The sequence below is a fragment of the Pseudovibrio sp. Ad13 genome (genome assembly GCF_001623225.1).
Taxonomy (GTDB): Bacteria; Pseudomonadota; Alphaproteobacteria; order Rhizobiales; family Stappiaceae; genus Pseudovibrio.
In genome coordinates this window covers 1-57,671 of the sequence record NZ_LMCC01000012.1, presented here as the reverse complement: position 1 = coordinate 57,671, position 57,671 = coordinate 1, and the positions used below count along the sequence as shown (strand labels likewise).

At 49.7% G+C, this 57,671-nt stretch carries 54 protein-coding genes (1 of these 54 running past the window's edge); 36 read left to right on the top strand and 18 right to left on the bottom strand.

All coding sequences use genetic code 11. The features are described from left to right. From flhB to motA, 6 genes are all read right to left on the bottom strand, one after another. Window positions 1-266: the 5' portion of a flagellar biosynthesis protein FlhB gene (gene flhB, locus PsAD13_RS13395; RefSeq protein ID WP_063318473.1), read on the bottom strand. Its footprint begins 796 nt before the window's first position; the window shows 266 of its 1,062 coding nt (coding positions 1-266); its start codon is at window positions 264-266; its stop codon lies beyond the left edge, outside the window. Between the two features lie 55 nt (window positions 267-321). Then, window positions 322-1,356: a flagellar motor switch protein FliG gene (locus tag PsAD13_RS13390; RefSeq protein WP_063318472.1), complete on the bottom strand. Its 1,035-nt coding sequence runs from the start codon at window positions 1,354-1,356 to the stop codon at window positions 322-324. A gap of 51 nt (window positions 1,357-1,407) precedes the next feature. Then, window positions 1,408-1,686 carry a flagellar motor switch protein FliN gene (gene fliN / locus PsAD13_RS13385; RefSeq protein ID WP_244272523.1) on the bottom strand — a complete coding sequence of 93 codons (279 nt, stop codon included), beginning with the start codon at window positions 1,684-1,686 and terminating at the stop codon, window positions 1,408-1,410. Window positions 1,687-1,820: 134 nt separating this feature from the next. Further along, entirely contained in the window at window positions 1,821-2,471 is a 651-nt protein-coding gene (locus PsAD13_RS13380) for a hypothetical protein (protein WP_063318471.1), read from the bottom strand. After that, window positions 2,452-3,417, bottom strand: coding sequence for a FliM/FliN family flagellar motor switch protein (locus PsAD13_RS13375; RefSeq protein ID WP_057466008.1), 966 nt, complete (start codon window positions 3,415-3,417; stop codon window positions 2,452-2,454). The genes PsAD13_RS13380 and PsAD13_RS13375 overlap by 20 nt, the downstream gene beginning before the upstream one ends. Further along, a complete protein-coding gene (motA, locus tag PsAD13_RS13370; RefSeq protein ID WP_063318519.1) occupies window positions 3,417-4,304 on the bottom strand; it encodes a flagellar motor stator protein MotA in 888 nt (295 codons plus the stop codon). The genes PsAD13_RS13375 and motA overlap by 1 nt, the downstream gene beginning before the upstream one ends. A 323-nt stretch (window positions 4,305-4,627) precedes the next feature. On the opposite strand from motA, the gene flgF reads away from it, so the two are divergent. From flgF to fliI, 3 genes are read left to right on the top strand one after another with little or no spacing between them, the layout of a single operon-like run. Then, window positions 4,628-5,353, top strand: coding sequence for a flagellar basal-body rod protein FlgF (flgF, locus tag PsAD13_RS13365; RefSeq protein WP_063288327.1), 726 nt, complete (start codon window positions 4,628-4,630; stop codon window positions 5,351-5,353). Next, the gene (locus PsAD13_RS13360) at window positions 5,353-6,042 is read left to right on the top strand and encodes a hypothetical protein (protein WP_063318470.1); all 690 of its coding nucleotides are present in this window, start codon (window positions 5,353-5,355) and stop codon (window positions 6,040-6,042) included. The genes flgF and PsAD13_RS13360 overlap by 1 nt, the downstream gene beginning before the upstream one ends. Before the next feature lie 18 nt (window positions 6,043-6,060). Beyond that, complete coding sequence (fliI, locus tag PsAD13_RS13355) at window positions 6,061-7,377, top strand: flagellar protein export ATPase FliI (protein WP_063318469.1); 1,317 nt, start codon at window positions 6,061-6,063, stop codon at window positions 7,375-7,377. 60 nt (window positions 7,378-7,437) lie between these two features. Here fliI and PsAD13_RS13350 read toward each other — a convergent pair whose 3' ends face one another. Further along, on the bottom strand, window positions 7,438-8,112 hold the full coding sequence (locus tag PsAD13_RS13350) for a response regulator transcription factor (RefSeq protein WP_057466177.1): 675 nt from the start codon (window positions 8,110-8,112) through the stop codon (window positions 7,438-7,440). Between the two features lie 755 nt (window positions 8,113-8,867). Between PsAD13_RS13350 and PsAD13_RS13345 the strand changes: the two genes are divergently transcribed. The 3 genes from PsAD13_RS13345 to PsAD13_RS13335 all read left to right on the top strand — a co-directional run bounded on the left by PsAD13_RS13345 (window position 8,868) and on the right by PsAD13_RS13335 (window position 16,858). Then, window positions 8,868-10,184, top strand: a complete 1,317-nt coding sequence (locus PsAD13_RS13345) for a UDP-glucose/GDP-mannose dehydrogenase family protein (RefSeq protein WP_063318468.1) — start codon at window positions 8,868-8,870, stop codon at window positions 10,182-10,184. A gap of 232 nt (window positions 10,185-10,416) precedes the next feature. After that, window positions 10,417-12,399, top strand: coding sequence for an autotransporter assembly complex family protein (locus PsAD13_RS13340; RefSeq protein ID WP_208986618.1), 1,983 nt, complete (start codon window positions 10,417-10,419; stop codon window positions 12,397-12,399). 52 nt (window positions 12,400-12,451) lie between these two features. Further along, on the top strand, window positions 12,452-16,858 hold the full coding sequence (locus PsAD13_RS13335; RefSeq protein ID WP_063318467.1) for a translocation/assembly module TamB domain-containing protein: 4,407 nt from the start codon (window positions 12,452-12,454) through the stop codon (window positions 16,856-16,858). On the opposite strand, the gene PsAD13_RS13330 is transcribed toward PsAD13_RS13335, so the two are convergent. Further along, window positions 16,855-17,871: an Ldh family oxidoreductase gene (locus tag PsAD13_RS13330; RefSeq protein ID WP_063318466.1), complete on the bottom strand. Its 1,017-nt coding sequence runs from the start codon at window positions 17,869-17,871 to the stop codon at window positions 16,855-16,857. The two genes, PsAD13_RS13335 and PsAD13_RS13330, sit on opposite strands and share 4 nt — an antisense overlap. Before the next feature lie 453 nt (window positions 17,872-18,324). Here PsAD13_RS13330 and PsAD13_RS13325 point away from each other — a divergent pair, with 453 nt between their 5' ends. The 8 genes from PsAD13_RS13325 to PsAD13_RS13285 all read left to right on the top strand — a co-directional run bounded on the left by PsAD13_RS13325 (window position 18,325) and on the right by PsAD13_RS13285 (window position 25,948). Further along, entirely contained in the window at window positions 18,325-19,800 is a 1,476-nt protein-coding gene (locus PsAD13_RS13325) for an NAD-dependent succinate-semialdehyde dehydrogenase (protein ID WP_063318465.1), read from the top strand. A 70-nt stretch (window positions 19,801-19,870) separates the two neighbouring features. Continuing rightward, entirely contained in the window at window positions 19,871-20,419 is a 549-nt protein-coding gene (locus tag PsAD13_RS13320; protein WP_063318464.1) for a GNAT family N-acetyltransferase, read from the top strand. 93 nt (window positions 20,420-20,512) lie between these two features. Continuing rightward, entirely contained in the window at window positions 20,513-21,016 is a 504-nt protein-coding gene (locus PsAD13_RS13315; RefSeq protein ID WP_057465999.1) for a class I SAM-dependent methyltransferase, read from the top strand. A gap of 318 nt (window positions 21,017-21,334) precedes the next feature. Further along, a complete protein-coding gene (locus PsAD13_RS13310) occupies window positions 21,335-21,913 on the top strand; it encodes a YceI family protein (protein ID WP_063293164.1) in 579 nt (192 codons plus the stop codon). Between the two features lie 99 nt (window positions 21,914-22,012). Beyond that, window positions 22,013-22,582, top strand: a complete 570-nt coding sequence (locus PsAD13_RS13305) for a cytochrome b (protein ID WP_063318463.1) — start codon at window positions 22,013-22,015, stop codon at window positions 22,580-22,582. Window positions 22,583-22,603: 21 nt separating this feature from the next. Further along, window positions 22,604-23,173, top strand: coding sequence for a YceI family protein (locus PsAD13_RS13300; RefSeq protein ID WP_057465996.1), 570 nt, complete (start codon window positions 22,604-22,606; stop codon window positions 23,171-23,173). A 183-nt stretch (window positions 23,174-23,356) separates the two neighbouring features. Next, a complete protein-coding gene (locus tag PsAD13_RS13295; protein ID WP_063303749.1) occupies window positions 23,357-24,991 on the top strand; it encodes a fumarate hydratase in 1,635 nt (544 codons plus the stop codon). Between the two features lie 360 nt (window positions 24,992-25,351). Beyond that, window positions 25,352-25,948 carry a L,D-transpeptidase gene (locus tag PsAD13_RS13285; protein WP_057465994.1) on the top strand — a complete coding sequence of 199 codons (597 nt, stop codon included), beginning with the start codon at window positions 25,352-25,354 and terminating at the stop codon, window positions 25,946-25,948. 28 nt (window positions 25,949-25,976) lie between these two features. Here PsAD13_RS13285 and PsAD13_RS13280 read toward each other — a convergent pair whose 3' ends face one another. Next, window positions 25,977-26,345 (bottom strand): DUF971 domain-containing protein, encoded by a 369-nt coding sequence (locus PsAD13_RS13280; protein WP_063299075.1) that lies wholly within the window; start codon window positions 26,343-26,345, stop codon window positions 25,977-25,979. Window positions 26,346-26,534: 189 nt separating this feature from the next. Between PsAD13_RS13280 and moaA the strand changes: the two genes are divergently transcribed. After that, window positions 26,535-27,569, top strand: a complete 1,035-nt coding sequence (gene moaA, locus PsAD13_RS13275) for a GTP 3',8-cyclase MoaA (protein WP_063318461.1) — start codon at window positions 26,535-26,537, stop codon at window positions 27,567-27,569. A gap of 61 nt (window positions 27,570-27,630) precedes the next feature. Here the strand turns inward: moaA and PsAD13_RS13270 are convergent, their stop codons facing one another. Further along, window positions 27,631-27,813: a Flp family type IVb pilin gene (locus PsAD13_RS13270; protein ID WP_063318517.1), complete on the bottom strand. Its 183-nt coding sequence runs from the start codon at window positions 27,811-27,813 to the stop codon at window positions 27,631-27,633. Window positions 27,814-28,387: 574 nt separating this feature from the next. Between PsAD13_RS13270 and gcvA the strand changes: the two genes are divergently transcribed. Continuing rightward, entirely contained in the window at window positions 28,388-29,296 is a 909-nt protein-coding gene (gcvA, locus tag PsAD13_RS13265) for a transcriptional regulator GcvA (protein ID WP_063318460.1), read from the top strand. Between the two features lie 105 nt (window positions 29,297-29,401). On the opposite strand, the gene apbC is transcribed toward gcvA, so the two are convergent. Beyond that, on the bottom strand, window positions 29,402-30,535 hold the full coding sequence (apbC, locus tag PsAD13_RS13260; protein ID WP_063293322.1) for an iron-sulfur cluster carrier protein ApbC: 1,134 nt from the start codon (window positions 30,533-30,535) through the stop codon (window positions 29,402-29,404). Window positions 30,536-31,187: 652 nt separating this feature from the next. On the opposite strand from apbC, the gene PsAD13_RS13255 reads away from it, so the two are divergent. The 10 genes from PsAD13_RS13255 (at window position 31,188) to PsAD13_RS13210 (ending at window position 42,228) form a co-directional block, all read left to right on the top strand. Next, a complete protein-coding gene (locus PsAD13_RS13255) occupies window positions 31,188-33,122 on the top strand; it encodes a bifunctional 2',3'-cyclic-nucleotide 2'-phosphodiesterase/3'-nucleotidase (RefSeq protein ID WP_082597169.1) in 1,935 nt (644 codons plus the stop codon). A 214-nt stretch (window positions 33,123-33,336) separates the two neighbouring features. Continuing rightward, a complete protein-coding gene (locus tag PsAD13_RS13250) occupies window positions 33,337-33,795 on the top strand; it encodes a BLUF domain-containing protein (protein WP_084404718.1) in 459 nt (152 codons plus the stop codon). 290 nt (window positions 33,796-34,085) lie between these two features. Next, window positions 34,086-34,727 carry a molybdenum cofactor guanylyltransferase MobA gene (gene mobA, locus PsAD13_RS13245; RefSeq protein WP_084404717.1) on the top strand — a complete coding sequence of 214 codons (642 nt, stop codon included), beginning with the start codon at window positions 34,086-34,088 and terminating at the stop codon, window positions 34,725-34,727. A 105-nt stretch (window positions 34,728-34,832) separates the two neighbouring features. Continuing rightward, window positions 34,833-36,071, top strand: a complete 1,239-nt coding sequence (gene glp, locus PsAD13_RS13240) for a gephyrin-like molybdotransferase Glp (RefSeq protein ID WP_063318459.1) — start codon at window positions 34,833-34,835, stop codon at window positions 36,069-36,071. Between the two features lie 262 nt (window positions 36,072-36,333). Next, window positions 36,334-37,110 carry a transporter substrate-binding domain-containing protein gene (locus tag PsAD13_RS13235; protein ID WP_057465987.1) on the top strand — a complete coding sequence of 259 codons (777 nt, stop codon included), beginning with the start codon at window positions 36,334-36,336 and terminating at the stop codon, window positions 37,108-37,110. A 418-nt stretch (window positions 37,111-37,528) separates the two neighbouring features. Next, on the top strand, window positions 37,529-38,305 hold the full coding sequence (locus PsAD13_RS13230) for a transporter substrate-binding domain-containing protein (protein WP_063318516.1): 777 nt from the start codon (window positions 37,529-37,531) through the stop codon (window positions 38,303-38,305). Window positions 38,306-38,560: 255 nt separating this feature from the next. Then, complete coding sequence (locus PsAD13_RS13225; RefSeq protein ID WP_057465986.1) at window positions 38,561-39,337, top strand: transporter substrate-binding domain-containing protein; 777 nt, start codon at window positions 38,561-38,563, stop codon at window positions 39,335-39,337. A gap of 173 nt (window positions 39,338-39,510) precedes the next feature. Next, window positions 39,511-40,185, top strand: coding sequence for an ABC transporter permease (locus PsAD13_RS13220; RefSeq protein ID WP_063318515.1), 675 nt, complete (start codon window positions 39,511-39,513; stop codon window positions 40,183-40,185). Further along, window positions 40,182-41,099: an ABC transporter permease gene (locus PsAD13_RS13215; protein WP_063288311.1), complete on the top strand. Its 918-nt coding sequence runs from the start codon at window positions 40,182-40,184 to the stop codon at window positions 41,097-41,099. Before PsAD13_RS13220 ends, PsAD13_RS13215 begins: the two co-directional genes overlap by 4 nt. Window positions 41,100-41,346: 247 nt before the next feature. Beyond that, entirely contained in the window at window positions 41,347-42,228 is an 882-nt protein-coding gene (locus PsAD13_RS13210; protein WP_063293176.1) for an NAD(P)-dependent oxidoreductase, read from the top strand. Between the two features lie 63 nt (window positions 42,229-42,291). Here the strand turns inward: PsAD13_RS13210 and PsAD13_RS13205 are convergent, their stop codons facing one another. The 3 genes from PsAD13_RS13205 to PsAD13_RS13195 form a co-directional block, all read right to left on the bottom strand. Beyond that, window positions 42,292-42,783, bottom strand: coding sequence for an Lrp/AsnC family transcriptional regulator (locus PsAD13_RS13205; protein ID WP_057465982.1), 492 nt, complete (start codon window positions 42,781-42,783; stop codon window positions 42,292-42,294). A gap of 234 nt (window positions 42,784-43,017) precedes the next feature. Beyond that, entirely contained in the window at window positions 43,018-43,551 is a 534-nt protein-coding gene (locus PsAD13_RS13200; protein ID WP_084404723.1) for a uracil-DNA glycosylase family protein, read from the bottom strand. Between the two features lie 80 nt (window positions 43,552-43,631). Next, window positions 43,632-44,276 carry a glutathione S-transferase gene (locus tag PsAD13_RS13195; protein WP_082826840.1) on the bottom strand — a complete coding sequence of 215 codons (645 nt, stop codon included), beginning with the start codon at window positions 44,274-44,276 and terminating at the stop codon, window positions 43,632-43,634. Between the two features lie 204 nt (window positions 44,277-44,480). Here PsAD13_RS13195 and PsAD13_RS13190 point away from each other — a divergent pair, with 204 nt between their 5' ends. From PsAD13_RS13190 to PsAD13_RS28105, 3 genes are all read left to right on the top strand, one after another. After that, complete coding sequence (locus PsAD13_RS13190; protein ID WP_275078087.1) at window positions 44,481-46,031, top strand: HAMP domain-containing sensor histidine kinase; 1,551 nt, start codon at window positions 44,481-44,483, stop codon at window positions 46,029-46,031. A 47-nt stretch (window positions 46,032-46,078) separates the two neighbouring features. Further along, a complete protein-coding gene (locus PsAD13_RS28110; RefSeq protein ID WP_208986612.1) occupies window positions 46,079-46,435 on the top strand; it encodes a GFA family protein in 357 nt (118 codons plus the stop codon). 99 nt (window positions 46,436-46,534) lie between these two features. Beyond that, window positions 46,535-46,891 (top strand): GFA family protein, encoded by a 357-nt coding sequence (locus PsAD13_RS28105; RefSeq protein ID WP_208986610.1) that lies wholly within the window; start codon window positions 46,535-46,537, stop codon window positions 46,889-46,891. A gap of 165 nt (window positions 46,892-47,056) precedes the next feature. On the opposite strand, the gene cobT is transcribed toward PsAD13_RS28105, so the two are convergent. Continuing rightward, window positions 47,057-48,085, bottom strand: a complete 1,029-nt coding sequence (cobT, locus tag PsAD13_RS13175; protein ID WP_063318458.1) for a nicotinate-nucleotide--dimethylbenzimidazole phosphoribosyltransferase — start codon at window positions 48,083-48,085, stop codon at window positions 47,057-47,059. Between the two features lie 392 nt (window positions 48,086-48,477). On the opposite strand from cobT, the gene PsAD13_RS13170 reads away from it, so the two are divergent. The 4 genes from PsAD13_RS13170 (at window position 48,478) to PsAD13_RS13160 (ending at window position 51,569) form a co-directional block, all read left to right on the top strand. Beyond that, on the top strand, window positions 48,478-49,296 hold the full coding sequence (locus tag PsAD13_RS13170) for an adenosylcobinamide-GDP ribazoletransferase (RefSeq protein ID WP_063303741.1): 819 nt from the start codon (window positions 48,478-48,480) through the stop codon (window positions 49,294-49,296). A 155-nt stretch (window positions 49,297-49,451) separates the two neighbouring features. Further along, the gene (locus PsAD13_RS13165; RefSeq protein WP_063318457.1) at window positions 49,452-50,624 is read left to right on the top strand and encodes an alpha/beta hydrolase; all 1,173 of its coding nucleotides are present in this window, start codon (window positions 49,452-49,454) and stop codon (window positions 50,622-50,624) included. 40 nt (window positions 50,625-50,664) lie between these two features. Next, the gene (locus PsAD13_RS27335; RefSeq protein WP_275078086.1) at window positions 50,665-50,886 is read left to right on the top strand and encodes a DUF1289 domain-containing protein; all 222 of its coding nucleotides are present in this window, start codon (window positions 50,665-50,667) and stop codon (window positions 50,884-50,886) included. Next, the gene (locus PsAD13_RS13160) at window positions 50,871-51,569 is read left to right on the top strand and encodes a TIGR02281 family clan AA aspartic protease (RefSeq protein ID WP_063288306.1); all 699 of its coding nucleotides are present in this window, start codon (window positions 50,871-50,873) and stop codon (window positions 51,567-51,569) included. The genes PsAD13_RS27335 and PsAD13_RS13160 overlap by 16 nt, the downstream gene beginning before the upstream one ends. A 78-nt stretch (window positions 51,570-51,647) precedes the next feature. Here PsAD13_RS13160 and PsAD13_RS13155 read toward each other — a convergent pair whose 3' ends face one another. Together PsAD13_RS13155 and dusA are read right to left on the bottom strand one after the other, a co-directional pair. Next, window positions 51,648-52,469, bottom strand: coding sequence for a sulfite exporter TauE/SafE family protein (locus PsAD13_RS13155; RefSeq protein ID WP_063303739.1), 822 nt, complete (start codon window positions 52,467-52,469; stop codon window positions 51,648-51,650). Window positions 52,470-52,604: 135 nt separating this feature from the next. Further along, window positions 52,605-53,651 carry a tRNA dihydrouridine(20/20a) synthase DusA gene (gene dusA / locus PsAD13_RS13150; RefSeq protein ID WP_063303738.1) on the bottom strand — a complete coding sequence of 349 codons (1,047 nt, stop codon included), beginning with the start codon at window positions 53,649-53,651 and terminating at the stop codon, window positions 52,605-52,607. 107 nt (window positions 53,652-53,758) lie between these two features. Here dusA and PsAD13_RS13145 point away from each other — a divergent pair, with 107 nt between their 5' ends. The 3 genes from PsAD13_RS13145 (at window position 53,759) to PsAD13_RS13130 (ending at window position 57,273) form a co-directional block, all read left to right on the top strand. Continuing rightward, window positions 53,759-54,829: a site-specific integrase gene (locus tag PsAD13_RS13145; protein WP_063318456.1), complete on the top strand. Its 1,071-nt coding sequence runs from the start codon at window positions 53,759-53,761 to the stop codon at window positions 54,827-54,829. Window positions 54,830-55,602: 773 nt separating this feature from the next. Further along, window positions 55,603-55,971 (top strand): hypothetical protein, encoded by a 369-nt coding sequence (locus PsAD13_RS13135; RefSeq protein ID WP_063318454.1) that lies wholly within the window; start codon window positions 55,603-55,605, stop codon window positions 55,969-55,971. 429 nt (window positions 55,972-56,400) lie between these two features. Further along, window positions 56,401-57,273 (top strand): hypothetical protein, encoded by an 873-nt coding sequence (locus PsAD13_RS13130; RefSeq protein WP_063318453.1) that lies wholly within the window; start codon window positions 56,401-56,403, stop codon window positions 57,271-57,273. Between the two features lie 16 nt (window positions 57,274-57,289). Here PsAD13_RS13130 and PsAD13_RS27810 read toward each other — a convergent pair. Beyond that, window positions 57,290-57,671, bottom strand: a 382-nt coding sequence (locus tag PsAD13_RS27810; protein ID WP_193777052.1) for a hypothetical protein, incomplete at its 5' end; no start/stop codon positions are given.

Sequence of the window (57,671 nt, the reverse complement as noted above, 5' to 3'; positions counted from 1 at the left end):
AAAGCCACAGCAGACATCAACTGCAAAGGCTCCGCAGCACTGACAAACTGTATTTCACCCGGATTATCCAAAAACCACTTCAGAAAATACACCAGGCTCTGCGCCTTATCGACAGCGATGAAGGAAAGCACAAGAAGAAGCGCAAGCATCGAGGCAAGCACAGACGCTTCCTTGGAGACTGGGATATTCCCTTTCTCCAAGGCATCACGAACCTTCTTCTCCGTGGGTTCCTGGGTTTTACTGTCGGGATCCTGGTCTTCAGACATGAAACCTGCCGCTTCTCAAGATGGTTTGACAAACTTAAAAAGTCATAGGGAAGCGTTAGACGTAGACTTCTTCCCCGCCACGTCCGATCTCAAGGTCGATCTCACCCGAATTTGCCTTTTCAAGGGCAAGATCAGTAATCGCCCGACGCGCATCCATCACTTCACGCTGTGTCATAGGCTCTCCAGAAGCCAGATCATTCTCAACGATCCTACGGGCACGCGACGCCATACTTGCAAGGATTGCCTGACGGAACTCCGGATTCGTTCCTTTAAGAGCTGCAGTGATAACTTCACTGGTAACATCATCAAAGATTGCCGTTCTGGTGCGCAGATCCAAGTTCTGGATATCATCGAAGGTGAAGAGCAAGGCATCGAGCTGTTCTGCAGATTTTGGCAGAGCTTCGCGCAGATTCCCCAGCGTATCTTCAAGATCATCACGTTCCATTTTGTTGAGAATATCTGCCATACGAACGTGGGAATCTGTACCCACTGTTCTTGCAAAGTTCACCATGAAGTCTTCGTGCAGTGTCTTCTGCACTTCCTCCATAACGTCCTCGACGATAGGCTTGAGCGTCAACATACGACGGACGATCTGATTACGTTTTCTACGTGGGATCTGGGAAATCACACGCGCAGCACCACTTGCGGAGATCTTTGACAAGATCACCGCTGCAGTTTGCGGATGTTCTTTCTGTAAATATGTAGAAAGAACATGCTCCGAGATTTGTGAAACCTTGTCCCAGATCGAACGCTTGGAGTAGCCCATCACGTCCGACATAATTTCGGCGACCTGATCTTCTGGAAGAATACCTTTCAGAAGACTCTCGGCCCCTTCGGCTGTACCGAACAGGTTTACACCACCTGAGAAAAGCTCGATGAACTCTTCAATTAGCTGATCGAGTTCACTAGCAGGAACCGTGCCCAGATCTGCAGCTGCCCGAATGATCATCCGCATTTCGTCATTATCGAAATGCTTCAGAACACGGGTTGCCTTGTCACTTCCCATAGCCAACAGCAAAGCTGCTGCCTTCTGATGGCCATTTTTTCTGGAAATGACGCTTCCCATTTCAGCTGGAACAACACTGTTCATTCTCTACGCGCCTCGGATACACATATAAAATCAAGCACAGCTCTTGTGCGGCTAGTTGTAGCTGCCTTTTGCGCCTACAATCTCAGTCAGCGACACACCAAACCGCGAGTTATCGTCTTCAACAACTACGATTTCGCCACGCGCTACAGTGCGGCCATTTACGACGATGTCGACAGGCTCACCAACGCGGTGATCCAGAGGTATAACCGCGCCACGACCAAGCTTAAGCAAACTGGCCACTGGCATGGTCGCAGATCCAAGAACAACCTGCATATCAACCGGAATACCTAGAACTGCATCCAGATTACGGTCAACGTTCTCGTCGCTCATACCCTTTTCAGGCGCGGAAGCAGCTGGCTGGGCTGCAGCAGAAGGCGCACCCATATCCATATCCATCTCGGCTTCAGAAGCAGCAGCTTCCCATTGCAACGCGAGGGCTTCATCACTCATTTCATTTGAGCTGCTCATTGCGGATCATTCTCCATCTCAGGACTTTCGTCGTCCTTTACATTTACAGATCTGAATGTGGCGCTCTGGCCGAAAGAAACTTTTCTAACTCTGACATTCTGGTTATCTATTGCAGATACAGCAGTATTTTCTTGGTTACCTGCCGGTACAGGCTTACCCATCCCACCAGCTAGCAACAACGCGGCGGTATTGGACGCAGCACTCGTAACTGGCTTTTGCTTTGCCTTGGTTGCAGCAGGCTTTGCAGCACGAGCGGAACGTCGCCCGCGATCCCCACCAGGCCTCGGCGGCGCATCATTCATACTGATGCCGACTTCATCGCTTTTCTTGCTCAACCACTCGATATGCTCCTGAAGCGCTTTCATTTCTGTTTGCGCCTGAAGGATCACACCAGAGATATCGACCGTAGCTTCACGAGCCTCATCAATCCGCTGCCCAAGATTACTCAGGATCTCCTCACCGCGAACCCGGATTTCTTGCAAGGACAAACCAATGTTGTCCATTGCTTCCGAGGTCTGATCAAAAATCCTTTGATACTCTTCATGATAGCCGGAGAGTCGCTTTAGCTGTCGGTACATGACCACAACGCGCCACGTCGTAACCAAAAGAGCAAAAAGTAAAAATCCGTCAATTAGATAAGATATCATCGAGAAGTTCCCCTTCCTGCTCGATCAATTCTTCAACGCGTACTGTGTAAGATCCTGCAACCTGACCCAGGCGACAGTTAAACAATGGCTGACTGTTACATTCGAGCTGAACGGCCGTTTTTGGAGTAGCATTCAACTCAAGAACAAGACCAACCTCAAACTGCGCAACCTCTTCAAGAGTCATGCGCTGCTCTTCAAGAATTGCCGTAAGCTTGACCTCGGTACGCTGAACTTCCTGCTGGAACTGTTTAGTCCAACGGGTATCACGACCGGCAACCTCACCAGACAACACCTGTGTCAGGTTTTCGCGCAGCGGATTCAGCACCGACTGAGGAATAATGATGAAGATCTCACCTTCACGGCCGATGATTTCAGCAGTCATTTTGGCAAGCACGCACGGATTACTCTTCCTGCCCGTTTGCGCAAATTCCATACGGTTCTCGAGACGCTCAACCTTCAACGAAGTATCAGCAATCGCCTCAAACGCCGTTTCGAGCGCCGTAGCCGCTTCCTGGAACATTCTATAGGCAAGTCGCTGTTCAACATTGGTCAAAGCGCGATCTTCAAGAAACGCTTCTTCTTCACCATCACCGCCAAGCAGAACCTCAACCATGGAAAAGATAAAGGTTCGATCAAACCCGAGCAAAATGCGCGCATCCCACTCCTGAGCGTGAAGAACCGCAACGACTGCACGATCCTCATATTGCTCAAGAGCATCACCAATACGCTCATTCGAAACTGATTGCACTGCCAAGTAAGGTGCAGTTGCCGCCATCTGCCGAAGTGTATCGATGTACTGGCGCGCCATGCGGTCAAAGACCACATGCAGCATTGGGAGACGATCGACACCAAGGCCTGCAGCATCCAACAAGCGAGAAGGCAAATCCACCTTTGCATTCTGAGCGCTGATCACCTCATCACTCATTTCCAGCTCTTGAGGCTCCATCAGGCTTCACTCCCAGCTGCAGCAGACACCACCGGACCAGCATTCATAGTTTCCGCCTCAACTTCATCAATTGTAGGACGATCGTCTGCACCGATGGTTTTACGACCGTGCTCCAACGCAATCTGAGGCGCCGCACCATTCATAAACGCAAGCAATGTCTGTTTCACCTCAATATAGAGACGATAACGCTGCTCACGAATGGATTTAATCTTCACTGCGACCGGGCTGACAATTCCGTAAGACAAGAAGATGCCAAGGAATGTGCCAACGAGCGCAGCACCAATCAGACTACCAAGAATTTCCGGCTCCTGATCAATAGCCCCCATCGCCTTCACGATACCAAGCACAGCAGCCACAATACCGAGAGCGGGCAAAGTCTCCGCAACAATACTAAGCGCTTGATACGGCCTCATCTCTTCCCGACCAAGAGTGTGCAACTCTTCATCCATCAAGGCTTCAATTTCATGAGGACGAACATTACCGATGATAATGAGACGAAAGTAATCACAGATAAAACTTGTCAGAGATATATTCGCGAGAACCCGCGGGAAACGCTGAAACAACTCAGAATCATCTGGATTATCAATGATCTGCTCAACATCATTACGCCCCTTCGCACGAAGGGTTCTCATAAGACCGTAGAGCACACTTAGCGTATCCAGATGGTCACGCTTTTTTGGCTTTGCATTCACCAAAGCTTCATGAATACCGCGCCCGGTATCCTTAATCGTCTTAAACGTATTCGCTACCACGAAGGTACCGAAGGCAGCTCCCCCAACAATCAGCAGCTCAAAAGGTTGCCATAGCACCTTCATATAGCCACCCATTGCAACATAACCACCAATTATGGATCCAATAACGATCACGAGGCCAACTAGAATATTCAATTTGCGCTCCACACACTTACCGGACAAGCACTTTTCTTATTTTGTGGTAGCGAGACTTACTTGTCCGAAGCTGGCGTAAAGACGCTGAATTCCGAACAAACACCCGTACAGCTTCAGACAAGCCCTAAAGAGCATTCTCTCGAAGCATTTGAGTGTAGATAGGTTTGCTATGATCAGTATATTAACGCGACATGCGTTTCTGACTTGGAGCATGGACACTCCATTGGGAGGCGCAACTATGAACGACATAGAAGGCCGTGGACCCCGCAAACCTGCAGGAAATATCAGCGATAGTAGCCTGATCGGATTTGGAGTCTAAATTTATGGTCGTCCCTTCTCTTTATGTCTCCCTTTCCGGGCAAATGGCTCTTGAGCGCCGACTTGAGACAGTTGCGCGAAATGTAGCCAACATGGAAACTGCCGGCTATCGGTCTACAGAAGTCAAATTCGATAGTCTCGTTAAGAGCCCTGGCAAAGACCCAGTTTCCTTTGCGTCTACTGGAGAGAACTATATCTCGACGCAGGCTGGCGCGATCAAACAAACTGGTAATTCTCTTGATGTTGCGATTGATGGCAACGGCTGGCTAGGTATTCAAACCGGAAATGGTGTTGCTTATACTCGAGATGGCCGTTTTCAGATCGGCGTTGACGGAATCCTCAGGAGCATCGAAGGCAATCCAATTCTTGATAGCGGTAATGCACCAATTATCCTGGACCCACTTGGCGGAGCTCCAGAGATTGCTAAGGATGGCTCCATCTATCAGGAAGGTCGTCAGGTTGGCGTACTCGGCCTTTTCTCCATTCCTCAGGATGCCAAGCTGAGCCGCGCAGGAAATTCTGCTGTTATACCTGACGCGCTCGCAGAACCAGTTCAGGATTTTACAGAGAATGGATTCGCCCAGGGCTTCGTGGAAGGCTCGAACATTAATCCAATCTCTGAGATCACCAAGCTCATCACCATTACCCGTGCGTTTGAAAGTACAAATTCAATGATGCAGAGTGTGGAAAGTATTCGACAGCAGACAATACGAAAACTTGGAGAGAGCTGATGGCTGTTAATCCGGTTCAAGCAATTTCTGGCACTTCGGAAGATACTCATGCCGGAAGCACCTCCAATAATGCCAAGACCTCATCACCCAAACCATTTAGTTTGGGTGAGTTGCTTGATATCATCAATCCATTGCAGCACATCCCTGGTGTAAATACTCTCTATCGAGAGATTACTGGTGATGAGGCTTCTGTTCGCTCTCGCGTTGCAGGCAGCTCACTGTATGGGATGATTGCCGGCCCTCTGGGAATGGCAGGTCTCGTCGCTGGAAACCTTGCGGAAATGAAGATTTCTGGTGTGCTCGACGCGGAGAACGCGAGCACAGACAAGGTAACAGCTCTCAGCACCATTGAGAAAAAAATACAGGCAAGTCCAGCTGTACCTGCACCTGCTTCAGATATGGTGTCCTCACTGCAAAGGGGAACGCCAATCCTGCCCGTCCAGTCCAAAGAAATCCCTCCGCTGTTTGGCAACATCGCTTCTGCCAGAGCCATTTCTATGGGAAATGAGGACAAGCTGATTGAAGCTCTGGCTGGTAGCTCGAAGAACGAGGAAAAAACTTCTTCTGACTTGGAAACATCAACACTTCCAACAGTTGATAAGCTGTCACAGGATGCTCGGAACTTGCTGCCAGATGATTTACTCAAGCAGCTACAAGAGCGGCATCGCAATACAATTGCACAAAGCTAATACTTCAAAAGGTTGTTTATGACCGCCCTTGCGCGCATTCAGGAACTTACCGCTCAAATTCCATCAAGCTCATGGAACATTGAGATAAGCGGAACCCTCTGTGAGGTTACCCCTAATCATCTTAGAGTGAAGGGCCTTTCAGGTGGCGTTAACTTGGGAGACCAGGTCTCCTACATGAGCAACAACGGTGAAGAATTTGGAGAAGTAATCCGAATTGAACCTGACAGTGTGCTTGTGAAGCCCTATGCATCCAGATCTGACCTCGGTCTTGGGATCAAGGTGAAGCGTTGCGGCGAACTTAGCTTTTATCCGGACAACAACTGGCGCGGGCGCATTATCAATGCGTTTGGACAGCCAATCGATGGTCTCGGTCCGATGACTGAAGGACCATCTCTTGCATCGTTTAATACCCTCCCCCCTCCGCCAGTTCACCGTGCGCGTGTTAAAGACGCTGCCTTAACTGGGGTACGGGTGCTCGACCTCTTCACACCAATTTGCCATGGTCAGCGCCTGGGCATCTTTGCCGGGTCTGGCGTAGGTAAATCAACACTGCTCTCCATGATCGCACGCAGTAACTCTTTCGACACTGTCGTTATCGGGCTTATCGGTGAGCGTGGCCGTGAAGTTCGTGAGTTCGTCGAAGAAACACTTGGTGATCAACTCTCGAAATCAGTGGTGGTGGTTGCTACGGGCGATGAAAGCCCCATGATGCGGCGGCTTGCTCCTAAAACAGCAATGACGGTGGCCGAGCACTTCAGAGATCAAGGACAATCTGTTTTATTGATCGTTGATAGCGTCACTCGCTACGCACACGCCCTACGTGACGTTGCATTGGCAGCTGGAGAGCCCGCTCTTTCTCGCGGCTATCCACCGAGCGTATTCTCGGAACTCCCCCTCCTGCTAGAACGTGCAGGTCCTGGCATCGAAGGAAGCGGCATGATGACCGCCATTTTTTCCGTGCTGGTTGATGGTGATGACCATAATGACCCTGTCGCAGACAACATCAGAGGTCTACTGGATGGGCATGTCGTTCTGGATCGGCATATTGCTGAGGAAGGCCGGTATCCTGCCGTCAACGTCCTTGGCTCCATCTCGCGACTTGCACAGAGCTGCTGGTCCCCTCAGGAACGTGAGCTCATCCTGAAACTAAAGGCAATGATTGCGAAGTTTGAAGATACCAAAGATCTACGCATGATGGGTGGCTACAAAGAGGGTATAGACCCCTTGCTTGACCAAGCCATTGAGGTTGCCCCGAAGGTCTACAATGCGCTTGTACAGGGCTTAGACGCTCCCTCAAGCCAGGATGCTTTTACTGAGCTGGCTCAGCTTCTGTAAAAGAAAAAAGATACGAGACCTAAACAACAAAAAAGGCTGCTCAAGCAGCCTTTTTTGTTGTTACAGAGAATTAATTATATAGCCGAGATAACGCTTTGAATCGATGGGATCATACCCCATCTGTGTGCGTAGTTTCTTTCTTAGCTTACTGATGTGACTTTCGATTACATTTTCGTCTACTTCACTTTCAAAGATGCCATAGACAAAGTTGTAAATCTGAGTTTTCGTCAGTCGTCGCCCGTTGTTTTGAGCAAGATACTCAAGGATACGACGCTCTCGGCGTGGTAATGCCAGTGTCTTCCCTTTGATTTCAGGATCCCGTCCATCAAAGTATACGGTAAGATCACCTAGCTCGACATTAATGCTTTGGTTCGTTGTCCGGCGCTTGATTGCGTTGACACGCGCAAGTATCTCTTGCGGATGCACCGGCTTACGGACAACATCATCTACACCAGCAGCAAACAACTTCAGTGTCTGTTCCAAAACCGGACTGCTATTCAGAACCAATACCGGTTTTTGAGAGCACCTACGGCGGATAATCTGCGGGAATTTTTCACGCTCCCCTATCTCACCAATCAAAATAGCTTCGACGGCCTCGAACTCGGTATCAGGTGCAGTATTTAACCAATCCCGAAAGTCATCCGGACTAAAGCCACTTGTCGAAATACCTTCTCGCTCAAATCCAGATGCATACCCATCGGTCACAAGCTGTTGTTCATCAACAATTAAATACATAACCCCAACCCATTCATTCCCAAATGAATATATCGCTGGTAAATCAGTGAAACACATTCTGTCAATTTCTCTTGAAGAATTTTTACCTTCAGCACCAAGTAAAACCTCACAAGAAACTATAGTAATTATAATAGAAAATAAGAATAAACTTTACTTACAATTTTAACTTAATACAAAACATAGGTGCCGGTTTCTGCCATTTTTCGAAATCTTTCGAATTTCAATCTTTATTTCTCATACCCTTATTTTTTGTAGGACAAAAATTCAAAGGCATATTTTTGCCACATCCTCTCCATATTTGAGTTCGCGTCATACGGGAAAAATCCTTGGGATAAACTATTAGCAATTTTAAGTTAGCTACTATTGGCGCAAGGAGTAGAATCAAAAAGAAGCATTAAAGCCGGAGAAAAACGGGCGTACTTCTACTTATTCTTACAATTGTATATCTCATGTAATTTTATCTAAATTAACACATTAACCATCCAATTCTTAGTAGGCAGCATTTTCCTACTTAGAAAAGTAATGTATTCTCCTAGAACTTTAGATAAATAACAGAGCTATACTCTCAAATACTCATCACAATTCGACTACAATTTTACCACAATGCGTGTCTTTTTTCGGGCAAGGATACCACGTTATCAGGGGGATATACCTAACTGTGGGATGTGTTTCATCTCAGGTTATGTACTATTGCGTTTCAACTTAAACAAACCTATTTGCACATCCAGAAAAGATCGGCTCGTGCAGGAGACACAATGTTAATTACAGTAATAGGCAGCGGCTACGTCGGGTTGGTTTCAGGCACGTGTTTTGCTGATTTTGGTCATGAGGTCATCTGCGTTGATAAAGCGGAAGACAAGATTGAAAAGCTGAAGAACGGACAGATCCCAATTTACGAGCCGGGCCTGGAAGAGTTGGTTGCCAGCAATGTGAAAGCTAGCCGCTTGAGCTTTACAACCGAGCTACCTGACGCAGTTCGTAAAGCCGACGTCATCTTCATCGCAGTCGGCACCCCTTCCCGCCGCGGAGACGGGCACGCCGACCTTAGCTACGTGTATGCAGCGGCTGAAGAGCTCGCAACGTCCCTTAATGGCTTTACAGTCGTTGTCACTAAATCGACTGTTCCGGTTGGTACGGGAGATGAAGTCGAGCGCATTATTCGCGAAGCAAATCCAAATGCGGATTTTGAGGTTGTTTCGAACCCAGAGTTCTTGCGCGAAGGTGCAGCGATTAATGACTTCAAACGTCCTGATCGTATTGTTGTTGGCCTTTCTCATGAGCGTGCGAAGTCGGTCATGACTGAAGTCTACCGTCCTTTGTATCTCAACCACTCTCCAATCCTGTTCACGAGCCGTCGCACCTCTGAGCTGATCAAGTATGCCGGCAACGCCTTCCTTGCGATGAAGATCACGTTCATCAACGAACTTGCTGATCTGAGTGAAGCAGTTGGAGCAGACGTTCAGGATGTTGCCCGAGGCATCGGTCTTGATAACCGCATTGGTGGCAAGTTCCTGAATGCTGGTCCCGGTTATGGCGGTTCCTGCTTCCCGAAAGATACACTTGCGCTTGTTAAGACTGCGCAGGACCACTCCAGCCCTGTTCGCCTAATTGAGACCACATGTTCAATCAACGATCAGCGCAAACGTTCTATGTCCAAGAAAGTAGCAGCGGCTATTGGTGGGGATGTTCGCGGCAAGAAAATCGCAGTGCTTGGCCTGACCTTCAAGCCAAACACAGACGATATGCGCGACAGCCCTGCCCTTTCCATTATTCAGGCGCTTCAAGACAAAGGTGCTGACATTCACGCCTATGATCCTGAAGGTATGGATTCAGCTGTAAAGCTTTTAGAGGATGTTACATTCGGAAGTAATGCCTACGAGATTGCAAAGGGTGCACATGCTCTGGTTATTGTGACCGAGTGGGATGCGTTCCGCGTTCTCGACTTCAGCCGCCTTAAAAATGAGATGGCGACTCCAGTGCTCGTGGATCTCAGAAACATCTACGGCAAAGACGAAGTTGCAAAACACGGCTTCTCTTACACCTGTATTGGACGTCCTGACGAAGAAATCTAAACAATAAGGTCCCGGCGAATTATGCGTTTTGCCGGGACTTTTCTCGCCTCCCACAATCCATGCCCAATTTTTAAGTGCTGTTACCAAAGAGGTGACAATTGCGGTTTGCTTTCAACACACCAATCATGCGAATTTTAATTATCGCGTGAGCAGATTCTCTCAGGGCTAATCCCAAGAGCTTTATGAGCTGAGAACAATCTGCATTTTGGAAGATTGTTGGAGCCTATCCTAGTTGCTTTACAAGCATAAAAACAGACGAGAGCGTATAGCCTCTGGTTGGCCATGGAACGTCAAAATTCCTCGCGCTGTTGCTTTGCTTGTTTGCTTGTGCCTTTCATTCAGCACCTTTTCGCAAGCCTATGCCTTTGAACTTTTCGGATACCATCTCTGGGGTGAAAAAACCGAGAGTGATGAAGATAGCTTAGCTGGTGTGCCAGACCCGACACCTTACACCGTTGAGTTCCGTGTTGTTGGGGAACATGCAGACCAGCCTAGTGAACTTGAGGAAGAACTACAGTCCGTCAGTCTTTTGGTTCAGGACGTCAAGAAGCTTCCGTCTGGCGCCAGTGGCGTTCTCGCCCGCGCAACTCAGGACTTTGAACGCCTGATTGGTAAGCTTTATGAAGATGGATATTATGGTGCTCTGGTTCAAATCACCATAGCAGGATCACCACTTAATCAAGCCATCCTTCATCCTGAGAAAATTACAGAGCGCCCTATTCCTATTCTCGTGGAGATTAACAGAGGTGTTCAGTTTCACTTTGGCAACACAGATGTAAATTATAAAGGCTCGGCAACAGAGAATGGACTTGACCTGCCCAACGCGCAGTCACTCGGCCTTGTAGAAGGAATGCCAGCACTTTCAGCTAGGGTGCTGGAAGCAGAAAAGCTGGCCATTAAGTTCCTTAAGGATGAAGGATATCCATTTGCAAAGGTGGGGAACCGTCAATTACTGGCCAATCACGCCAGTCAGACGCTCAAAGTTAAACTGGATGTTGTCAGTGGACCATATGCGCGGTTTGGTCCGGTTTCTGTTTCCGGCACAGTCAAGATGGATCCTGAGTTTGTTCGCAGTTACGCAAACCTTCCTCGCGGTGCACAGTGGGATGCCAAAGTCATCTCTCACGCACAGAGCAGATTGAGGGATCTGGAAGTCTTTTCCAGCATTCGCTTTGAACCTGATGACCAGCTTGATGCGAACGGTGAACTGCCTCTGACAATTGTTGTGGCAGAACGCCCACGGAAAGTTTTTGGAATTGGTGCCAATTACTCCAGTAATGAAGGCGTTGGTTTTGATGGATACTGGCGACACCGCAATCTGTTTGGAAAAGCGGAGCGACTTTCAGTAAGCGGCGCAGTCGGCCAGCTTCTTGCCGTAAATAACGAGCAGATTGAGTATGCCGCCCGCGTCACCTTTGAAAAACCTGGTGCGATTGGGCCGTTGACCGCTTTTTCAACCAGCGTTGCTGCCGTTCAGGAAAACCCAGATAACTATCGCAGCACGTCATTTACATACGATGCTTATCTATCCCGCGATTTTACAGAGGCTTTGAGCGGCCGAATTGGTGCAGAAGTCTATTTTGCCAATGAACGGGACGTTTTCGGCCAGAATGATTACTTCCTATTGGGAATTCCTGCAGACCTGACTTACGATACACGCAATGACGCTTTGAACCCGACCAATGGTGTTGAAGCCAAATTATTCTTTGAACCAGCCTATGACGTGCTTGGTGATACCGAAAACCTGTATTCTCAAGGCTCGATTGCCAGTTACCTGCCGATTGTAGGTACGGACCGTGTTGTTTTAGCTGGCCGCGTATCAGCTGGTGCAATTATCGCCCCGTCGGTTCAGGATGTCCCCGCTGCACGGAGGTTCTTCCTTGGAGGTGGTGGATCAATCCGAGGGTATGCTTATAAAAACGTGGGGCCGCGCCTGGATGACGAAGTTACGGGTGGGCGCAGTTTCATGCTGTTTAATGGTGAAGTCAGAACAAGAATTACAGAAAACATTGGCCTTGTCGGATTTGTAGATGCAGGTGCTGCATATTTGACCCAGTTTCCAAACTTCGATGAGCCCTTCAGCGTAGGTGTTGGAGGAGGGGTGCGCTATTTCACACCTGTTGGCCCTTTGCGGCTTGATGTTGGAGTCCCACTTGAACCTCAGCGCAATGATCCGCCGTTTGCAGTCTATATTGGTTTAAGCCAGTCCTTCTAATCAGCACCGCCTACAGAAGGCAAGCGTTAACAAGAGAAAGATCAAAGAGCGAATGCAACTGGTCCGACGTATCACAATGACCCTTGGCAAAATACTAGCCCTTCTTCTCGCGCTGGTACTTGTGGTTTATGCCGGACTTGTGGTGACAACTAGTTTCCAGGCAGGTCGCCAATTCCTCGGATCAACTTTGAGCTCTTTTTTGCCAGATGTGAGGATTGATCAACCTCGCCTGACCGCTTCCGGCAATCTGTTTGCAGATGGGGTCTATCTTTCCGATGCGAAGGGCACATGGCTTGAAGTTCACAATGCTTCAGTTCGTTGGTCACCGCTTTCGCTTCTTTTCGGCGCACTTGATATTCACGAGGTCGCAGCACAACGGATTGCATTAGCACGATTGCCAGAAGCTACAGAAAGTCCGGGTTCTGAACCGGCCCCTGCTGAAGAAACAGGCACTACCCTGCCTTTCAACACCATTGATCTCCAAAGCCTCAACGTCAAAGAACTTGCCCTCCCCGCTTCTATTGCCGGTATGCCTGCACAGTTCGAGATCACGGGCACTGCGACTTATGCGAGTTCTCCTGACAAAATTGCCGGCAAGCTCAACATTTCACGCACAGGCGACGTTCAGGGCACAGCAAGCGTTGACGTCGATTTTGATCCGGCAGATGGCGTAGTCAATTTCCGTGGCATGGTCTCTGAAGCAGCCAATGGGCTGACTGCCAATCTTCTTGACCTTCCGGATGCGCCTAGTTTTGCGCTACGTATGGAAGGTGGCGGCCCGCTGACAAACTGGTCATCTTCATTACAAGTAGATCTGAATAGGGTTCGAGCCATTGATGGTGAGATTACTCTTGCGCAAAATGGAACGCAGAAGTCACTAACTACACATTTATCGGGGGAACTCGAGCAGTTTCTTCCCTCTTCTATCTCCAGCCTGTTTGCGGGGCAGACCACGTGGTTTGCAAACGCGGCACTCAATGAAGATTATCTGCCGCTTTCAGCAACCGGAAAGCTTTCAACCGGTGCGATCTTAGCGCATTTGGAGAACACATACGCAACTGACAAGAACTCTTTGATAGCGAAGGTCCAAATCCAGACACTGGAGAGCAACACTAAACCACTTCTCATCAAGACTGGCGAGCAGGCCGTTCAACTGGATACTTTGTCTGTGACTGCATCGGCTTCGGGACCGCTTGAGAGCCTGAATTGGGACTTCTCTGTTCAAGCAGATAAGATTAAAACACAAGAAGCGGATCTGGGGGCGCTAAGCCTTTCTGCAAAGGGTGATGGTGCGAATATTTCCACGCAGATGATGTCCATCCCGCTTGAAGTGCGTCTCCAAGTTAGTGGTGTCCATCTTGCTGCAGCTTCACAAGACCAAAACATCAAGAATGTAAGTGTTTCACTCAAAGGCACAGCGTTTCCAAATCAGGAGAAACTAAAGCTAAGCGACTTACATTTGGAGAGTGATGGAGCGGCTGCACGGTTTAATCTGGTAGAACTCTCGCCGAACAACGGACAGGCTCAGGGCAATCTTTCTGTATCTGACCTTAGCCTTCTGTCAGGATTTGTGCAGCAGAACATCAGCGGCTCTGTTGAGGCTCAGCTGTCCTTGCTAGCGGATTTCCAAAAACAATCTGGAGAGATCAATCTCAAGGGAACCAGCAGCCGAGTAAGTCTGCAAAATGAGCGCATTGACCGCGTTCTCAATTCCCCGAGTAGATTCTCTGCCAAGCTTGCAGCAACTCTTAACAGCTCCGATCTGCTCGCTTCATATGGCCGACTGGAAGTCCTTTCCTTTGAGAATATGTTTGGACAAATTGAAGCTCATGGCAGTTTGCAGGATCGTCAGCTGGATGGTGCATTTTCTGCCCAAGTGCATCAACTCGATCTGCTGGAGCCGCGTATAAGTGGGGGCCTCACTGCCAGCGGGAAGGTTTCAGGTAATGCTTCTGCACCTGAAGTGACACTTGAAATACACTCTGACCGGATTGAGATGGATGGCACTCCCTTAGAGAAGTTGCAGCTTGTAGCAGATGGGACGCTTTCTGAAACGGCCCCCAATGCGGACATCAATCTCACTGGCAAGTTTAAAGGGGAAGAGCTTGTTGGCAAGTTCAAGCTGCTGAGTGAGACTGGCAAACTGTCTGTTCCTATACTGGATTTTGATTTCGGCGGGAACAAACTCAGTGGCAACGCACAGGCTGCTGATCTCGCGCTCCTACCACAAGGTTTGGTTGGGCAGTTCACCATTGAAGCCAATGATCTGAGCACTTTGTCATCACTGGCTTTGACCGAGATGGAAGGTCAGGCTCATGGACAAATCGATATTGAGCAGGACAACGGTGATGCCAAGATCACATTTAATCTCAACAGCCAAAACCTTCGGTTTGCGCAAAGTTCCATCATGTCCTTTGTCGCCAAAGGCTGGATAGACAAACCTTTCACACGCCCAGCTGCAAATGCGAACATTGCGCTCGATGGTGTTGAAGTGGAAGGGGTAAACCTGAGATCGTTGACATTGAATGCGACACCTGTTGAAGGCAAGACAAGTGCAGAGGTTGCAACTGGCTTTTCCATTAATGCCGAATTTGCTGAAAACAACGACCAACTTCAAAGCACAGGGCTGGTGCAAGCTGTTACCGAAGGGATCATTCTTACGCTGAACTCTCTTAATGGCCGCTACAAGGGTACCCAGACAAACCTCAAGCAACCAGCAGTGATTTCGCTACTTGAAGACAAACGGACTGTGTCCTCCTTTGAGCTGACTCTTGGCAGTGGCTCATTAAATGTTTACGGGAGCAACAGCAATCAGCTCGACATTAACGCCGAACTGAAGCAGCTGCCACTTTCCATAGCCAATGCCTTTGTTCCGAGCCTTGCCTTGGATGGTGCGCTCAATGGGACGGTTCGCGCCTTTGGCGAGAACGACGCACCTCAAGTCAACTGGCGGCTTGCGTTGAGCCAATTTTCAGCAAAGCCACTTCAGGATAACCGCATCCTCCCACTTCAGATTGAGAGCACCGGCTCGTTTGCTGGCAACAAAATTGACCAGAAAACCATCGTCACCAACAGTTCAGGCCTGAACGTTGAGGCTTCAGGGGCAATTGGGCTTGCAGATGGTCAAGAAGTGTCTTTGACCACATCAGGCAACATTCCACTTGACGTGGTGGGAGCCAAGTTGATCGAACAGAATTTGGGGGGCAGTGGTGGCTTCCGTCTCAGCGGGTCAGTTTCCGGTTCCCTCAATGATCCTCAGATCGCCATTGATATCCAGCCTGTGAACCTTGAGACCACACAGCTCTCAACTGGCATGACGCTGACAGACTACTCAGGTGACATTAAGGTCACACGGCAAGAGATTGCGATCAATAAATTTGCTGCCAAGTTTAGTAATGGTGGCACGTTGATGCTTGATGGCAAACTAGGGCTTGGTTCAGGCCTGCCTGCTCAAATAGAACTCACGATTGATGGTGGCCGCTATGTTGACGGGACATTTGTTAGTGCATTGATTGATGCCAATCTTGCACTACAGGGCTCTCTTGCCGATGCAGGCGCCCCTCCTGCAATTTCGGGCAAAGTCACCATTAACCAGGCAGATATTGAAATACCGAGCTCCTTTAACTCCAGTATCAATCCTGTGATCGTCCGGCATTTAAATGCACCCAAGCCTATCCTCAATCAAGCGAAGATCCTTGCGCAAGATGAAGGGCGGGAAAACGCCAAGAAAAACGAGCAACCGAGCCCGATCTCGAAAGCCAGTTTGAATGTTGACGTGGAAGCACCTGGCAAAATCTTCATCCGTGGGCGCGGCGTCAACGCTGAAGCTGGCGGATCACTTAACATTGGCGGCCAGCTCGACAATGTGAAAACCGTGGGCGCTTTTTCTCTGGTGCGTGGCCGTATCGATATTCTGTCAAAACGCCTAACACTCAGCCGCGGTAATGTGACGTTTAGTGGTTCTCTTGTACCAACACTCGATTTTGCGGCAACGACAACATCTGGCTCAACGGAAGTGACTGTTCTGGTGAGTGGACCTGCTGATATGCCGGTGATTGATTTCACTTCAGTCCCAAGCCTGCCAAAGGATGAAGTCCTTGCGCAACTGTTGTTTGGCGAGTCTGTCAACGATCTTTCGCCAATTCAGCTGGCAAGCCTTGCAAGCGCGATCGCAACGCTAACCGGAGGCACTGGCGTCGAAGGGCCATTGGGCACACTCCGCAATCTACTCGGTGTCAGCGATATCGATATCAAGTTTGATGCAGCGGGCAATCCAGAACTGGCCGTTGGTGGCTATATAAGTGAGCGGATTTATCTGGGCGTAACACAGGAGCCGACAACAGGTGACAATGCAGCAACTGTTGATATTGATGTCACGAAGTTCCTAAAGCTTCGTGGTGAAGCCGGCTCCGACGGAGATGCAAAAGCCGGTTTCTACTATGAGCGTGAATACGACTAAGTCGACCGCCCGGCGAGGCAGACTGCCTCATCGTAAATTGGCTTTGGCAGGTTGATACCGTATTGCTCTGCTTTTGCACGCGCAGCAAGGCGAGATGTTCCTGGCAAGCGAGCGCCTTGCTCCGCCTCAATCGCAGCGACAAGCGTTTCCATCCGTTCAGCAAACAAACCGCCAGAGACAAGATTAGCGTTGATTGCCAAGATAACCTGACCAAGATCAGGGGCATCCCCCTCTCCTGAGAACAAACTGGACGCCTCAAAACCAAATGCAGCTCCACATAAGCCTGCCGCCATGATCTCAATCATCATGGCCAAAGCCGCTCCTTTGGCCTCTCCGATAGGGATCATGGTTCCTGCAAGCGCCGCCGCTGGATCGGTGGTTGGCTGCCCGTCTTTGTCCAGTGACCAACCTTCCGGGATAGATTTGCCTGTTCGCTGCGCTGCCATGATCTTTCCACGAGCGACACGTGAGAGTGCAAGATCAATGACAAGTGGTTCTCCATCTCCATTAGGAGCTGCAAATGCAATTGGATTGGTCCCGAACATAGGGTTCTTGCCGCCATAGGCAGCAATTGCCTTAGGCCCATTGCCAAAAATGAACGCAACCATTCCATCACGCGCCAAGCGCTCACAGTGGGCCCCCGCTTGCCCAAAGTGGTGAGAATGACGGATCGCACTCAAAGCCAGCCCATTTTGCGAGGAAGCGTCTTTCAGAAATGGCAACGCAACTTCAATTGCTGGGTAAGCAAATCCGTATTTGGCATCAATCCGCTGCACAACCGGAGTGATCAGCTCTGCTTCCGGTTTGGCAAAGCCGTCTACCTTGCCGGTTCTGGTTTGGGCGGTGTAGGACGGAATTCTGGAAAGGCCGTGGCCTGCCTGGCCATCTGCCTCTGCGTTCACCAGAGCCTTTGCAACGATCTTCGCAATTGCTGGATCTGTTTTGTTGGCAGACAAAGCATCCTCAGTAAGTGTGCGTGCTTCTTCTAATGAGAGATTGACCGTGTCTGACATGGAACACCCTAGCTATTTGAGTTCTTAAGCACGTCGCTCCTGACACATTTTGCGGATAAGCACAATTGCGCGCGTTTCTTGCAAAGACAGAAATGCGGATTGGGTTTGCTCATTTAAGCAGAGCAGATGACATTTCAACAGGACAGGAACCCGCAAGTTTGCGGGAATGACATTATTCCATATTTTTCCGCTCGGCCCATCTCCATTTCATCCCCGTAAGGCTTATAACTGCATGAGTTTTGGATCTACTCGTGTTGCATTGAGAAAGAGACAATCATTACACACCCTGATTTGCATTGCAGAATGGATCAATCTTTGTAAATCCTATGGGGACTAGGTGTTTTTCCTAGAACTACCACTTATATGTGTAGGTCAGATAAAGCCATTGTTAGGTCTTGTTCTTCTATCTCTCCTTAATTGCCTGGCGGGATATGACTTCATCAGGAGATACTCATGAGTACAACAATCTCAGCAATCAAAGAAATTCCGCTCCTACGTGAAGCTTGTTTCATAGGGGGAAAATGGGTCAGCGGTGATGAAAGCAATTCCATCTTCGTAAACAATCCAGCTACAGGCGAAATTATCGGGCGTGTTCCGCGTTTTGGCCGCCCTGAGACTGCTAATGCAATCGATGCAGCTCATACAGCGTTTGCCATCTGGTCAAAGATGACGGCTGTTGAGCGCTGCAATCTGATGCTGCGATGGGCAGATCTGATCACTGATAACCAGAAGGACCTTGCAGAGCTGCTCACTGTTGAAATGGGTAAGCCGCTGGCTGAATCTACCGGTGAAGTTGCCATCACAGCCAACTACATTCGTTTCTTCGCTGAGGAAGGTAAGCGGGTTTATGGCGATGTGATCCCGTCCCCTTGGAAGGACCGCCGTATTATGGTGACCAAGGAGCCCATCGGCGTTGTTGGTGCCATTACCCCTTGGAATTTCCCAAGTTCCATGCTTGGTCGTAAACTGGCTGCAGCTCTTGGGTCTGGCTGTACTGTTGTGGCAAAACCAGCAAGCCAAACGCCTTATTCCGCCTTGATCCTGGGTGAACTTGCGGAGAAGGCTGGAATTCCAACCGGTGTGATCAATATCATCACTGGCTCTGCTGCTCAGATTGCTGATGAACTTTGTGAGAACGACAAGGTTCGCAAGATCACTTTTACCGGATCTACTCCAGTGGGTAAGCAGCTTGCCTCCAAAGCATTGGCCAACATGAAAAAGGTCTCTATGGAGCTTGGCGGCAATGCGCCGTTTATCGTGTTTGATTCAGCTGATCTCGATAAGGCTGTCGAAGGTGCCATTGCATCCAAGTTCAGAAATTCTGGTCAGACTTGTGTCTGCGCAAACCGCATTTATGCTCAGGCTGGAATTTACGACGAGTTCTCAGCAAAGCTGAAAGCTGCCATTGAAGATCAGCTGCGCGTTGGCGATGGTCTGAAGTCGGGTACCAACCAAGGCCCTCTTATTGATGAGCATGCTGTTGCGAAAGTCGAAGAACTGATCGCTGATGCTGTTTCTAAAGGCGGTACAGTGGTAACAGGCGGCAAGCCAGATGCTCAGGGAGGCACGTTCTTCGAACCGACACTTCTGCTTAATGCGACCCCAGAGATGAAGGTTGCCAAGGAAGAGACGTTTGGTCCATTTGCCCCTGTCTTCAAGTTTGAGAGCGAAGATGATGTGGTCAGAATGGCGAATGACACAGAGTATGGCCTCGCTTGTTACTTTTACACTCAAGATTTGGGCCAGACCTTCCGTGTTATGGAAGCATTGGAATATGGTCTTGTTGGCGTGAATGAAGGCGTGATAACGACCGAATATGCTCCGTTTGGCGGTTATAAAGAAAGCGGAATGGGGAACGAGGGCTCCAAATACGGCGTGGATGACTACATCAATATCAAGTACTCTTGCATTGGCGGGCTTGGCCTTTAACGCTCAATATTAATTTTGTGGGAGCCGGAGTGTTCATCGCTTCGGCTCTTTCTTTTTGAGGACTGCTTTCGTGATTATCGAAGAAGAACGCTGTACGGCTGCTCCAACACTTAACGGCGAGCGCATTATCATGCGGGCTCACCAAACTTCAGATTTTGAGGCATGCTGCGCCTTGTGGGCGGATCCTGATGTGGTTCGCTATATTTCGGGGAAGCCTTCCAGCCCAACGGATACGTGGGGGCGCATCCTCAAATATGCCGGGCACTGGAGCCTCTCCGGTTTTGGGTATTGGGCTGTGATTGAGAAAAACAGCGGAGAGCTTATTGGCGACGTTGGTTTTTCTGACTTTAAGCGAGACATCACTCCGAGCCTTGATGGGTTTGCAGAAGCTGGTTGGGTGATCTCGCCTAAGTTTCATGGCAAAGGTTATGCCCGGGAGGCTGTTGAGCTGAGCCTATCCTGGTTGCGCAGTTCCAGACTGTTTCGTGAGGTTCATTGCATTATTGCCCCAGAGAACACAGCCAGTGTCAGCCTTGCCGAGCGTGTTGGCTTTGAGAAGTACACGGACGGGTCTTACCTCGGACAACCGACCCTTTTCATGAAGCAAATCTTTACTTAAGCCCAAGAGCCCAACCTGTATCCGCCGGGTTGGGCTTGTTCATTTTCTGCGTTCCTGTATATCCTTTAGCTAATGATCCATTCAGGCTGAGTTATGCAGAAATACGATAAGATTTACGCCAAGGACGAAAGTTACTTCGGCCATACCTCCAAGCAGTTTACAACACTGTTCTCAAATCTCGATTTTGACAGCGGCACAATTCTCGATCTGGGTGCAGGCCAAGGACGCGACGCGATCTTTCTTGCTAAGCGCGGTTATAATGTAATTGCTGTCGACAGCTCCAAAGTAGGTCTGGACCAATTGCAGGAACGAGTAGACACGGAGAATCTGCCGATTGAGGTTGTTCACGTGGATGCACTTGGTTACACGCCCCCGCAAGATCTTGATGCAATTGTTGCTGACCGTTTCTTCCACGAGTTGCCGAACAATGTGCGCGTCAAACTTCTGCAGCGTATGCTCAGTCACCTTCGCGTTGGTGGCTATATGCTTATCGCTGATGAAAAGAGCGTTCTGCCGAACCTGCGCGACACTCTGAAGAAGGAAAAATTTGAGTTCCTACGCGATAAAAACGGCATTCTCTTCACTTACAAGCCATAGGCACCTGATCGGAGGCGCATACGTGTGCCTCCCTTCCCCATTTTTATAACTAGAGTTTCTAACTGACAGATCACACACGAAAGTGTGATGTAAAACCCTTATATTTTTGCAGTTGTATCAGCTGGCTTTACAATCTCCATTATATTGCCACAGTGGCAACTCATTTCCGCAACAATGTTTGCAAAAATTGGCGATATTGCTGACTTCCTCGTGATTGTGCACCTGGGATGAACAATGCGTTTAATTGCAATTCCCAGAACATCTGCCAATTGTATGCCCAAGATTGAAATTCACAGTTCAACATAATTGGAGATTACAATGAAATCAGTTCGCTTTGGAATGCTCGCAGTCGCAGCTTCTTTCCTCGCTACAGCAGCGGTTGCTGAACCTGTTGCTTACGACGTTGATATGTCCCATGCAAATCTCGCTTTTAACTACAACCACCTCGGCTATTCCACCACCGATGGCCGTTTTGCTACTTGGTCCCCTACTCTGATCATTGACGAAGCAAACCCAGCGAATTCTAAGGTGGACGTTGAAATTGACGTCAACTCTCTCAACACATTCTGGGAAGCTCGTGACACCCACCTGAAGAGCGCTGACCTGTTTGATGTTGCTAAGTTCCCATCAGCAACATTCAAGTCCACCAAGGTTGAACAGGTTGGTGAGAAGAAGCTGGAAGTGACTGGTGATCTGACCATCCGTGGCATCACCAAGCCAACTGTCCTTGAAGTTGTTGTAAATCAGCTTGGTGAGCATCCAATGGCGAAGAAACAAGCTGTTGGTCTGGATGCGACTACCACGATCAAACGTTCTGACTTTGGCATGGCGATGGCTGTTCCTTACGTGTCAGATGAAGTGAACATCAACATCAGCTTCGAAGCGACTGTTAAGTAATGTTTCCGGCCTGTCGGATGCTGAGAATGCTCTGACGGGTCTGGTCGAACTTTGAGAAGGGGCAGCGATGCCCCTTCCCTCGATCAAAGGGTCTTTTCCATGATCAGGAACACTCGATCAGCCTATGGCATCGTGGCAATTGCACTACACTGGACCATAGCAACGCTTATCATTGGTATGTTGGGATTTGGCCTTTATATGGTCACGCTACCGATTTTCGAGCCTGCCACTTACTCTCTTTATCAGCTTCACAAGTCCATTGGTTTTGTCGTCTTGGCATTGGTCTCATTGCGCATCCTTTGGAAAATCACTGGTATCACACCTGACTTACCTGCCGAAATGCCGGTTTGGGAAAAGCTTGCTGCGCATATGGGTCACATCAGCTTATATGCTCTGATGCTGCTGATGCCGCTGACAGGATGGTTGCTGGTTTCGTCCAGCCCGCTTGGACTGCCGACAGTTTTCTTTAACCTCTTTCAGATTCCGCATCTACCAACACCTGAGTTTTTGGGGCAAAAAGCAGATGTATCTGCGTTCTTCACCGCAGTGCATGGCTGGGCTGCGTATGCGTTTATCGCAGTGATCCTTGCACATGTTGGAGCTGCCCTTAAGCACTACTTCATATCCAAGGATAAAGTCTTACAGCGTATGTTGTCCTCAAAAGCCTAATTTGAGGATCTGGAGAAAACCATGAAACGATTGACCGATATGTTCTTTAAAGCCGGCGTATTTCTGACCTTCATCTTGGTAGGAGCAGCTTCATCTGCCTTTGCAAATGAATGGTCAGTGGATCGCAATAAGAGCACGCTTGGCTTTGAGGTCATCAATAACGGAAACACCGTTACGGGCACTTTTGCCACCTGGAATGCTAAGATCATCTTCGACAAAGAAGAACTCGACAAAGCCCAGATTCAGGCAACAATCATCACTGGAAGCGTAAAAACAGAAGATGCGCAGGCAGCAGGTGCAATCACAACTCCACAGTGGCTGGATATCTCCAGCTTCCCTGATGCTGTGTTTCGCGTAGATAACGTGGTTCCTGCTGGTGGTGATCTCTATGAGGCTGCAGGTACGCTGGAGCTCAAAGGTGCAAAGATTGCTATTTTCTTGCCCTTCACTTTGACCATTGAAGGTAAAACCGCTCACGCGGTTGGTGAAGCAACGTTATCTCGCAGTGACTTCAAGATTGGTGATGGCGTGCCAGACAGCACTGTCAGCAATAAGGTGACTGTGAAACTGGACCTATATGCTACTCGTTGATGGATTGCACCAAAGAGAGCCTTGCATTTTCCACCAAGTCTCTCGTCAATTCGGCGTAATCTAGCAAATTTGACAAGTTTTGAAGGCTGAGGGGCTTTGCCCCTCGGCTTTTTCTCTATAAAACGGCGCTCAGCAAATTCAACAGTGTACAGCGGTACACCAAAATAGCCAGAGAGTGCCAAGATGTCCGAAACACTTGCTCCCGAGTACGTTCACACCTCTCTTTTTCCATTGGGTAAAGACAAAACTCCTTATCGCAAACTGACCTCCGAGTACGTGAGCGAAGTTGAGTTTGACGGTGAGAAAATCTTGAAGGTGGAGCAAGAGGGTCTTCGCTTACTTGCCGAAGAAGCGTTTAAAGACATCAACCATTTCCTGCGTCCTTCCCATCTGGAGCAGCTCCGTAAAATTCTCGACGACCCTGAAGCAACTGCAAACGATAAATTCGTTGCTTTTGACCTGATGAAGAACGCGAATATTTCAGCTGCTGGTGTATTGCCAATGTGTCAGGACACTGGCACTGCAATTGTGATGGGTAAAAAAGGTCGCAAAGTCTGGACTAACGGGCATGACGAAGCAGCACTTGGTGAAGGTGCACGTGATGCTTACTTCAAAAAGAATCTGCGCTACTCCCAGCTGGCGCCGATTTCCATGTTCGAGGAAAAGAACACCAAGAACAACATGCCAGCTCAGATCGAGCTTTATGCTGAAGGTGATGACGCGTACAAGTTCTTGTTCATGGCGAAAGGCGGTGGGTCTGCTAACAAGACCTTCCTGTTCCAAGGCACTCCGAGCCTGCTGACCAAAGATCGCATGATTGAGTTCCTGAAGGAAAAAATTCTCACTCTTGGTACTGCAGCATGCCCGCCATATCACCTCGCAATCGTCATTGGCGGCACATCTGCAGAGTTGAATCTGAAATCAGTAAAAATGGCTTCTGCCCGTTATCTGGATGAGCTGCCAACAGAAGGTTCTGAAGGCGGTCACGCGTTCCGTGATCTGGAAATGGAAGCTGAAATTCACAAGCTGACACAGTCCAGCGGCGTTGGTGCACAGTTTGGTGGCAAATACTTCTGCCACGACGTGCGCGTGATCCGGCTGCCGCGCCATGGTGCATCTTTGCCGATCGGCATTGGCGTCTCTTGTTCAGCAGACCGTCAGGCGACTGGCAAGATCACCAAGGAAGGCATCTTCCTGGAGGATCTGGAACGGAACCCTGAAGTCTATATGCCGGAAGTTACTGACACCGATCTTTCTGATGATGTTGTAAAGGTCGACCTCACGCGCCCAATGAGTGAGATCCTTGGCGAACTGACCAAGCATCCAACCAAAACACGGCTTTCGTTGAGCGGTCCGTTGATCGTGGCCCGCGATCTAGCGCACTCCAAGCTCCGTGATCGTCTCGAGGCCGGCGAGCCGCTTCCTGACTACATCAAGAACCATCCGGTTTACTATGCAGGTCCAGCCAAGACGCCAGAAGGTATGCCTTCCGGTTCATTTGGCCCAACCACTGCTGGCCGTATGGATGCTTATGTGGACCAGTTTCAGGCCGCTGGAGGCTCTATGGTGATGCTTGCCAAGGGCAACCGCTCAGCGGATGTTCGTCGTGCGTGTCAGGCTCACGGTGGTTTTTACCTCGGTTCTATCGGTGGCCCTGCAGCCCGCCTTGCTCAAGACTGCATCAAGAGTGTTGAAGTGGTTGAATATGAAGAGCTGGGTATGGAAGCCGTTTGGAAGATCGAAGTTGAAGACTTCCCTGCCTTCATCGTGGTGGACGACAAAGGTAATGACTTCTTTAAAGAGCTGAACCTGAGCTAACTGTTCTGGTGAGATAATACCGAGATTGAAGGGCGTTCATTAGAGCGCCCTTTTTCACTTCTTGCATTCATGACAATTTCATTCAATCACAATTCAAATTAGCCACATTCATGTTTCATTGAATATATTAATTAGCGTTTTAGCTAGATGCGAATTAAGCTCGAGACGAATGTAAATCAGCTTCGAATGGATCATGAGTAAAATCCTTTTCCATAAGAAGTATATAGCAGCAGTTGTAGTCTGTATTACTTCAAAAATTAATAGATTTGACATTCTAAGCTGCGAGCGTCTCCCTACTCGCTGCATAAATTCCCTCATGCAAACGAGATAAAACAAACAACAATATCCCAGGGGGTATCAATGCGCATACTTATCGCGAGTGTTGCTCTTTGCTTCGCAGCACTATTTACCGGAACTCAGGCAGATGCCGCAGCGTCTGGCAAGTTCTTTGATCACGCATCCAAAAAATGGGTTTCCTATGGTTCTGCTCACCATGGAAAATCCCCAATCAAACGTAAGCAGGTCAGGTATAACGGCTCATACGGCCCGAACACTATTGTGATCAGCACAAAAGATCGACGCCTCTACCATATTCGCGGCAATGGCACCGCGATGGTATACGGTGTTGGCGTCGGTCGTCAGGGATTCCAGTGGTCTGGAACTCACCGAATTACCCGTAAGGCTGAGTGGCCAAGCTGGACACCACCAAAGGTCATGATTGAGCGTGAACGTCGCAAAGGTCGTAATCTGCCTAGCTTCATGAAAGGTGGCCCTAATAATCCACTTGGAGCGCGCGCCATGTATATCGGTAGCACCATCTATCGCATTCACGGTTCTAATGAACCATGGACGATTGGTTCAGCTGTCTCATCTGGCTGTATCAGGATGGCAAATGAAGACGTCATTCACCTCTATGACAATGTCAATGTCGGCACGAAGGTGATCGTGCTTCGCTAGACCAAGTAGGGCTGGCTTTGTGTCAGCCCTACTTGCTGAGCTCTCTGCTCAAACCACGTTCCTGCAGTTCACTCAGATATCGATTCCATAAAAAATCTTTTTGATCGTTCATTTCCTGAAAATAGGTCCACGTGAAAATTCCGGTATCGTGCAGGTCATCAAATGTCAGTTTAACTGCATAGTTTCCAACTGGATCTACACCGATAATCGTTGTATCCCGCTTCCCCGCAATCACTTTTCGTTGATCTGGAGTATGCCCTTGCACTTCTGCTGACGGGGACATTACTCGCAGAAACTCCGAGGTAAACGAGACTTCAAGGCCATCATCAAAAGTAATTTCAAGATTTTTGCCTTGGTTTTTTAGGTGGATTTGCGTAGGCCAGCGTGTATCCGACATATTTTTTTATCCTTGCCCAAGTTCATGGAACTCAGTATTGATGATTTAGGAATTATACCTGTGGTTCTAAGATATATTTCTAGTTAAATCCACTGGAACTCCTTACTGATGGATTGACGCTAACTCATTGCGTACTACATTAGAATTGTTAAATTCGTCGCCAAAAGAGATACGTGAGTGGAGGTTTCCATGGGGCAATATGCCGAGGACAAACAGCAGGGTGCCCACCCAGCATTGATTGACCCGTTCGGCCGCGCCGTGACGTATCTTCGCGTCTCTGTGACTGATCGTTGTGATTTGCGCTGCGTCTATTGCATGTCCGAGCACATGACTTTCCTTCCCAAGAAAGACGTTCTTTCGCTGGAAGAGCTGGATCGCCTCTGCGCCGTTTTCATTGAAAAAGGCGTCCGGAAAATCCGCCTCACCGGTGGGGAGCCGTTGGTTCGTAAGAATATCATGAGCTTCATCCGCGGCCTGAAGCGGCATCTGGATAGCGGCGCACTCGATGAACTCACCATTACCACGAACGGTACTCAGCTCGAACGCTACGCTCAAGAACTGTATGAAGCAGGTGTGCGGCGCATCAACGTCTCTCTCGACACCTTAAATGCAGACAAGTTCAAGGATGTTACACGGTGGGGTGATATTCAAAAGGTATTCGATGGCATCAAGGCCGCTCAGGAAGCCGGTCTTCAGATCAAGCTGAATGCTGTTGCACTTAAGAATTTCAACGAGGATGAGCTCATCCCGATGCTGGAATGGGCACATGAGCGCGGGCACGACCTTACCTTCATCGAAACCATGCCACTCGGTGAGATTGATGGGGACCGGAATGAGCAGTATCTGCCGCTGAGCGATGTGCGTAAGGCACTCTCCGTCAAGTACACACTGACAGATATTCCATATAAGACCGGCGGCCCTGCCCGCTATATGCAGATTGAAGAGACTGGTGGGCGTCTTGGTTTCATCACCCCAATGACACACAACTTCTGTGAAAGCTGTAATCGCGTCCGTGTGACCTGTACTGGGCAGTTGTTCATGTGCCTTGGCCAGGAAGATCAAAAAGACCTGCGTGCGGCACTACGAGCATCTGAAGGGAATGAAGTGCTTTCGGAAGCGATTGAATCAGCGATTGCACGAAAGCCAAAGGGGCATGACTTTATTATCGACCGTGATAACAAGTCTGCAACTGGAACGCGTCATATGAGTATGACGGGCGGCTGAACATTAAGTATTAACTGGTACCGAAAAGCCCAGCTGAACTTCAGCTGGGCTTTTCCTATTCTTAACTATTAGGTGCTGCTGTTTTTGCACCTTGAAGCTGGGTAGAGATGTTTTGGAATACTGCCGTCAGGTCATCACCCAGCAATGTAACTGCCGTGATAATTGCTACAGCGATGAATGCAGCGAGAATACCATATTCGATTGCAGTTGCGCCTGACTCGTCCTTAAGAAACTTAGCGAACATTGTTTTAAACTCCGTATTGAACCCTAGAAGCCCCACTCCTCATCGGGACTAGCTGCAACCTAAGCCTTCATTTCTTGCCAATTTATGAATCAAATTTGCGGAGCAATTTAAGTTTGTTGGGCATAAGCACTATTATCAGCAGTGCATGTTTAACACTATAAATTCAACACGCACATAATGCCATTAACTTATTGATTTAAATAATTTTTTCATTAAATAAAATTTGCAATAATGCATTTACTATTCGTTTACTTTGTCTGATAGTTGTCAGTTTTCGCAGTGCATAGTTTTGCTTCTTCAGTTCAAATCGTTAATCCCCCTTTCTCTGCAACTTTAAGTCTTTCCAAAGACCTCGCCAGAAGAGGTGAAATGCGTGTGATCGTGCGTAGCGGCCTTGCATTAAAAGTCGATGCATTAGCAGTTCAGTTGTTTCGTTTTGATCTTGGAAGGCTTCTTTCGCCAGATAGCTCATTGTCTTATACTCCTTACCGCATTTTGTTGAACAATAGTCTTGTTTCGAAGATGCTGACAAACGAGTAATTTCAAGCAATCGGATCAGTTTTCTTGAGGCGAAATGCGTTACCCTCTTCCTCCTCTCAACTCGTTCAAGGCCTTTGAATGCGTTGCCCGTCACATGAGCTTTGCTAAGGCGGCCAATGAGCTTGGGCTAACGCCGTCGGCCTTGAGTTATCAGATCAAAATGCTTGAAGATCAGCTGCAGGCCCAGTTGTTTACACGTCTGAACCGGGCGATTGAGCTTACTTCAGCTGGACACCGGCTGTTGCCAGGCGTTGAAGCTGGGTTAGAAAACTTCAGCGAAGCTGTCGCTCGCATTAAAGGACTAGATCAGGATAAAATCCTCGTTATATCTACGGGACCGGGAACGGCATCCAAAGTTATTGCACCTCGGATTTATCGTTTCATGGAGGCTTATCCTGAAATTGAACTTCGCATCTCTGCTAATTTGAAGCTTGTGGATTTTTACAAGGACGATGTTGATCTCGGGCTTCGCTTCGGGCGAGGACCATATCCGGGTTTGCATATTGATGTTCTTGCTGAGGATTTTCTTACGCCCATGTGTGCGCCTCGGCTGGCGAATGAAATGAGTGAGCCCGCCGACTTACAGAACTTTACCTTGCTTCATGAAGACAGCATGGCGACCTTCTTGAACGCACCGGGATGGAAGGAATGGCTGATGACTGCAGGGGTTTCCAGAGCCTCCTGGGCAGAGAAAGGAATGCACTTTTCTCAAATTGATCACGCTCAGGATGCTGCTATTGAGGGGGCTGGTGTTATTCTGGGTCGAAAAGTTTTATGCGCGCATGACGCTCGACTGGGTCTGTTGACCAACCCATTCGATTTTGAAATTTCCGCAACTGCTCATTATATGCTGGTGGGTTTGGAAAGTTCATTTCAAAAGCATAAGTGCAAGGCATTCATTGAATGGATAAAGGCAGAACTTGATGAGCTCTGCCTTTCATAATTGCATTTCGTAGAACTGGGCACTGCAAACAGAAACGGCAGATGTCAACGAAATGACTACCTGCCGTCTAAGCGAAACTTTTTCAAAGAAACAGATTAATACTGATCAACCAACAACGATTTTGGGTGCTGATCTTGCTGCATCTCCAGTGGGTTGAAGGACGCCCTGCCACAGGCCAGCAGCAATGATGCCGTATGCCTTTGAGATTGGGCTATCTGGATTGCTCACTGTAATTGGGGTGCCTGTATCAGATTGCTCTCTGATTTCCATCGTCAAAGGCACTTCACCTAAGAACGGGACTTTCATCTTCTCAGCTTCTGCTTTTGCACCACCATGGCCAAAGATCTCATGTGTGCCACCGCAATCTGGACAGACGAAGTGACTCATGTTTTCTACGATACCCAATACAGGGATCGCGACTTTCTCAAACATAGCAATACCACGACGTGCATCCAGAAGCGCAAGGTCCTGTGGTGTTGAAACGACCAGAGCACCTGTAAGAGGTACTTTTTGAGCCATAGTCAACTGCACATCACCCGTTCCAGGCGGGAGGTCAACGATAAGTGCATCCAGCTCACCCCAGTCAACTTCGCGCAACATCTGATTGAGGGCAGACACCACCATTGGGCCGCGCCAGATCATGGCTGTTTCTTCTTCTACAAGAAAACCAATAGACATCAACTTGATGCCATGGGCTTCCAGAGGCTTCATAATACGATTTTCAAGAACTTCCGGCTGCCCAGATGCTCCCATAAGCTTTGGAATGGATGGGCCGTAGATATCAGCATCCAGCAAACCAACCTTCAAGCCCATTGCAGAAAGAGCAAGTGCGAGATTGGCTGATGTTGTTGATTTACCAACCCCACCTTTACCTGATGCAACAGCAATAATGTGTTTTACGCCAGGCACTTCCTGCTTTGCTGGCATTGGGGCACCTTTCGGCGGGGCTTTGCGTGCAGCAGGTGGTGGCGTAGATGGAGAACCAGGTTGTTTTTCTGCTGTAAGTGCAACGAGGACCGTTTCAGCACCAGGAAGCACCGACACAACCTTCTCGGCGGCCTGACGAAGCCCTTCAAGTTCGGAAGCTCGCTCTGCAGGTACTCTGATAGAAAAGACGACACGACCATCTGATACAAACAGGTCTGCAACCAGATCCTGATCAACAATATTGCTCTTGCCATCAGGCGATTTAACCTGTTTGAGCACTTCGAGAACGCGCTCCTGCGTCAACCCAGCCATAGCCTCTTCAGTATCCTTATGGTTCTTGCCTGATGTGAACCCGCCTTTGAGGCGCCCCCACAATCCTTTAGATTTGTCGTTGTCCATTGTGCACACCCTGTGAAGCTCTGCATTGCAGAGAGGGATAATATGATCTTGAAGGTAAATATGCCTGCAAACTGAATGTACAAGCTTTTGCCTATGGTTCTTTTATATCTTGGTATACGTCTCAAGATGAATAGAGCAATACAGAATTCATCAAAGACGTTATTTGTCCTTTGCGCATTCGCAACCCGTTTTGCCAAAACTGGGTGCCATCAGTTGAGCGAAGTTCACGCAAAGTTGAGCTCACCAACACAAATTCACAGATATTTGCGGTTGGCGCAAAATCTTTCGTTGCAGATAAAACCTAACGTCTTCTGAGGATTAGCGCGCCACCTAGGGGATCTGCCTTACGCATTGGAGAACCTGTTTCATGCTCCTGATACATTAGGCCCACAAACTGAGGGGAATGCATGGTATTTAGGGGTTTAAGAACCCTCTTGCTGCTGCGACCAGAAGCTGGAGGGGCGGGCAAAATTCATGCTGACAATTATGTTCTGCATTTTCCACGGGCTAGGAGGCAATCGTGTCTAATCCTATTTTGATGAATCGTCGTAGCGTGCTGGGAGGCATGGCCGCTACCGGTGCCATTGCAATGGTGCATCCATATTCTGTTCTTGCAAAAGAGAACACCGCGCACTTGCGTTTGATGGAAACAACCGATCTCCACGTCCACGTTGCTCCATATGATTATTATGCTGATCGCCCAATGGACACAGCTGGCCTTGCTCGCACAGCAACTATCATCAAAAAGCTGCGCTCTGAAGCAACCAACACCATGCTGGTTGACAATGGAGACTTTCTGCAGGGCAACCCAATGGGGGATTACATTGCTTACGAGCGCGGCATGCGCGAAGGTGATGTGCACCCGGTCATCAAAGGCATGAACGTGCTGGGTTACGACGCTGGTACATTGGGTAACCATGAGTTCAACTACGGTCTGGACTTCATGATGAAGGTTCTTTCCGGAGCAAACTTCCCAGTTGTTTCCTCCAACGTATCCAAAGGTACCACCCTTGCTTCCAATGGCCGTAAGGATGATCTGTTCCTGAAGCCGTACACCATTGTTGAGAAGAAGATCAAAGACGGTGCTGGCATCGAGCACACGATTAAAGTGGGCTTTGTTGGCTTCGTTCCTCCAATGATCATGAACTGGGACTCCCGTCACCTGGTTGGCAAAGCGAACACTCGTGACATGGTGGATGCTGCGCGTGCATGGGTTCCAGAAATGAAGGAACAAGGCTGCGACCTCATCATCGCGTTGTGCCATGGTGGTATCGCTGGTGGCGAACATGAAGACGGCGCTGCAAACACTGCACTACACATCGCTGGTGTTGAAGGCATTGATGCTCTGTTTACGGGTCACCAGCACGATGTCTTCCCGGGTCCTAGCTATGAAGGCATTTCTGGCGTTGATGCTGTCAAAGGCACGCTGCAAGGCAAACCAGCTGCTATGGGTGGTTTCTGGGGTTCTCACCTTGGTGTCATCGATCTGATGATTGAGCGCGACGGCAACAACGGCTGGCGCATTGCAAACTTCACCACAGACGTACCGTCTATCTATAAGAAAGAAGGTCGTAAGCGTATTCCTCTTGTTACCAGTGATGAAGAAGTGCTGGCAGCGGTTGAGGATGATCACCAAAAGACACTTTCTTATGTGCGCCGCGCTGTGGGCAAATCCTCTGCTCCGCTGCATTCCTACTTTGCACTGGTGGCTGATGATCCGTCTGTTCAGATCGTTTCCAAGGCACAAACCTGGTACACCAAGGAAATGCTTAAGGACACCGAGTGGGCTGGCCTGCCAGTACTTTCTGCTGCTGCTCCGTTCAAAGCAGGTGGTCGCGGTGGTGCGGATTACTATACTGACGTTGCTGCTGGTGATATCGCAATTAAGAACGTTGCTGACCTTTACCTTTACCCGAACACAACACGTGCAGTGCTGATCACCGGTAAAGACGTGAAGGAATGGCTTGAGCGTTCTGCTGGTATGTTCAACCAGATTGAAGCAGGTAAGAAAGACCAGGTGTTGCTGGACGCTGAGTTCCGTTCTTACAACTTTGATGTGATTGACGGTGTTACCTACGAAATCGACCTGACACAGCCTTCTAAGTATGACGGTAAAGGCAATGTTGCGCATCCAGATTCTAACCGTATCGTGAACCTTCAATTCGAAGGCAAGCCAATCGATATGGATCAGAAGTTTGTTGTTGCAACCAATAACTATCGCGCTGGCGGTGGCGGTAATTTCCCTGGTATCAACGATGATGTGATCATCTTTGTTGGTCCGGACACAAACCGCGATGTGATTGTTCGCTACATTGTAGACCAGGGAACGATCAACCCGTCTGCTGATGCGAACTGGAAGTTCACACCTGTAGCTGACACGACTGTTCTGTTTGAGACCGGACCTGCTGCTGAAAAGCACATGAAAGGTGTGAAGGGCGTTCAGATTGAGGCTGCCGGTGAAGGCAAAGACGGTTTTGCCATGTACCGCATTACGCTTTGATTTTGACTGGGGCGTAGCGTTATCTGAAAATCGGAACCACTTCGCGGCGATACGCTCTAAGTCTGAATGACTTACATGATTTTGGGAAGGTGGGGCCATGAGCTCCGCCTTTTCTTTTTTCGCAAAAAGCGAGAAGTATCAGTGTTTTAAACGCTGTATTTTACATTTTTAGAAGAATTTACTGTCAGGCTTTCATGAACCGGAGGATCTGACAATGAGTGTTACGCAATTATGTTATCGCAGCCGCATTCATTGGCCTGCGCTTCGCTATAGCCTCGATGAGGAAGTCGAGCGGTCGTTGACCCGTATTCGGCGCGTCAATTCGATGGCAGGTGTTACCGGCGCTTTGATCCTGACAGACAATCATGTTTTTCAGCTTTTGGAAGGCCCTTGGCCCTTAGTGAAGCGAACGTTTGAGTGTGTGCTTGAAGATAAGCGGCATTCTGATCTGACCGTACTCTCCAATGAAGAGCAGGATTTCAGGCTCTTTCATAACTGTTGGATGCATTTCTGCGATCTTCGTGAGGAAGCAGATAGTCAGTATCCCAAGTTTTTCGGCAATCTCCTTGCCCATCCTGACCGCACCTGTAGCGAGGAAGTGATGGAGTTGCTGCTTCTGCTCTCAATGAACATGAGCGAAAGTCAGCTGACCAGCCGCCTTGCACTCATGTAGTCCCAATACTTGTTCCCCAAGGTGGCATGACCACCGCTCCCAGACGCTCTTAAAGGCACCTCTCCTCCCACTGCCTTTAGGAGCGTTTTCTTGTGGTTTGCGACTGGATGCCACTTTGCACCCTGCCCTATCCTGCTTCACAAGTAGCGCTGATGATTTGTGTGTTAGAACACGTCACGTTCATTAACATTCACGCGGCGTGCTCTAACATCTTTGGTGGAGCGAATTCTTCTCGTTTAATTGAATCCAATCAAACGGAACGCGCTCTAGGCCTAAGTGGGAAATCAGGTATGTCTGTTGAAACAGAGAAGCGAAACAAAGTGATCGGTTGTATCCTCTGCGGTGGGAAGTCCCAACGCATGGGCGGCTCTGATAAAGCATTACTTGACCTGAATGGCACGGCTTTGCTGGAACATGTTGCTTCCCGCTTGCATGGGCAAGTCGCACAGAGTGTTTTAAGCGTGAATGAGCCAAGTGACCTTCACGAAAGTTTGGGACTGCCGATGCTTTCAGATGAGCTTGAAGGTCATCTAGGGCCATTGGCTGGTGTTCACAGTTCATTGAGCTGGGTAAGACAAAACGCTCCTGACGCATCCGATGTTGTGACTGTGGCAGTTGATACGCCGTTTTTTCCAACGGACCTGGTGGAGACGCTTGCTGCCAACAGAAAAGCGAATGCTGGCGCCCCAATTATTTGCTCCAGCGGTGGGCGCGACCACTTTGCATTTGGCTTGTGGCCTGTGGCCTTAGCAGACCCTTTGAAAGAGTACCTTTTGAAGGGTGGTCGTAGCATCAAAGGCTTTTTTGAAAACCATCCGCCAGTCATCGTGGAATTCAAACTTCAGAAAGCTGTTGATCCCTTCTTTAACATCAACACGCCAGAAGATGTTCCTGTCGCACTTGAGCATCTTGCTCAATTACAGGTGCAATAGTCGTCAAAACGATCAGATGCCTGTGAGATCTTTGATTTTTGCCAAATCCTAAGGCGTGACTCTGGTAAATAAAGAAACACGCCCACTCAAGTTTCCGGAATAGACATGAACACGAAAACGCCCAGTCTGAGCTTTGACGAAGCCCTTTCTCATTTGCGAGGTTTAGGTCACTGCAAAGTCACTGCAGAAGAAACATCGCTTTACGAGGCGTATGGCCGTGTTCTTGCCAACGACATCATTGCAACCTGCGACCTTCCTCCGCTTGATAACTCTGCAATGGATGGTTACGCGATCGCTCAAAGTGGGTCCGAGCAGACATCCTTTCCGGTGGTCATGGAAATCTTTACTGGCTCCATGCCGGAAGCCGCGCTGAAACCGGGAGAAGCTGCTCGGATTTTTACGGGAGCACCGGTTCCTGAAGGAGCCGATTTTGTTGTTCCTCAAGAAGATTGCTCTGAGAGTGAAAGCGATGGAATACGTTTGGTTCAGCTTTCTCGGAGCTATTCGACTGGCTGTAATATCCGTCGCAAAGGTGAAGACCAGACTAAAGGCGCACCTATAGTGAAAGCAGGTACTGTGCTGCGCCCGCAGGAGATTGCCGCGGCTGCCTCTATCGGTATTGGCCAACTCCAAACATACCGCCGGCTGAAGATTGGTGTATTTTCCACGGGCAATGAACTCATCCGTCCGGGAGCAACGCGGCAGGACGGGCAAATTTTCGACACGAACCACTTCCTGCTGCGCGGTATGCTTGCCAATTTGCCGGTAGAGCTGGTGGATCTCGGCATTCTGGCAGATCAACATGATGTTGTGGAAACTGCGTTAGAATCAGCCTCTAAAGAATGTGATGTGATCCTGACCTCTGGCGGTGCTGGAGGTGGTGATAAGGATTTTGTCTCTGCAACGCTCTCCAAGCTTGGCAAGACCACCTTCTGGCACTTGGCTGTTAAGCCGGGACGCCCGTTCATGGTGGGCGAACTGCCTGATTGCGTCTTTATCGGCCTTCCGGGCAATCCTGTGGCAGCCACTGTCGCCTTCGCATTCCTTGCGCGCCCGTTGATTGAAGCGCTTGCCGGGGCTGACTTCATTGAAGCGCCGCGCCAATACATCGCTGCAGATTTTGAGATTTCTGGCCGCAAAGCCGGACGCCGTGAGTTTTTGCGCGGGCGCCGGGTGGTTGAAGATGGCACTCTTAAACTGACCAAGTATCACAGTGACGGATCAGCCTTGTTATCTTCTCTCACTTTCGGCGATGGTTTCATTGAGTTGACAGAGGATATGACTTCTGTTCGCAAGGGTGATCTTGTTCCGTTCATCAGCTTTGATGAAATTGGCCTTAGGTAACTCTGCAGGCTCGCATTTTCAGAATCGCGTGCGAGCCATTTTTCCACGCCTAGATCACTGGTTGCAATTCTAACAAGTTTGCCCTCAAAGCTGCGAAATATTGCAAGATATTACCGCGAAGCATCGTCATTTTGCTATTAATTAGCCTAATATGCCCAGTATATAGGTTGATCTACGGATACTTTTAGTGAAACATAAGCTCCGGTTATGCAGGGGCCTACCTAAAGAAACCCTGCCAAGATAATTAATTCGGGGACATAATATGCGTATTATGCGTTTGGCAGCAGTAGCAGCAATTGCGTTGGCAGCAGTTTCTGGCGCGGAAGCAAAAGAATGGACAAAGGTTCGCATGGGCACCGAAGGCGCCTATCCTCCATTCAACTATACCACCGCTGACGGAACACTGACTGGCTTCGACATTGAGATTGGCAATGCTCTTTGTGATGAACTGAAGCTTGAATGTACATGGGTTACTCAAGACTGGGACGGTATCATCCCTGGTCTGGTTGCTGGCAAGTACGACACCATCCTTGCTTCCATGTCCATCACTCCAGAGCGTATGGAAAAGATCTCCTTCTCTGAGAAGTACTACAACACTCCTCCAGGCATCGCAGTACGCAAAGATTCCGAGCTGAGCGAAGCCTCTCCAGAAGGCCTCAAAGGCGTTCGTCTTGGCGCACAGGGTAGCACCACGCACTCTCAGTTCGCTGAAGAGATCCTGAACGGCTCCGACGTTGCGCTTTACCCAACTTCTGAAGAGTACAAGCTGGATCTGGAAAATGGCCGTGTTGACGCTGTGGTTGACGACGTGATGGCTCTGGAACAGTGGATCAGCTCTGACAAGGGTTCTTGCTGTAAGATCCTTGGCACCATGCAGTCCGTTGAAGAGATCCACGGTAAAGGCGCGGGCATCGGCGTTCGTAAAGGCGACGAAGACCTTGCAGCTCTGTTCACCAAGGGCATCGCTGCTCTGCGTGCAAACGGCAAATACAAAGAAATCAACGACAAGTACTTCAAGTTCGACGTTTATGGCGAATAAGAGTAACTTGGCACTCAACTGATTTATCAGCTGACGGTTTTTGAGACCCTCGGGTGCTTTGCCCCCGAGGGTTTTATTTTGCCAATTTGACTAGTCAAAGTCACCAGTTTGGCAGAATGGCTCATTTAGTCGCTCAAAATGGCGAATTGTAATTGATTCCGGGAAGGTTCAAATCCGCTCTTCTGAGTGTGAAGGGACATAGTTTTCTCACTTAGCTCAGAAAGCGGGAGAAATATTTCCTCCACACAACTCGTCGAATTAACGGATATCACTTCACAATAACGGCACATGGCGCATTTTTCTTCCGATATCTCCGTTATTTCAGTTGAAGTCCTGCGCATTTTTTATAGTGTCCTTGGCAACAAATGCAGAGCACAACCAAAATGGCCACTCTGCCAAAAAGAACAAGGATACACGGATGTCTTTTGCCCGTATGGCGCTTGCCACACTTATGAGCTTCACAGCAGTTTCAGCCCTTCAGGCAGATGAGATCACCAAACTGCGTATTGCGACAGAAGGTGCTTACCCTCCATTCAACTTCACAGGATCAAATGGTGTTCTGACTGGCTTTGATGTTGAGATTGGCAATGCACTTTGCGCTGAGATGAAGGTTGAGTGTGAGTGGGGCACTCAGGAGTGGGATGGCATGATCCCAGGTCTGGTTGCTGGCAAATACGATGCGATCATCGCCAGCATGTCCATCACGGAAGAGCGGCTAGAGCGCATTTCGTTCTCTCGCAGCTATTACAACACGCCATCAACCATTGCAGTGCCTAAGGATTCTCCCGTTTCCGATATCACTCCTGAAGCTCTAGAAGGCCTTTTGGTTGGGGCACAGGGCGGCACCACGCACTCTGTTGTGGCGGAAGAGATTTACTCCGACGCTGATGTGTCGCTGTATCCGACCTCTGAAGAGTACAAGTTGGATATCGAAAACGGTCGTCTGGATGCCGTGATTGATGATTTGGGTGTTTTGCAGAGCTGGGTGGATTCTGAAGCAGGTTCTTGCTGTAAAATCATCGGCTCTTTGCCAATCCAGCCTGAGTTACACGGTCAGGGCATCGGTGTTGGCGTTCGTAAAGGTCAGGAAGAGCTGGCAGATCGCTTCTCTCAGGCTATTCTCGCAATTCGTGAAAACGGCACCTATAAGACGATCAATGACAAGTATTTCTCTCAGGATGCGTTTGGCGAGTAACAGCTGAAACGAGCCAAGAAAGATTCGAAGCTGGGGAAAGTTTCTGTGATGCATCACCGTTTTGTGGAACAACCATGCCCAAAACTGATCAGAATGGAAACTTACTCCTCTCAAGATGGAATGAATTGGCTATTTTCTGCTGACACCCCTACTCAAATAGGTTGAAATCTTATTTCTTCCATTTAAATATGCGCCCCGGCTGTGCAGGGAGCCATCTTGATGACCCCTGCCAAGAATTTACAAAGGGGAATACAAATGGGCTTTATGCGCTTTGCCACTGTTGCAACACTCGCACTTCTTGCTTCAACTCAGGTTCAGGCAAAAGAATGGACCAAAGTCCGAATTGGTACTGAAGCCTCATACCCTCCATTTGCCTACACCACTGCCGATGGCAAGCTGGTTGGCTTTGAGATTGAACTGGGCAACGCGCTTTGCGCCGAACTGAAGGTTGAATGTGAATGGATGCCGGTTGACTGGGACGGATTGATCCCTGGCCTCGTTGCAGGCAAGTACGACACGATCATGGCATCTATGTCCATCACACCAGAACGGAAGCAGCGCATTCAGTTCTCTGAAAAGTACTACCAGACCCCTCCGGGAGTGGCAGTACCAAACGATAGCAAGATCACTGAGGCCTCCATTGAAGGAATGTCTGGTGCTCTTGTCGGCGCGCAGGTTGGCGCGACACACGCAGTGTTTGCTGAAGACATTTTGACTAAATCAGAAGTGTCTCTGTACCCTACTGCTGATGAATATAAACTCGATTTGGAAAGTGGTAGACTTGACGCTGCAGTTGATGACGTAGTTGTTCTTTCTGACTGGTTGAAGTCAGAGGAAGGCAATTGCTGTAAACTGCTCGGTACCATGTCACCTATTCCAGAGATACATGGTGAAGGCGTTGGTGTAGGCGTTCGTAAGAACGACCAAGACTTGGCAGACCTATTCTCCAAAGCGGTTATTGCTTTACGCGAGAATGGAAAGTACAAAGAGATCAACGACAAATATTTCGACTTTGACGCCTACGGAGAGTGATGGCGTCAAGCTGCAATACACTCTGACGGCGGGACTTGTTTCCCGCCGTTCTAAAAAGAATAGGGGCAATCCCCGTAATGAATGAATTTTTTGCATTCTTGCCCAACTGGGCTGCCGAGATCGGTCTTGGCATAGTAAATAGTGAAATTTTCACACTCTTGTCCTTTGGGGACATGGGCTGGGGCGACGAGATAGCACTTGGCGTTGTTATGACCGTCTCCCTTGCGTTGGCAAGCCTTCCCATTGGCTTGCTTTTGGGGTTTCTGCTGGCGCTTGCGAAGAAGTCCGAAGAGCCTTCTCTCCGCGCAGCAGCCAACATTTACACGACAATTTTTCGGGGACTTCCCGAGCTTCTAACCCTTTTCCTTGTCTATTACGGTGGTCAGATCCTCATTCAACAAGTGCTTGCACTGTTTGGGGAATTCTATTTTGAAGTGAACGCATTTCTGGCAGGTATGATTGCCCTGTCGCTTGTGTTTTCTTCCTACGCTTCCGAAGCTTTCCTTTCTGCCTTCCGCGCAATTAACAAAGGCCAGTATGAAGGCGCGAATGCGCTCGGTCTGGGATACGTGCAGACCATGCGTCTGGTTATCCTGCCGCAGCTCGTCCGCCTGTCCTTGCCCGCGCTGAGCAATCTGTGGCTCATCTTGCTGAAAGAGACATCTCTGGTCTCCATTATCGGTCTGGCGGACATTATTCGCTATTCCAATATGGCAGCGCGGACCACCAAAGAACCGTTCCTGTTCTTTTCGGTTGCTTGCGTGATTTATCTCGTTCTGGCTGTGATCTCTTCCGGTGGCATTTCCCGCCTTGATGCATGGGCTAAACGCGGGGAGATCTCCAGATGAGTGATGCATCTATCGGCGCTCCGGGAAGCTACGTTCAATCTCAGGCCATTCAGGCGAAAGCCCCTCCTCCGTCTCCGACATCCCGTCCGTGGACGCCAACGCGTATTGTTGGCACCACCTGGCTGACACTTTGGATCGTCAGCGGACTGGGCATTGTATGGTTCCTGCTGAATTCAAACAGCGTTGCATTGGTGTTTGGCGGCGAAGGTCTGCTGCCTGTTTCTCTCACCCACAATGCGAAGTTCCTGACCAAGTATGGTGAGAAATTTGTTTCAGGCTTCATCATCACACTGAAGCTTGTTGGCGTTTCCATGTTGCTGGGCGTTCTGCTTTCCATACCGATGACCTTCATGCGGATGAGCAAGAACCGTGTTCTGGGTGGCATTGCGTATGGCTATGTCTATTTCTTCCGCGGTACGCCGTTGCTGGCGCAGGTGTTCCTGATTTATTATGGCGCGGGTACGTTCCGTGAGCCACTGGAATCCGTTGATCTGTGGTGGTTCTTCCGGGATGCATGGAACTGTGCTGTTCTGGCGTTCACGCTGAACACCGCTGCCTATCAGGTGGAAATCCTGCGAGGTTCCATTGAGAACATTGCCAGAGGACAGTGGGAAGCTGCGTCTGCGCTTGGTCTTCCGAAGTGGGTGACTTTCTGGAAAATTATTCTACCGCAGGCTCTGATCGTCTCTCTGCGCCCTTATGGTAACGAGATCATTTTGATGATCAAAGGCTCTGCGATTGTAGCGATCATCACCATCTACGATCTGATGGGTGAAACGCGTCGTGCGTTCTCACGGACCTATGATTTCCAGGCGTATGTTTGGGCTGCGATTGCTTATCTGGTGATGGTGGAGACATTGCGCCGGGCATGGGATCGCATTGAGGCTCGTTTGACGCGCCACCTAAAAAGATAAGCCAATAGGCAGAGATAAATACTTGAAAGCGCGGGTCCAAAAGCCTGCGCTTTTTTCATTGGTACACCTAAGGCTCGTTGCGTTCAGTAACGCTCACGCATCGCGCTCCCGCATCTTTGGTGGAGCGAATTCCTGTTGTTTGGTTGAATACAATAAAACGGAACGCGCGCTCGTGAATTTACGTGGTATCTGCTGGTGAAACTGGTAGTGTTGCTGCGCTCTGATTCAAGATTATAAGGATAGTCCGATGGCAAAGGTCGCGTTTATTGGTTTGGGTGTTATGGGATACCCAATGGCGGGTTTTCTGGCCTCACGTGGTGGGCATGACGTTACCGTTTACAACCGGACAACAGCCAAAGCAGAGGCATGGGCCAAAGAATACGATGGCTCCTTCGCTCTGACCCCTCAGGAGGCCGTTGAGGGTTGTGACGTTGTTTTTGCTTGTGTTGGCAACGACAACGATTTGCGCTCTGTCACGACTGGCGAGAACGGCGCCTTTCACGGCATGAAAGCTGGCGCTATCTTCGTGGACCACACCACAGCTTCGGCTCAGGTGGCTCGCGAGCTGGATGAGGCAGCGCGTGCGGGGGGATTTTCCTTCCTTGACGCGCCCGTCTCAGGTGGGCAGGCAGGTGCTGAGAATGGCGTTCTGACCGTTATGATTGGCGGTGAGGAAGACATCTTCAATCGCGCAAAACCGTTCATCGATTGCTTTGCAAAGTTTGCCGGTTTGATGGGTCCCGTTGGCGCTGGTCAGCAGACCAAGATGGTCAATCAGATTTGCATTGCTGGTCTGGTGCAGGGTCTGTCTGAGGCAATTCATTTTGCGCAGAAGTCCGGCCTTGATGTTGAGAAAGCTATTTCAGCAGTGCGCGGCGGGGCTGCTCAGTCCTGGCAAATGGAGAACCGCTGGGAGACTATGCGTGAGGGAGAGTTTGAGCATGGCTTTGCGGTGGACTGGATGCGCAAGGACCTGAAGATCTGTCTTGAGGCAGCTGACGAGGTTGGCGCACGCCTGCCGGTGACAGCACTGGTCGATCAGTTCTACTCAGAGGTTCAAGGCATGGGCGGTAATCGCTGGGATACCTCCAGCCTGATTGCCCGGCTGAACAACGCCGACAAGAAGTAAGAAAACACAAAGCCCCGATCAGATGACCGGGGCTTTTTAATTCTCAGCTTTGCCGAACAAGTCCTATGACATGTTCGCTTTTGGCTTTTCGGCGATGATGTAAGACAGTGGCAGTTCAGTTGTGTACTTGATCTGCTCCATCGCAAAGGACGTGGACACGTCTGCGATATTTACCTTTGCAATCAGCCGCTTATAGAAATCGTCGTAGGCATCAATGTCTGGCACGGCAACGCGCAGCAGGTAGTCTACCTGTCCGGCCATGCGGTAGAATTCCACCACTTCCGGGAACTCTCGGATGACATCTGCAAATTTGCGGAGCCAGTCGTCGGTGTGTTCGTTGGTGGTGATGGCGACGAAAGCGGTGACTTTGGCGTTGACCTTCTTTGGGTCAAGCACTGCAACGCGGCGGGTGATGACGCCGTCTTCTTCCATCTTCTGGATACGGCGCCAGCATGGGGTGGTTGATAAGCCGACGCGGCGACCGATCTCAGCTACGGGAATGGTGCTGTCTTCTTGTAGAATGGACAGAATGCGACGGTCGATCCTATCGATCATATTATACCCCTATCTCCCACCGGAATTATTGTTTGGCGCAAAATCATTGCAGGAAGCATAAGGTCATGTGAAATGTTATTCCAGCTTCAAACAGCAAGATTTATGCAGGAATATAGGTTTTCGTTCTACGTATAATTAAATTCATGAAATTTATTTTCATCAAGATGGATTTTAGCGGGAGCCAAAGAAAACCGTTCTCATATTTATAGGCACATAAAAAAAGAATCTCTCAAATCAGCTCAAAAGACGGCTTACTTCTTCTTTCAGGAGCGGAAGCAGCTCATTTTCGAACCAGGGATGCTTTTTTATGTGGGCATTGTTGCGCCAGGACGGATGAGGGAGCGGGAGAACGCAAGGGCCGAGGCCCTGGGCGTGGCGCTCGACTGTCCTGTCCCAGATTGATCGAAAATCAGCAATTGTTTCCCAGAGGCGTTTTTTGGTCAGCTCGGGCATGTGGTAGGCCTGTGCGTAGCCACCTATTGCCAGCAGTGTTTCAATCTGTGGCATATTGCTGAATATTTCTTGATGCCAAGTCTTCTTGCATTCCGGCCTCGGCGGCTTGTCGCCCCCTTTTGTGTCCAATCCCGGAAAACACAGGCCCATGGGGATAATTGCAAGTTTGGCGGGGTCGTAGAAAACCTCTTCACCTATGCCCATCCAGTCGCGCAGACGATCTCCTGACGGGTCTGTAAACGGTTTACCAGAGGCGTGGACGCGCGTTCCCGGTGCCTGACCGCATATGGCGATACGTGCTGTTGAGGACAGCACAACAACGGGCCTTGGCTCGTGTGGCAATGGCTGGCGGATGGGCTGCTCTACACAAACCCTGCACGCGGCAATGCGCTCTCTTAAGCGCTGGAGGTCTCTTTCATCACCTGAAGGGCTGCCTGCACACCCGGGCGCTCTGTCATCTTTGCATACCATCTGCGTAGATTACCAAGTTCCTCAGGGACTTGCAGCTTAATTACGCGAGCAAAGTTGATTGCTGCGAACAATGTGATGTCAGCGATTGAATACCGGTCACCGGCAACAAACTGATTGTCTGCCAGTTGCCTATCAAAAATGGCCAGTGTCTCCAGAACTTTAGGTCTGTTCGCCTCTCCCCATTCCTTGATCTGCGGCTGCTCCAGCGGAGCCATGGCCGGATTGGTGTGGCGGAATACCTGAGAAATCTGACTTAACAGCCTCAGATCAGCGCGCCGGTTCCACATCTCAATCAGCGCTCTTTCCTTGGCCGTCTGGCCCAGCAAAGGCTTGAGTGGGTTCATTTCTTCTATGTAGCGACAGATGGCACAGCTTTCGGATATCGCTGTTCCATCCTCCAGCACGAGCACGGGCAATCGCTGAAACGGATTGATCGCTTTAAACTCATCTGCCTTCAATTCGCCATGCATGAAATCTACGTAGGCAGTGTTAACCTTAACGCCCTTCTCAGCAAGGAACAGAGTGACGCGAAAAGGGTTAGGTGCTTGCCTATGGCTATAAAGTTTCAACGGTGCCTCCCAACAACCACGAGCTGTTGCCCCTACAATCTAAAAGAGAATCTGTCCCAAAATGGGGCAAAAACCTAGCATTTTTTAGACCCTGTAAACTCAACATTAACCTTATGAATCAGAGCAATCTTAAGAGATCATGTTCATTCTGGTCAAAAGAGCAAGTATCCCGTCAATCTATTGGCACACAGAGGCCGAGAATACATGAACAACGGATCGTCGCAGAATAGTAAGGACAAAACAACTATTAATCGTGCCCGAGCAAATCGCCGGCGCGAGGTTGCACGTACCGTAACGGATGCTCGCGAACGTCTTGGCACCGTTGAGGGCGTGAGACCCAGTTTTGAAGCTGATCTTATTTTGATGTTCGTGAAGAACAGATTGTCCGTGGCCTACGCCATGCCGATGATCGCCATTGTGGCTGCGACCATCTCAAGTGTATGGCTTCCTGTGGAAGTGGCCGGAGGCTGGCTAGCCGCCATGCTGATCGCTCACTCCCTTATTCTTCTTTCTACAAAACGGATGGAAAAAAGCTTAGCTCAGGAAGGTGATCTGCGCTCAATTCGCAGAGAACTTTTTGCTGGTGATATGCTCTATGGCATTGTTTGGGCTATCTTTTTCATCGGAAACCTGCAGTTCAACACGGATTACGGGTTTGGCGTTTTCCAGTTTGCGACCATGCTGATTGTCATTGCCATGGCGACCATGTTGTCGTCCCCTCTCCCCGGCGCTTTGCTGGCTGCCACGGCCCCGATTACGGGCGCACTGATCTTCAGTTTCTGGCAGTATGACAGCATGCCTCATTATGCGATGGGGATGATGGCGATTGGGGCGCAGCTGTTCTTTTATATCCTCAGCAAACAGTTGCATAACTCTGCTTTGACCTTGCTGGAATACCGTGCAGAGAAGGACCATCTGATCTCCGAGATGGAACAGGTGAATGCAATTTCTCAGGAAGCGCGGCGGCGTGCTGAGGAAGCGAACCTGGCTAAAACACGTTTTCTTGCGACAATGAGTCACGAATTACGCACACCTCTGAATGCGATTCTCGGGTTCTCTGAGGTGATGAAGGACGAAGTTCTTGGCCAGATGCATAATAAAACCTATCTGGATTACTCCAAGGATATCAATCAGTCTGGTGAGCATCTGCTCAATCTGATCAATGAGATTCTGGACCTGTCGCGCATTGAGGCAGGCCGCTATGAGTTGCAGGAGGAACCAGTCTGTCTGCGTGACGTGGCAGCGGCCTGCAAGCACATGATGCATATGCGGGCAGCGGCGAAGAACATCGAGATTCATGAGATCTACGAGAGTGGTCTGAGCAAAGTCTGGGCCGATGAAAAAGCCCTGCGCCAAATGGTGCTGAACCTTTTGACCAATGCCGTGAAGTTTACGCCTCCTGAGGGAGAAATCTCAATTCATGTGGGCATCGACAATTCAGGCGGTCAGTACATCAGTGTAAGCGATACAGGTACTGGTATTCCTGAGGAAGAGATCCCTGTGGTGCTGCAGGCTTTTGGTCAGGGCACGCAGGCCATTCAGGATGCGGAGCAAGGCACCGGCCTTGGCCTTTCCATTGTGCAAGCGCTGGCGCATATGCATGAGGGCGAGTTCAAGCTGGCCTCCAAATTGCGTGAAGGAACGCAGGCGACAATCTCGCTGCCAGCCAAGCGCGTGCTGAGCCATATCGACCCGATCCCCACTCCAGACCCGAGTACACGCAAGGATAGAGAGCCCTTGCTTCGTGCAGGCTAAGGGTATACGTTCCTAATTTGTTCTAGGTGCGCATATTGGGGGGATGTATGCTTCGTGGTTCATGCCATTGCGGTGCAGTTCAATTTGAATTTCGTGAAAATCCAGAATGGCTGACAGAGTGCAATTGCTCTGCCTGTCGTCGTTACGGCACTGTTTGGGCGCACGGATCACCCAGGAATGTGAGCATTGAAAAAGCTCCTGATGCGACATTCACCTATATTTGGGGTGATAAGATGATCGCGTTCCATACCTGTAAAACCTGCGGAAACACCACTCACTGGTCCGATCTGGACGAGGATTATGACCGTATGGCAGTCAACACACGGCTGGTGCCTGCTGAGGATGTGAAAGACATCCCTATCCGACATTTTGACAGTGCTGATACGGGGCAGTTTCTGGATTAAACCCATTCCCTTTTCATCGTGATCCTGCACCCTGCTTTGCTTTGGGTTTAAGGATCGACGCTTCTATTCATTTACCTATTCATTTACGGGGAGAAACACATGTTACGTGGCTCATGCCATTGCGGTGCAGTTAAGTTTGAATTTCGTGAAAAACCAGAGTGGCTGACGGAGTGTAATTGCTCTGCCTGTCGTCGCTACGGCACCATCTGGGCGCATGGCTCGCCCAAGAATGTGACGATTGAAAAAGAACCTGACGCGACCTTCGCGTATGTGTGGGGCGACAAGGGCCTTGAGTTCCATACCTGCAAAACGTGCGGGAACACCACGCACTGGGCGCCGGTTGATCCTGACGGGGATAAAATGGCGGTGAACACACGGCTGGTGCCTGCTGAGGATGTGAAAGACATCCGTGTGCGCCACTTTGATGGTGCTGATACCTGGCGCTTTGTCGATTAGCGCAGCTCATCAAACCAACGTTTGCGTTGCTATGTGCGTTGGTTTGAAAGGAAAGCGTTTTTCCTGCGTTATTTGCTGAAATTGAAAAAGGCCGCCTCAACTCGTCTGAGTGAGGCGGCCTTTCTTCAATTTATTCCCCTCCTCGGCGGAGGGGTTATTCTCAAATTAGTCCTGAGCTGCAACGCCTGCATCAGCGAAGGTCGCCATGCCTGTATGCGTTGCTGCTGCTGCTTTGATGATGCCAGCTGCGATGGCTGCACCGGAACCTTCACCCAAACGCATGCCCAGATCCAGAAGAGGCTTGCCGCCCATCTCGGTCAGGGCGCGGCGGTGTGCAGGCTCAGCGGAGGCATGAGAGAACACACAGTGCTCTAATGCGGTTTTATCCATCTTATAAAGGATGGCAGCGGCGGCGGAGGTGACGAAGCCATCAACAACGACAGGAACCTGCTGCATGCGCGCTGCAAGAATAACACCCGCCATTGCTGCGATTTCGCGGCCACCGATCCGGCGCAGAACTTCCAGGGGCTCAACTTTGCCCGGTCCGCCGATCCGCTGCACAGCTTGCTCAACAACAGCAATCTTGTTTTTAAGCGCATCACCCTGAACACCAGTGCCCGGGCCAACCCACTCTTCTGCAGTGCCGCCGAACAGCGCGTAGAAGATGGCAGCTGCTACAGTGGTGTTTGCGATGCCCATTTCGCCAAGGCAGAGCAGATCAGTCCCGCCGGAGATCGCTTCCATGCCGAAGGCCATGGTCGCTGCGCACTCAGATTCTTCAAAAGCGTCTTCCTCGGAGATGTCCGGGGTTGGCATTTCGAGTGCCAGTTCGAACACTTTGAGGCCAAGGTCATACGCAATGCAAAGCTGGTTTACGGCTGCGCCGCCTGCAGCAAAGTTGGAGACCATCTGCGCGGTCACTTCTTTCGGGAAAGCAGAAACGCCTTTGTCAGCAACGCCATGGTTTGCGGCAAACACAGCAACCAGTGGGCGGGTGACTTTTGGCATTGGCATGCCCTGCCAGGCTGCCAGCCATTCCACCAGCTCTTCCAGACGGCCCAAAGAGCCTTGAGGCTTCGTCAACTGCGCATCGCGTTTCTTCACCGCCTCAATCGCTTCAAGGCTTGGACCGGGCATTGCACCCACCAGGTTTCTGATATCATCGAATGGCAGTGCAGACGTTGCAAGAGACATACGCTTCTCCGAACTTAAAGCAGTTCTCATTCAGGTTGGATCAGTTGAACTGCTTTAGCTTTTGTTTCCGCGCACCTTTGATCCGAAAACCGGTTTCCACTTTTCGGAGATGCACATTAGTTGACCCGCAAAATGAATTTTTGCGCCTTGTTGTTTGCGCAGATCTATAAGCCACTGGAGGCAGAATACAAATGAGACTTATCAACTATTTGTGGTTTCCACGGCTTTGCAAACTACAAATTGTTGATTTAGAGCTTGCGCATTCATGCGCCATGCTCTGAAATCTTTGTGTTTGAGCGAATTCTTATCATTTGATTGAAATAATCAAATGGAACGCGCTTTAACTGAATTCAGAAGCTCTTGATGCCTGTTTCATTTCTGTGAGAACCATCATGTCCGACGACAAACATTCAGAAGATTCTCTTCCCACACCTTCCTCCATTTTGGCCGAGGTGGCGGAACTGGTGCGCTTCTTCTCCCGCATTCCTCTGCCGAAACTTGGGAGCTGGGATGATTTGAGCACAGCACCGGATTTTCGTATGCGCGCACGCAGCATTCCGCTAGCGGGTATTGTCATTTCACTGCCAAGCATGCTGGTGTTGCTCATACTCTCCCAAAGTGCTCTGTCGCCTGCCATTATTGCGCTGCTTGCGGTTGCTGTGGCGGCGGCTGTGCAGGGCTGCCTGCATGAAGACGGCCTTTCTGATGTGGTTGACGGGTTCTTTGGAGGTCATACGGCTGAGCGGCGGCTTGAGATCATGAAAGACAGCCGTATTGGGGCTTTTGGCACAGTGGCACTTGTGCTTTCCCTGAGCCTGCGCTGGCTGCTGCTTTCCATGTTGCTGGAGAGATTTGGCGGCATGGGCGCGGCGCTTGGCTATCTGGCAGCGGAAACGACTGGCCGGGTTGGCATGATCTGGATCTGGAACACGATGCCGCCTGCTTATCATGGCGGACTATCCACCCGCTTTGGCATCCCCCAAAACAGTGCTGTCTCCTGGGCCGCGGGCTTTGCCTTGCCACTGCTGATCATAAGCTTGTTCTACCTCAGCTTCTGGCAGGTGGCGTTTGGGGCAGCATTCAGCTTTGTGGTGGTCGGTGCCTTGGCAAAACTGTCTCTGGCAAAAATCAAGGGCATCACTGGTGATGTTTTGGGGGCTGCGCAACAAGTTGGTTCACTGGGCTTCCTGCTGGGCGTCCTTGCTGTTTAGAGCCTGCTGCGTGTGCTTGCCTGAAAACCGGAGCAGCGCTTTTAAGAAACCATCATTGTGCAATCTTTTGCTAGCATTTTAGCTTTATTCTACGCGCATTGATTGCCTAGAACACGTTTGACTTACTGATTGAACCTTACGGGCTCGGAGAAATCATGAAGCTTTCTTTTGCTTGCGCACTGTCTGCATTAAAACGCGCTGCCACTGTTGCACTGGCCGCTGCCGTCCTTGCTGGTTGTGCCTCCCGGCCCGGACCAGATGCCTTGCGTGTTTCTTTAGAGGAAGCGCCGGGAACCAGAGAAGTCAGCATGCTCATCGCCACCACACGCGCACGCTCTGACGTTCCTCACCAACTTTACTCTTCAGGACGCTCTGAAGGCGTGGACTTTGGGTCGGCGACCATCTCCATTCCGCCAACCCATAAACCGGGCCGGATTGCATGGCCGTCTTCCTCTCCGGGCGACCCGAACACTGATTTTGTGGTGCGCCAAGCCTCTTACATTGATGGCAATGCCGCCTTTCAAAAAGAGATAAACCGCGAGCTTGCAACGCGCTCCGGGAAAGAGCGTGAGGCAGTGCTGTTTATTCATGGGTACAACACCCGCTTTTCTGAAGGTGTTTTCAGACTGGCGCAAATGGCAGCTGATGCAAAAGCAAACCGCTTGCCCATTTTGTTCACCTGGGCCTCAGCGGGTTATCTCACAGACTATATTTATGATACTAACAGTGTTGCCATTGCGCGAGATGGACTGGAGAAAGTCCTCATTGATCTGACCAATTCCAATGCGCAGCGTATCACCATTGTGGCTCATTCTCTTGGAAACCTGCTGCTTCTGGAGACCTTGAGGCAAATGGAGCTTCAGGGTAAAGGGCTTTTGAAGAATAAAAAAGTCACCGTTGTCATGGCATCTCCTGACATCGATATTGATGTTTTCGAAACAATGATTACCTCTCTTGGGTACAGAGCAAACCCTGTTTTCGTTCTGGTCTCGCGTGATGACCGGGCACTGCGCTTCTCTCGCAGGCTTGCGGGTGGTAAAGCGCGTGTTGGTGATGTGGAAGACGATGAAAGGCTGACCAAACTTGGCATTGTTGTTATTGATCTGACAGAGGTTGAGTCACAAGATTCGATCAACCATGACAAGTATGCGCAGCTTGCTCAGTTTGGCCCTCAACTCGTCAAAGCGCTTGAACAGGGCAAGCAGAACAGAAACAAACAAGGTATTGGCGGGCGCCTTGGCAATGCCGGACGCAGCTTTACCGAGTTCCTTGGCCACACAGCCAAGATTGTGGTGAGCACACCCGGATCAGTTTCAACGCGCCCTTAAGACGCGCGTTGGAGCCCCAGCGATTTTGTAGGACTTTATTTTGTCAGTCACTTTAGAACCACCTGCCAGCCCTTGTTTAAAACTGTGTAAGCTGGATGAAGACCGGAGGATGTGCGTGAGCTGTTGGCGCCTTTTGAGTGAGATCGCCGGATGGGGGTCCCTCTCCGCACAAGCTCAACATGATGTGCTGGCAAAGCTCCCTGCCCGGAAAGCCAGATTTCTCACGGTAACACAGGAGGATGTACAATGCGCTGGACGATAGGCCTTGTCATCCTTATTGGCGCAATGGTGATTGGCGTTGCGACTGGTTACCTTGGAACACCTGAGTTTTTGGGCGACAAATTTCAGGAGGACGGGCCGCGCCTCGTTGCCCTGCTCGCCATGGGAATTGTGATTGGGATGGGCGTGCTCATCCGCCGTCCAAAATTCCGCGAAGTTTTTGGCGCAGTCGTCTTCTGGGGTGGTTTGGCTCTGCTGCTGATTATCGGCTACTCGTACCGCTATGAGCTGATGACCGTTCGTGACCGTGTGATGTCCGAGCTGTTCCCCGGCTCCATCTCGCAAACAGCAAGCGGCGAACTGGTGATTTCTCGCGGCATCAACCATCAGTTTTTCATTGATGCGCAGGTGGATGGCACCTCTGTCGATATGCTGGTGGATACAGGTGCCTCCCATATCACCCTGTCTTATGGCGATGCCCGCCGGGTTGGCATCGATACGCAGAACCTGTCCTTCACAACACCGGTTTCGACTGCCAACGGCATGGGTTTTGTGGCCCGTGTGCGCTTGCAGGACATGCAGATTGGAGACTGGGACCTAAACGATGTGCCTGCCTTTGTGGCGCAAGAGGAGATGCTCTCCACCAGCTTGTTGGGCATGAGCGCCCTGAACACATTTGCCAGCTGGCGCGTGGAAGGCAATCAGCTGATCCTGAAGGCTCGCTAAACAATCATCTGATGTCAGATAAAAGAAAGCCGCCGACATTGCTGTCAGCGGCTTTTCATGTTTCTACGAGAGGCTGGCTTACAGCAGGCTGATAGTAAACCGGGCGCAAGCGATGAGCAGGAAGACACCGAACGCGACTTCCAGCTTGCGCTTTGGCAGATTGTGCGCGAAGTGCGCGCCCAGTGGGGCCACGTAGATTGTGATTGGAATGATCAGCGCCACGGCCAGCAGGTTGATGTAGCCAACAGAGAACGGTGGAAGATTGGGAGCCCCCCAACCTGCGGCGACCATGCCAAAGACCGCCGGAATGGAAATCAGCACTCCAACACCGGAGGATGTTGCAACAGCCTGATGGATCGGACGGCCAAACAAGGTCATGAAGGTGTTGTTCATAACGCCGCCGCCGATGCCCATGAGCGTTGAGAAGAAGCCGATCAGCACACCAATGAGCGCACGCACCGGATTGCCCGGAATATCGTTGCCCAGCTTCCAGCTTTCACGGTTGAACAGCATGCGCATGGCGACCACGAACGCGATCACAGCAAAGATGCCCTTGAGCGTATCCCCTGAAACGAGCGCAGCAACATAAGATGCCAGCAGCACGCCAATAGGCACCGGAATAATCCAGCTTTTCAGCAAGGACAGATCCACAGCGCCCTTCTTTTTATGCGCGAAGAAGGACCGTAGAGACGTTGGGACGATCACTCCCAGAGAGGATGCCACCGAGATGTGGACCACGACGTCAGGATCAACGCCCACTTCCGTTAAAATGGTCACGAGAACCGGCACAAGGATCGCGCCGCCTCCGATACCAAACAATCCTGCCAGAAAACCTGCTAGTGCGCCGGAGGCAACCAATGCCGCTCCGAAACCCAGCATAGACGCTGTAATCATGTCCATGCTGCCCCTCCTCAATTCCAAACAAATTTTTCTACACGTACCCTTGTCCGAAAACTAGCGTCCATTCTTCGGGAATACGCATCCCTCAAGCGCACTCTTGTCCGAAAACCGGTAGCCACTTTTCGGGAGTGCGCTTTAAATCAATGCGGCCTCTTTTTGCTCGCGTGCTTCGCGCATTACACTTTGATGGTGTAATACGGCGGCCAATGCATCTTCCAGCACCTCAATGCCAGCGCCTGTCTTGTTTGCATCCACCGTCATGATACGGCGGAAATGACGAGCACCAGGAACGCCTTGGTATGTTCCTAAAATATGGCGGGTGATTGACGCCAGCTTTGTGCCAGCGCTCAGTTCATCCTCAATATAACTGCGGTAAAGGTCCATCGCCTCAACAGGAGAGATTGCAGCAGTTTCTTTTCCGTAGACCACGCGGTCCACTTCAGCCAGCAACATCGGGTTTTGATAGGCTGCGCGGCCCATCATGACGCCGTCCAGCATTTCCAAATGCGCTGAGGTCTCTTCCAATGTGGCTACACCGCCGTTGACGCCGATAAACACGTCCGGCAAGCGCTGCTTCAGGCGATAGACAAGGTCATAATCCAGCGGCGGCACATCGCGGTTTTCCTTCGGGCTCAGGCCTTTCAGCCAGGCCTTGCGGGCATGCACCCACAGTGCGTCCGTGCCAGCTGCGATGACTTTATCTGCCAGCGCATTCAGCGCTTCCTCCGGCTCCTGAGCATCCACCCCAATGCGGCATTTGGTGGTGACGGGAATAGACACAACATCCTTCATGGCAGCAATGCCTTCCGCTACCAATTCAGGTTCCAGCATGAGGCAGGCACCAAACTTGCCGGACTGTACCCGGTCAGACGGGCAACCCACGTTGAGGTTGACCTCATCGTAGCCCCAATCTTCCACCATCTTGGCGCACTCGGCAAGCGCTTTGGGATCAGAGCCCCCCAACTGGCAGGCAACTGGTTGCTCATCTTTAGAAAACCGAAGATGACGGTCCCTGTCGCCATGGATCAAAGCGCCAGTAGTGACCATCTCAGTATAGAGCAGCGAGTTCTTGGAAAGGACACGATGAAATGCACGACAATGCCTATCCGTCCAGTCAAGCATCGGCGCGACCGCGAAGACAGACTGATTGATATCATAGAGTTTTTTTGTTTTTTCAATCATTTAGCATTCCTAGAACTCTATCGAATTCGTACCGTTTCTGTCCGTTATTGACTATCGCGTCCCTTCTGGTACGAATAATTCGTACTCGAAAAGGGCGGTTCGTACCGATGGGCACTATAGTCTCAAAACCACGCAAAGATGGCAGTATCTCACATTGCGCGCAGATACTCATCAAGCGAAAAGGCAAAATTGTCCATCGAGAAAGCAAGGTCTTCTCCCGCAAGAGGGCAGCCCAAGCATGGCTCAACAAACGAGAGACCGAATTATCGCTTCCAGGTGGGCTAGAACAAGCCCAAAAACCCTCGAAGACTTTAGGGGAGGTAATAAAGCGATACATCGAAGATCACAACAAAAACATTGGCCGCACAAAGTCTCAGGTTCTGGAGACTATTCGAGAGCAACATGCGATCGCAGACCTGGACTGCACTGAGATCCGGTCCGAGCACATCGTTGAGTTTGCAAAACAGCTTTCTCAAAACGTCCAGCCGCAAACAGTCGGCAATTATCTCTCCCATCTTTCAGCGGTGTTTTCCATTGCACGTGCTGCATGGGGCTTCCCTCTCGACAAGCAAGTCATGGAAGACGCTCACATCGTGTGCAAGCGCCTTGGCATCACGTCAAAATCCAAGCAGCGGGAGCGCCGACCGTCACTGGAGGAGTTGGACAAGCTGCTAAAGCACTTTTGCCTGAGCCAGACAAAATACCCAGGCAGCACTCCTATGCAGCAGATTATCCCGTTTGCTCTTTTTTCTACGCGCCGTCTTGATGAGATTTGTCGATTGACGTGGGCTGACTTCGACAAAGATCACAAACGCATCTGGGTGAGAGACATGAAGCACCCCGGCGAGAAGATCGGAAATGATGTTCTGGTTGATCTGCCAGACCGGGCAATCTCTTTCCTTGAAAATCAAGATGAAGTTGACGAGAAGATTTTTCCATACAATCCGAGAACCATCTCAACGACTTTCACGAGAGCCTGCAAGGTGCTTGGCATTGAGGATCTGCACTTTCACGATCTCAGGCATGAAGGCATTTCGATCTTGTTTGAGAGCGACCTAACGATCCCTCATGTCGCAGCTGTTTCTGGCCACAGGAGTTGGACTTCTCTGAAGCGTTACGCTCACATTCAAAGCAAGGCAGATAAATATGAGGATTGGGATTGGTTGAATATGCTTTGACATTCAACCTCCTACAAATTAGCGATGATACATAGCATTCACTCATGTCACGCCACCCAGACGTAAGTTGACAACCTAGGCAACCGAAGAATGGCCATCAATACTACACTTAAAATAATATTATTTTTATTTTTACTGAACAAGTCTAAGTACGCATACTCGTATATATATAATCTCGTTCATACGTACACTAACCTTCACCCTGCTGTAATGAATGCAATTTCAATTGCTATACTATTTACATCATTCGCTGTATTCATGTACGCCTTCGAACTTACACTAAATTATATACTTGAGACCACCAAAGAAAACAGCACACTTCTCAAGAGAGTATTCCACTCCAAAGCTGCAATGACTATGTTAGTTGTTCTCATTCTGGCTCTGCCACTGTTACTTAATCTAACTGCACACATGAGCACAAACGGCATAAAAGATTACTATTTCTGGGTAGGACTAGGTGCCGTACCCATTCTTTATATTAGAGTTTTACGTGCCCTTCGCGACAACATTTTAAATAAGCAAACTCCTCGTATCTCTACTCACAATGATAGCAATGTAGATACTGAAGGAAATAAACCTGGATCAAGCTAATCTACTTGAGTGAGAAAGCGAGGCCGTTTCAGGCAAAGTGGAAGTTACAAAATATGGTTATCCTGCTCTCACCTATCTGGAACTGCAATTCAAAAGCCCGCCCAAGGCGTGTTAGGTTGAATTTACAACTTTAAATATATAGGCAAAAATAATTACCTCATTTTGAGAGACGGAGAATATTTATGAAACTGAAGATTTTATCGACTGCTTTAATATCGGTAGCGATCACAGGTTGCGGGATGCCTAAGGGGGAATTGATAACTCGGCCCGCCAATGGTTATGATAAAATAGTTTTCCAAAATACCGCCCGAGTTAAGGGTGCACCTCTCACGGAGTATACTTTTAGTACTGGAAGTGTATTCGTCCAAGATAGAACGATGAAAGGTGTGCCAGTATATTGCGGTCCAATGACTATTAACGTCACCCTACTAATGGAAGCTTGTATTATTTATGATGGAAACGACACGATACAAGTTAATCCGACACAAATGCGTCAAGCGACACGAAACCTTCCGCAAGGTACGATTAAGCACATTAAAGCCCAGCCATAACGACCCAAGAGCAACCGCCCCGCATGGAGTGTGGGCGGCTTTGGGCCGAAACAAGTCAAAGTGCTAGAAACAGGCGTTGGTTTACCCCTAAATGCTGCGTCCAACTAAGGAGGCAGGCCTCAGAAAGCCCCTCACAGTACAGCACCACCGAAAGCTAGGTTTGACACTTCGTTATCTCACATTCACAATGAGAACAAATAAAGAACAGAAACCAAGAGCTCATTGAAGACGGGCAGCGCAACAGTAAAGAAGGAGCTGTTCTGGCAGCCGAAGAGGCCTATGACAGCAACCGCTCATGAAGCAAATCTCTGGTTTAACGTCATGCCATTCTGCGAGTGCCACTTAATGCTCTGTTAGGCAACATCAGGTGAGCTAACTCACGTGCACTTTCCCTGTTTCGTCCATATCAGGACAAACAAGGAGAAAAATATGTCATTAACCCGATCTGCCAAAGTAGTACTCGCTGCAACTGCGATTGCTGCAATTGTGGGCGCACAAACCGCTTCAGCTAACCGTGCAGTACTCGTTTATCAAGACCTTTGTAATGATAAAATTCCTCTCACGCCGACTGTTCTTTCCTGGCTTACAAACCCTGATTACGGTCAAGATTATAACTCAATCTATGTTCTTTCTAATGTAGGGGGCATATTTCCGGTCACAAAGAACGCACCTGATTTCAAAATGGTGAAAGATCTTTTTGTATTAGGTCATGGCAACTGTTCCAATATCTTCGGCCTAACTTCTGTGAAATTTGCACTTATGATGATGGATGCATTTGATGGAAACGTGCCCGATAGCATTAGGTTGGGCTCTTGCCTAAGTGGTGACCTGGATTCTGACAACCCAGCCTCATATTTGACACTAGCGTTTCCAAAAACCAGTATCAAAGCATTCAGTACGAAAACCGGTATTCTTGGCAATGGAAGTCAATTCCCTAAGGATTGGACTTTCGGACAAACGGCTTATTGGCGAACAGATGCTGTCGTCGACCGAATAGATCTCTTACGTGATAACATTGAGGCAAAGTGGCTCGCAAAAAAGGAGGGTGCAACCAAGAATACCTGCACTGAATATTTGAGTAAAGCAGCGCTTGATCGAAAGCAATTCAGCTTTGAAGGCTTTGCTGACCTGATACTACAAGAGTTCAGCGATGCCGATGCGCGGATGGGGAATTATGATATTGTAGAGCTTTTTTCTTATAATAACCCCCCTGGTTTAACAGCGTGTGGTGCAGGCCTACCGTTCTCCAGTAAGGATGAACCATGTGCAACCGCTCATTATACCCCACCACCACCCCAATAGGTGATGAGGCCTCTCATTACCCCACATAACGTTCCACTAGCGAGAGGGGCAGGATGACTGCTCTTCTTTGCTTGCCGTCGATCATGATGGCGTTTTGGGATTGGCAGGCGGCGGGGAGTTTTTGCAGGGCTAGTTTCCAGTTGCCGTGCCATTGGGTGAGGCGGAAGACCTCCCACAGGTAGTCGTGATCGTAGGCGATGGCGACGCCGTCGGGGTAGGCATGGGGGCGTAGTTTGATGCCCAGTTGTTCCATGCGGCGGGCGCCGACGTCATCTGCCAGGGCGAAGGCCAGGGCAATGCGGACGGAGAGGTTTTTGCCACAGGTGAAGTTGATCAGGTGGGTCAGGCAGCCATCGGGATCATCGGCGGCGGTGCCGGCCACCTGGTATACGCCCTCC

What these genes read in the sequence shown, in the direction of transcription:
- PsAD13_RS13390 (WP_063318472.1), bottom strand. Translation starts at nt 1,356, where the DNA reads ATGAACAGTGTTGTTCCAGCTGAAATGGGAAGCGTCATTTCCAGAAAA.
- fliN (WP_244272523.1), bottom strand. Translation starts at nt 1,686, where the DNA reads ATGAGCGACGAGAACGTTGACCGTAATCTGGATGCAGTTCTAGGTATT.
- PsAD13_RS13380 (WP_063318471.1), bottom strand. Translation starts at nt 2,471, where the DNA reads ATGATATCTTATCTAATTGACGGATTTTTACTTTTTGCTCTTTTGGTT.
- PsAD13_RS13375 (WP_057466008.1), bottom strand. Translation starts at nt 3,417, where the DNA reads ATGGAGCCTCAAGAGCTGGAAATGAGTGATGAGGTGATCAGCGCTCAG.
- flgF (WP_063288327.1), top strand. Translation starts at nt 4,628, where the DNA reads ATGGTCGTCCCTTCTCTTTATGTCTCCCTTTCCGGGCAAATGGCTCTT.
- PsAD13_RS13360 (WP_063318470.1), top strand. Translation starts at nt 5,353, where the DNA reads ATGGCTGTTAATCCGGTTCAAGCAATTTCTGGCACTTCGGAAGATACT.
- fliI (WP_063318469.1), top strand. Translation starts at nt 6,061, where the DNA reads ATGACCGCCCTTGCGCGCATTCAGGAACTTACCGCTCAAATTCCATCA.
- PsAD13_RS13350 (WP_057466177.1), bottom strand. Translation starts at nt 8,112, where the DNA reads ATGTATTTAATTGTTGATGAACAACAGCTTGTGACCGATGGGTATGCA.
- PsAD13_RS13345 (WP_063318468.1), top strand. Translation starts at nt 8,868, where the DNA reads ATGTTAATTACAGTAATAGGCAGCGGCTACGTCGGGTTGGTTTCAGGC.
- PsAD13_RS13335 (WP_063318467.1), top strand. Translation starts at nt 12,452, where the DNA reads ATGCAACTGGTCCGACGTATCACAATGACCCTTGGCAAAATACTAGCC.
- PsAD13_RS13330 (WP_063318466.1), bottom strand. Translation starts at nt 17,871, where the DNA reads ATGTCAGACACGGTCAATCTCTCATTAGAAGAAGCACGCACACTTACT.
- PsAD13_RS13325 (WP_063318465.1), top strand. Translation starts at nt 18,325, where the DNA reads ATGAGTACAACAATCTCAGCAATCAAAGAAATTCCGCTCCTACGTGAA.
- PsAD13_RS13315 (WP_057465999.1), top strand. Translation starts at nt 20,513, where the DNA reads ATGCAGAAATACGATAAGATTTACGCCAAGGACGAAAGTTACTTCGGC.
- PsAD13_RS13310 (WP_063293164.1), top strand. Translation starts at nt 21,335, where the DNA reads ATGAAATCAGTTCGCTTTGGAATGCTCGCAGTCGCAGCTTCTTTCCTC.
- PsAD13_RS13305 (WP_063318463.1), top strand. Translation starts at nt 22,013, where the DNA reads ATGATCAGGAACACTCGATCAGCCTATGGCATCGTGGCAATTGCACTA.
- PsAD13_RS13300 (WP_057465996.1), top strand. Translation starts at nt 22,604, where the DNA reads ATGAAACGATTGACCGATATGTTCTTTAAAGCCGGCGTATTTCTGACC.
- PsAD13_RS13295 (WP_063303749.1), top strand. Translation starts at nt 23,357, where the DNA reads ATGTCCGAAACACTTGCTCCCGAGTACGTTCACACCTCTCTTTTTCCA.
- PsAD13_RS13285 (WP_057465994.1), top strand. Translation starts at nt 25,352, where the DNA reads ATGCGCATACTTATCGCGAGTGTTGCTCTTTGCTTCGCAGCACTATTT.
- PsAD13_RS13280 (WP_063299075.1), bottom strand. Translation starts at nt 26,345, where the DNA reads ATGTCGGATACACGCTGGCCTACGCAAATCCACCTAAAAAACCAAGGC.
- moaA (WP_063318461.1), top strand. Translation starts at nt 26,535, where the DNA reads ATGGGGCAATATGCCGAGGACAAACAGCAGGGTGCCCACCCAGCATTG.
- PsAD13_RS13270 (WP_063318517.1), bottom strand. Translation starts at nt 27,813, where the DNA reads ATGTTCGCTAAGTTTCTTAAGGACGAGTCAGGCGCAACTGCAATCGAA.
- gcvA (WP_063318460.1), top strand. Translation starts at nt 28,388, where the DNA reads ATGCGTTACCCTCTTCCTCCTCTCAACTCGTTCAAGGCCTTTGAATGC.
- apbC (WP_063293322.1), bottom strand. Translation starts at nt 30,535, where the DNA reads ATGGCTGGGTTGACGCAGGAGCGCGTTCTCGAAGTGCTCAAACAGGTT.
- PsAD13_RS13255 (WP_082597169.1), top strand. Translation starts at nt 31,188, where the DNA reads ATGGCCGCTACCGGTGCCATTGCAATGGTGCATCCATATTCTGTTCTT.
- PsAD13_RS13250 (WP_084404718.1), top strand. Translation starts at nt 33,337, where the DNA reads ATGAGTGTTACGCAATTATGTTATCGCAGCCGCATTCATTGGCCTGCG.
- mobA (WP_084404717.1), top strand. Translation starts at nt 34,086, where the DNA reads ATGTCTGTTGAAACAGAGAAGCGAAACAAAGTGATCGGTTGTATCCTC.
- glp (WP_063318459.1), top strand. Translation starts at nt 34,833, where the DNA reads ATGAACACGAAAACGCCCAGTCTGAGCTTTGACGAAGCCCTTTCTCAT.
- PsAD13_RS13235 (WP_057465987.1), top strand. Translation starts at nt 36,334, where the DNA reads ATGCGTATTATGCGTTTGGCAGCAGTAGCAGCAATTGCGTTGGCAGCA.
- PsAD13_RS13230 (WP_063318516.1), top strand. Translation starts at nt 37,529, where the DNA reads ATGTCTTTTGCCCGTATGGCGCTTGCCACACTTATGAGCTTCACAGCA.
- PsAD13_RS13225 (WP_057465986.1), top strand. Translation starts at nt 38,561, where the DNA reads ATGGGCTTTATGCGCTTTGCCACTGTTGCAACACTCGCACTTCTTGCT.
- PsAD13_RS13220 (WP_063318515.1), top strand. Translation starts at nt 39,511, where the DNA reads ATGGGCTGGGGCGACGAGATAGCACTTGGCGTTGTTATGACCGTCTCC.
- PsAD13_RS13215 (WP_063288311.1), top strand. Translation starts at nt 40,182, where the DNA reads ATGAGTGATGCATCTATCGGCGCTCCGGGAAGCTACGTTCAATCTCAG.
- PsAD13_RS13210 (WP_063293176.1), top strand. Translation starts at nt 41,347, where the DNA reads ATGGCAAAGGTCGCGTTTATTGGTTTGGGTGTTATGGGATACCCAATG.
- PsAD13_RS13205 (WP_057465982.1), bottom strand. Translation starts at nt 42,783, where the DNA reads ATGATCGATAGGATCGACCGTCGCATTCTGTCCATTCTACAAGAAGAC.
- PsAD13_RS13190 (WP_275078087.1), top strand. Translation starts at nt 44,481, where the DNA reads ATGAACAACGGATCGTCGCAGAATAGTAAGGACAAAACAACTATTAAT.
- PsAD13_RS28110 (WP_208986612.1), top strand. Translation starts at nt 46,079, where the DNA reads ATGCTTCGTGGTTCATGCCATTGCGGTGCAGTTCAATTTGAATTTCGT.
- PsAD13_RS28105 (WP_208986610.1), top strand. Translation starts at nt 46,535, where the DNA reads ATGTTACGTGGCTCATGCCATTGCGGTGCAGTTAAGTTTGAATTTCGT.
- cobT (WP_063318458.1), bottom strand. Translation starts at nt 48,085, where the DNA reads ATGTCTCTTGCAACGTCTGCACTGCCATTCGATGATATCAGAAACCTG.
- PsAD13_RS13170 (WP_063303741.1), top strand. Translation starts at nt 48,478, where the DNA reads ATGTCCGACGACAAACATTCAGAAGATTCTCTTCCCACACCTTCCTCC.
- PsAD13_RS13165 (WP_063318457.1), top strand. Translation starts at nt 49,452, where the DNA reads ATGAAGCTTTCTTTTGCTTGCGCACTGTCTGCATTAAAACGCGCTGCC.
- PsAD13_RS13160 (WP_063288306.1), top strand. Translation starts at nt 50,871, where the DNA reads ATGCGCTGGACGATAGGCCTTGTCATCCTTATTGGCGCAATGGTGATT.
- PsAD13_RS13155 (WP_063303739.1), bottom strand. Translation starts at nt 52,469, where the DNA reads ATGGACATGATTACAGCGTCTATGCTGGGTTTCGGAGCGGCATTGGTT.
- dusA (WP_063303738.1), bottom strand. Translation starts at nt 53,651, where the DNA reads ATGATTGAAAAAACAAAAAAACTCTATGATATCAATCAGTCTGTCTTC.
- PsAD13_RS13145 (WP_063318456.1), top strand. Translation starts at nt 53,759, where the DNA reads ATGGGCACTATAGTCTCAAAACCACGCAAAGATGGCAGTATCTCACAT.
- PsAD13_RS13135 (WP_063318454.1), top strand. Translation starts at nt 55,603, where the DNA reads ATGAAACTGAAGATTTTATCGACTGCTTTAATATCGGTAGCGATCACA.
- PsAD13_RS13130 (WP_063318453.1), top strand. Translation starts at nt 56,401, where the DNA reads ATGTCATTAACCCGATCTGCCAAAGTAGTACTCGCTGCAACTGCGATT.